The 43,219-nt window shown below is 44.1% G+C and carries 51 protein-coding genes, 1 tRNA gene and 1 pseudogene; 44 read left to right on the top strand and 9 right to left on the bottom strand.

What is annotated here, in order from left to right:
- Window positions 1–212: 212 nt before the first annotated feature.
- Both Q1Q15_RS21240 and Q1Q15_RS21245 read right to left on the bottom strand, forming a co-directional pair.
- Entirely contained in the window at window positions 213–455 is a 243-nt protein-coding gene (locus Q1Q15_RS21240; protein ID WP_300464526.1) for a hypothetical protein, read from the bottom strand.
- A 90-nt stretch (window positions 456–545) separates the two neighbouring features.
- Window positions 546–614, bottom strand: a pseudogene (locus tag Q1Q15_RS21245) (SEC-C metal-binding domain-containing protein); the annotation flags it as partial.
- Between the two features lie 45 nt (window positions 615–659).
- On the opposite strand from Q1Q15_RS21245, the gene Q1Q15_RS21250 reads away from it, so the two are divergent.
- The 17 genes from Q1Q15_RS21250 to Q1Q15_RS21330 all read left to right on the top strand — a co-directional run bounded on the left by Q1Q15_RS21250 (window position 660) and on the right by Q1Q15_RS21330 (window position 13,176).
- On the top strand, window positions 660–1,268 hold the full coding sequence (locus Q1Q15_RS21250; RefSeq protein WP_300464433.1) for a hypothetical protein: 609 nt from the start codon (window positions 660–662) through the stop codon (window positions 1,266–1,268).
- Between the two features lie 47 nt (window positions 1,269–1,315).
- A complete protein-coding gene (locus tag Q1Q15_RS21255) occupies window positions 1,316–1,801 on the top strand; it encodes a hypothetical protein (protein WP_300464434.1) in 486 nt (161 codons plus the stop codon).
- Complete coding sequence (locus Q1Q15_RS21260; RefSeq protein WP_300464436.1) at window positions 1,788–2,681, top strand: tyrosine-type recombinase/integrase; 894 nt, start codon at window positions 1,788–1,790, stop codon at window positions 2,679–2,681. The genes Q1Q15_RS21255 and Q1Q15_RS21260 overlap by 14 nt, the downstream gene beginning before the upstream one ends.
- A 208-nt stretch (window positions 2,682–2,889) precedes the next feature.
- Window positions 2,890–3,639, top strand: coding sequence for a tyrosine-type recombinase/integrase (locus Q1Q15_RS21265; RefSeq protein WP_300464438.1), 750 nt, complete (start codon window positions 2,890–2,892; stop codon window positions 3,637–3,639).
- Complete coding sequence (locus tag Q1Q15_RS21270) at window positions 3,636–4,655, top strand: tyrosine-type recombinase/integrase (RefSeq protein WP_300464440.1); 1,020 nt, start codon at window positions 3,636–3,638, stop codon at window positions 4,653–4,655. Before Q1Q15_RS21265 ends, Q1Q15_RS21270 begins: the two co-directional genes overlap by 4 nt.
- Window positions 4,656–5,029: 374 nt before the next feature.
- Window positions 5,030–5,596: a hypothetical protein gene (locus Q1Q15_RS21275; protein WP_300464441.1), complete on the top strand. Its 567-nt coding sequence runs from the start codon at window positions 5,030–5,032 to the stop codon at window positions 5,594–5,596.
- 130 nt (window positions 5,597–5,726) lie between these two features.
- Complete coding sequence (locus Q1Q15_RS21280) at window positions 5,727–6,107, top strand: S1C family serine protease (RefSeq protein ID WP_300464443.1); 381 nt, start codon at window positions 5,727–5,729, stop codon at window positions 6,105–6,107.
- A 44-nt stretch (window positions 6,108–6,151) separates the two neighbouring features.
- Complete coding sequence (locus Q1Q15_RS21285) at window positions 6,152–7,231, top strand: SEL1-like repeat protein (protein WP_300464445.1); 1,080 nt, start codon at window positions 6,152–6,154, stop codon at window positions 7,229–7,231.
- 340 nt (window positions 7,232–7,571) lie between these two features.
- Window positions 7,572–7,763, top strand: coding sequence for a hypothetical protein (locus tag Q1Q15_RS21290; RefSeq protein WP_300464447.1), 192 nt, complete (start codon window positions 7,572–7,574; stop codon window positions 7,761–7,763).
- A 696-nt stretch (window positions 7,764–8,459) separates the two neighbouring features.
- Complete coding sequence (locus Q1Q15_RS21295) at window positions 8,460–8,858, top strand: hypothetical protein (RefSeq protein WP_300464449.1); 399 nt, start codon at window positions 8,460–8,462, stop codon at window positions 8,856–8,858.
- Window positions 8,836–9,126, top strand: coding sequence for a calcium-binding protein (locus Q1Q15_RS21300; protein ID WP_300464451.1), 291 nt, complete (start codon window positions 8,836–8,838; stop codon window positions 9,124–9,126). Before Q1Q15_RS21295 ends, Q1Q15_RS21300 begins: the two co-directional genes overlap by 23 nt.
- A 48-nt stretch (window positions 9,127–9,174) precedes the next feature.
- Window positions 9,175–9,678 carry a hypothetical protein gene (locus Q1Q15_RS21305; protein WP_300464453.1) on the top strand — a complete coding sequence of 168 codons (504 nt, stop codon included), beginning with the start codon at window positions 9,175–9,177 and terminating at the stop codon, window positions 9,676–9,678.
- 290 nt (window positions 9,679–9,968) lie between these two features.
- On the top strand, window positions 9,969–10,178 hold the full coding sequence (locus tag Q1Q15_RS21310) for a hypothetical protein (RefSeq protein ID WP_300464455.1): 210 nt from the start codon (window positions 9,969–9,971) through the stop codon (window positions 10,176–10,178).
- Between the two features lie 134 nt (window positions 10,179–10,312).
- A complete protein-coding gene (locus tag Q1Q15_RS21315) occupies window positions 10,313–11,086 on the top strand; it encodes a DUF72 domain-containing protein (protein ID WP_300464456.1) in 774 nt (257 codons plus the stop codon).
- A gap of 83 nt (window positions 11,087–11,169) precedes the next feature.
- A complete protein-coding gene (locus tag Q1Q15_RS21320) occupies window positions 11,170–11,781 on the top strand; it encodes a hypothetical protein (RefSeq protein WP_300464458.1) in 612 nt (203 codons plus the stop codon).
- A gap of 38 nt (window positions 11,782–11,819) precedes the next feature.
- The gene (locus tag Q1Q15_RS21325; RefSeq protein ID WP_300464460.1) at window positions 11,820–12,086 is read left to right on the top strand and encodes a hypothetical protein; all 267 of its coding nucleotides are present in this window, start codon (window positions 11,820–11,822) and stop codon (window positions 12,084–12,086) included.
- A gap of 115 nt (window positions 12,087–12,201) precedes the next feature.
- Window positions 12,202–13,176 (top strand): hypothetical protein, encoded by a 975-nt coding sequence (locus tag Q1Q15_RS21330; RefSeq protein ID WP_300464462.1) that lies wholly within the window; start codon window positions 12,202–12,204, stop codon window positions 13,174–13,176.
- Window positions 13,177–13,868: 692 nt separating this feature from the next.
- Here the strand turns inward: Q1Q15_RS21330 and Q1Q15_RS21335 are convergent.
- Window positions 13,869–14,240, bottom strand: coding sequence for a hypothetical protein (locus tag Q1Q15_RS21335; protein WP_300464464.1), 372 nt, complete (start codon window positions 14,238–14,240; stop codon window positions 13,869–13,871).
- 340 nt (window positions 14,241–14,580) lie between these two features.
- Between Q1Q15_RS21335 and Q1Q15_RS21340 the strand changes: the two genes are divergently transcribed.
- On the top strand, window positions 14,581–14,883 hold the full coding sequence (locus Q1Q15_RS21340; protein ID WP_300464466.1) for a hypothetical protein: 303 nt from the start codon (window positions 14,581–14,583) through the stop codon (window positions 14,881–14,883).
- Between the two features lie 392 nt (window positions 14,884–15,275).
- Here the strand turns inward: Q1Q15_RS21340 and Q1Q15_RS21345 are convergent.
- Window positions 15,276–15,349, bottom strand: a tRNA-Gln gene (locus Q1Q15_RS21345).
- Between the two features lie 149 nt (window positions 15,350–15,498).
- Between Q1Q15_RS21345 and Q1Q15_RS21350 the strand changes: the two genes are divergently transcribed.
- Together Q1Q15_RS21350 and larE are read left to right on the top strand one after the other, a co-directional pair.
- Window positions 15,499–15,783 carry an antibiotic biosynthesis monooxygenase family protein gene (locus Q1Q15_RS21350; protein WP_300464468.1) on the top strand — a complete coding sequence of 95 codons (285 nt, stop codon included), beginning with the start codon at window positions 15,499–15,501 and terminating at the stop codon, window positions 15,781–15,783.
- Entirely contained in the window at window positions 15,764–16,576 is an 813-nt protein-coding gene (larE, locus tag Q1Q15_RS21355) for an ATP-dependent sacrificial sulfur transferase LarE (RefSeq protein WP_300464470.1), read from the top strand. Before Q1Q15_RS21350 ends, larE begins: the two co-directional genes overlap by 20 nt.
- A 57-nt stretch (window positions 16,577–16,633) precedes the next feature.
- Here larE and ndk read toward each other — a convergent pair whose 3' ends face one another.
- Window positions 16,634–17,053 carry a nucleoside-diphosphate kinase gene (gene ndk / locus Q1Q15_RS21360; RefSeq protein WP_300464472.1) on the bottom strand — a complete coding sequence of 140 codons (420 nt, stop codon included), beginning with the start codon at window positions 17,051–17,053 and terminating at the stop codon, window positions 16,634–16,636.
- Window positions 17,054–17,320: 267 nt separating this feature from the next.
- Between ndk and coaE the strand changes: the two genes are divergently transcribed.
- From coaE to Q1Q15_RS21470, 22 genes are all read left to right on the top strand, one after another.
- Window positions 17,321–17,938, top strand: coding sequence for a dephospho-CoA kinase (gene coaE, locus Q1Q15_RS21365; RefSeq protein ID WP_300464474.1), 618 nt, complete (start codon window positions 17,321–17,323; stop codon window positions 17,936–17,938).
- Window positions 17,939–18,092: 154 nt separating this feature from the next.
- Window positions 18,093–19,340 carry a transcription termination factor Rho gene (rho, locus tag Q1Q15_RS21370; protein ID WP_300464476.1) on the top strand — a complete coding sequence of 416 codons (1,248 nt, stop codon included), beginning with the start codon at window positions 18,093–18,095 and terminating at the stop codon, window positions 19,338–19,340.
- A gap of 55 nt (window positions 19,341–19,395) precedes the next feature.
- Window positions 19,396–19,614, top strand: a complete 219-nt coding sequence (gene rpmE, locus Q1Q15_RS21375) for a 50S ribosomal protein L31 (protein WP_300464478.1) — start codon at window positions 19,396–19,398, stop codon at window positions 19,612–19,614.
- Window positions 19,615–19,824: 210 nt separating this feature from the next.
- Complete coding sequence (gene prfA / locus Q1Q15_RS21380; RefSeq protein WP_300464480.1) at window positions 19,825–20,889, top strand: peptide chain release factor 1; 1,065 nt, start codon at window positions 19,825–19,827, stop codon at window positions 20,887–20,889.
- Entirely contained in the window at window positions 20,882–21,748 is an 867-nt protein-coding gene (gene prmC / locus Q1Q15_RS21385; RefSeq protein ID WP_300464482.1) for a peptide chain release factor N(5)-glutamine methyltransferase, read from the top strand. Before prfA ends, prmC begins: the two co-directional genes overlap by 8 nt.
- A gap of 157 nt (window positions 21,749–21,905) precedes the next feature.
- Complete coding sequence (gene rpsB / locus Q1Q15_RS21390; RefSeq protein ID WP_300464484.1) at window positions 21,906–22,760, top strand: 30S ribosomal protein S2; 855 nt, start codon at window positions 21,906–21,908, stop codon at window positions 22,758–22,760.
- Window positions 22,761–22,779: 19 nt separating this feature from the next.
- Window positions 22,780–23,376 carry a translation elongation factor Ts gene (tsf, locus tag Q1Q15_RS21395; protein ID WP_300464485.1) on the top strand — a complete coding sequence of 199 codons (597 nt, stop codon included), beginning with the start codon at window positions 22,780–22,782 and terminating at the stop codon, window positions 23,374–23,376.
- A 4-nt stretch (window positions 23,377–23,380) separates the two neighbouring features.
- On the top strand, window positions 23,381–24,106 hold the full coding sequence (gene pyrH, locus Q1Q15_RS21400) for a UMP kinase (protein ID WP_300464487.1): 726 nt from the start codon (window positions 23,381–23,383) through the stop codon (window positions 24,104–24,106).
- Between the two features lie 26 nt (window positions 24,107–24,132).
- Window positions 24,133–24,690: a ribosome recycling factor gene (gene frr, locus Q1Q15_RS21405; protein ID WP_300464489.1), complete on the top strand. Its 558-nt coding sequence runs from the start codon at window positions 24,133–24,135 to the stop codon at window positions 24,688–24,690.
- On the top strand, window positions 24,680–25,441 hold the full coding sequence (locus Q1Q15_RS21410) for an isoprenyl transferase (RefSeq protein ID WP_300464491.1): 762 nt from the start codon (window positions 24,680–24,682) through the stop codon (window positions 25,439–25,441). The genes frr and Q1Q15_RS21410 overlap by 11 nt, the downstream gene beginning before the upstream one ends.
- A complete protein-coding gene (locus tag Q1Q15_RS21415) occupies window positions 25,417–26,232 on the top strand; it encodes a phosphatidate cytidylyltransferase (protein WP_300464493.1) in 816 nt (271 codons plus the stop codon). The genes Q1Q15_RS21410 and Q1Q15_RS21415 overlap by 25 nt, the downstream gene beginning before the upstream one ends.
- Complete coding sequence (locus Q1Q15_RS21420) at window positions 26,229–27,377, top strand: 1-deoxy-D-xylulose-5-phosphate reductoisomerase (RefSeq protein WP_300464495.1); 1,149 nt, start codon at window positions 26,229–26,231, stop codon at window positions 27,375–27,377. The genes Q1Q15_RS21415 and Q1Q15_RS21420 overlap by 4 nt, the downstream gene beginning before the upstream one ends.
- Window positions 27,378–27,389: 12 nt before the next feature.
- Window positions 27,390–28,460, top strand: coding sequence for an RIP metalloprotease RseP (gene rseP, locus Q1Q15_RS21425; protein ID WP_300464497.1), 1,071 nt, complete (start codon window positions 27,390–27,392; stop codon window positions 28,458–28,460).
- Between the two features lies 1 nt (window position 28,461).
- Window positions 28,462–31,470, top strand: coding sequence for an AIR synthase-related protein (locus Q1Q15_RS21430; RefSeq protein WP_300464498.1), 3,009 nt, complete (start codon window positions 28,462–28,464; stop codon window positions 31,468–31,470).
- Window positions 31,467–32,294 (top strand): phosphoribosylformylglycinamidine synthase subunit PurQ, encoded by an 828-nt coding sequence (locus Q1Q15_RS21435; RefSeq protein WP_300464500.1) that lies wholly within the window; start codon window positions 31,467–31,469, stop codon window positions 32,292–32,294. Before Q1Q15_RS21430 ends, Q1Q15_RS21435 begins: the two co-directional genes overlap by 4 nt.
- Window positions 32,294–32,971, top strand: coding sequence for a DUF554 domain-containing protein (locus tag Q1Q15_RS21440; RefSeq protein ID WP_300464502.1), 678 nt, complete (start codon window positions 32,294–32,296; stop codon window positions 32,969–32,971). The genes Q1Q15_RS21435 and Q1Q15_RS21440 overlap by 1 nt, the downstream gene beginning before the upstream one ends.
- Window positions 32,972–33,015: 44 nt before the next feature.
- On the top strand, window positions 33,016–33,900 hold the full coding sequence (locus Q1Q15_RS21445; RefSeq protein WP_300464504.1) for a DMT family transporter: 885 nt from the start codon (window positions 33,016–33,018) through the stop codon (window positions 33,898–33,900).
- Between the two features lie 63 nt (window positions 33,901–33,963).
- A complete protein-coding gene (locus tag Q1Q15_RS21450) occupies window positions 33,964–34,296 on the top strand; it encodes a hypothetical protein (protein ID WP_300464506.1) in 333 nt (110 codons plus the stop codon).
- A gap of 21 nt (window positions 34,297–34,317) precedes the next feature.
- Complete coding sequence (locus Q1Q15_RS21455) at window positions 34,318–35,967, top strand: ribonuclease J (protein WP_300464508.1); 1,650 nt, start codon at window positions 34,318–34,320, stop codon at window positions 35,965–35,967.
- A 183-nt stretch (window positions 35,968–36,150) separates the two neighbouring features.
- Window positions 36,151–38,409, top strand: a complete 2,259-nt coding sequence (locus tag Q1Q15_RS21460) for a DNA translocase FtsK (RefSeq protein WP_300464509.1) — start codon at window positions 36,151–36,153, stop codon at window positions 38,407–38,409.
- Complete coding sequence (locus Q1Q15_RS21465; RefSeq protein ID WP_363321027.1) at window positions 38,396–39,028, top strand: class I SAM-dependent methyltransferase; 633 nt, start codon at window positions 38,396–38,398, stop codon at window positions 39,026–39,028. Before Q1Q15_RS21460 ends, Q1Q15_RS21465 begins: the two co-directional genes overlap by 14 nt.
- Window positions 39,025–39,483, top strand: coding sequence for a thioesterase family protein (locus Q1Q15_RS21470; RefSeq protein WP_300464511.1), 459 nt, complete (start codon window positions 39,025–39,027; stop codon window positions 39,481–39,483). The genes Q1Q15_RS21465 and Q1Q15_RS21470 overlap by 4 nt, the downstream gene beginning before the upstream one ends.
- Here Q1Q15_RS21470 and Q1Q15_RS21475 read toward each other — a convergent pair.
- A complete protein-coding gene (locus Q1Q15_RS21475) occupies window positions 39,473–40,750 on the bottom strand; it encodes a peptidoglycan -binding protein (RefSeq protein ID WP_300464513.1) in 1,278 nt (425 codons plus the stop codon). The genes Q1Q15_RS21470 and Q1Q15_RS21475 overlap by 11 nt on opposite strands.
- A 12-nt stretch (window positions 40,751–40,762) precedes the next feature.
- Window positions 40,763–41,629 (bottom strand): biopolymer transporter ExbB, encoded by an 867-nt coding sequence (locus tag Q1Q15_RS21480; protein WP_300464515.1) that lies wholly within the window; start codon window positions 41,627–41,629, stop codon window positions 40,763–40,765.
- Window positions 41,630–41,953: 324 nt separating this feature from the next.
- Between Q1Q15_RS21480 and Q1Q15_RS21485 the strand changes: the two genes are divergently transcribed.
- Window positions 41,954–42,166, top strand: coding sequence for a type II toxin-antitoxin system RelE/ParE family toxin (locus Q1Q15_RS21485; RefSeq protein ID WP_300464517.1), 213 nt, complete (start codon window positions 41,954–41,956; stop codon window positions 42,164–42,166).
- A 12-nt stretch (window positions 42,167–42,178) separates the two neighbouring features.
- Window positions 42,179–42,490 (top strand): HigA family addiction module antitoxin, encoded by a 312-nt coding sequence (locus Q1Q15_RS21490; RefSeq protein ID WP_300464519.1) that lies wholly within the window; start codon window positions 42,179–42,181, stop codon window positions 42,488–42,490.
- Window positions 42,491–42,563: 73 nt separating this feature from the next.
- Here the strand turns inward: Q1Q15_RS21490 and Q1Q15_RS21495 are convergent, their stop codons facing one another.
- Both Q1Q15_RS21495 and Q1Q15_RS21500 read right to left on the bottom strand, forming a co-directional pair.
- Window positions 42,564–42,995: a hypothetical protein gene (locus tag Q1Q15_RS21495; protein WP_300464521.1), complete on the bottom strand. Its 432-nt coding sequence runs from the start codon at window positions 42,993–42,995 to the stop codon at window positions 42,564–42,566.
- A 22-nt stretch (window positions 42,996–43,017) separates the two neighbouring features.
- Window positions 43,018–43,219 (bottom strand): hypothetical protein (locus tag Q1Q15_RS21500; protein ID WP_300464523.1); only part of this gene is annotated, 202 nt, incomplete at its 5' end.

The raw sequence follows: 43,219 nt of genomic DNA on the forward strand, positions 1-43,219 counted from the left end.
CTTACTTTTGTTGCAGGTTAGCTCAAACGAACATTAAACGGCATTCTTTCAAACTCCACTTTCATATAGCCAAACTTGATAATAATTCTCCGTGAAGTTAAACAAAAATCAAGTTGATCTCCAATTATGTAGCGAGTTTTTTTTGTTGCGTGATTTTCTTCTGATGATTTTTAAAGAGTGTATTTTCTTTGGATTTAATTCTTTTACTTTTTTTATTTTCTCATTTTCTTTGCGTTTGACAAGTAATATTCAACGCTTTCTTGATCGAAACCTGGCATTATTTTGGCAAAATCAGCAGCCTTTTGGTAATAGTCAGCAGCAACCTGTTTTTCCCCCCGGGCCTCGTAAACCTGGCCGAACCGTTCAAAACCATCAATTTGATCAGGATATTCATTCAAAAGTCTTTTGGATACGGCCTCTGCCTCGTCCAATTTGTCATTTTTTATAAGATCCATAACACTATTTGAAAGCTGATCTAATTCTGTGTAAACTGGTATAAATTTAGTGGGCTGAGAATTGGATTGAATTGCCCCATTCTGTGACAACAGACAGCACTTTTTATATTTCTTACCACTGCCACAAGGGCATGGTGTATTTCGTCCGATCTTTGCCATAAAGGAAATGTTTCATATTTTGTATTTTGGTGCAAGGAAAAGATTTTGCAACTTCGATTTGCCACAAATCTCTCTGTCGATCAATATATAAAAGGTAAAGCATGGAAAGATGCCGAACTGAATCATTGTCCGTTGCATCCACAAGGCGGTTGTAAATTTGCAGGACATGGAACCTATAGTAGAAAATTTCCAGATGGAGTAAAAATAGCCAGATGGTATTGTCCGGACGGACATGCAACGTTTAGCATGCTGCCGGATTGCCTGTCTTCGCGCTTACCCGGGACATTGATTGATGTAGAAACGGTTATTAATCAAATCAAAAGCTCATCAAGTCAAGAGGCAGCAGCAGATATAATTCGGCAGGACATCTGTCTTCCAGGTGCCTTGCGGTGGATGAGGCGACGATTATTTCTTATCCGGTTTACCTTAATTTTATTGATTGAACTTCTTCCATCACTGTCGGAAAATTGCCAACCAACTTTGTCATCCTTTCGATCTGTTCTTGGTATTGAATTTGTTTTACCCCACTGTCGGAAGCTTGCCAGTTTATATTTGGACGTTTTGCCACCACCGTTAGGCTTTGGACCCCGCCCCAAAGCAAAAAAATCTAAAAAAAGCTATTTTCAACACCAAACGGGGACTGACCCTCCCTGAAAAACAGGGTAAATTGCCTTTAGTGATAACTTCAAGGAGGCAATGCCATGAAAATGAAACATAATAGGGTTAAAAGTTTGGATCCAAGGTCTAAATACAGTCTTCGTGCGTCTATTGAAAAAAATCCAATAGAACCTTGTCGCATCAGAAAAATTACAGGCAGCTTTGCTTTTATCGAGCACCGTTTTTTACGGGAAGGTTTCTGGGCAAGTCTCAATCACCATCAGCTTTTGTTGTATCTGTTTCTGATTATAGTGTCTGATCGTCATGGATTATCATATTACAGCTATGATAAAATCTGCACTCTTTTGGGAATTTTAGTTGATGAATATATTCTCGCCAGAAATGCCTTGATTGATCTGGACCTGATCGCATTTGACGGTAGTCTTTTTCAAGTATTGTCTCTTCCTGACAAGACTGCTTTGCCGTCACCAGCGGCGCTTAACAATCAAAAACAGATGGAGCAGCATGACCCGGCAACTATCCATCACCTTGTCATGCAATCTTTTGGGAGAAACCATGACAGAAATTAAAAATAAGATACCAGAAGAGTTTGAGCGATACCTGGATTATTATAAAATTCAAGTTCGAAGAAAAGAGACAGTTCAGGGGATGAGGAGCATAATATCCAGCCTCAATCTCTATTTAAAAAAATCAAATATTGTTCTTTTCAAAATATCAATCGAACAGGTTGATAACTTTTTAGCGCTTCATAATAAAAATTATGCCACCGCGACATGTAGGGTTAATAGATCTTATCTGCGTGAATTTTTAAAATATTTTTACCGGAATGGATACATCAAAAAGAATCTTGCCCCTTTAGTCAAAAGCCCGCCAGAGTTTGCACGTTCAAAACCACCAAAATTTTTACGTCCAAAAGAAGTCGAAAAATTGTTTGGCAGTCTTGACCTTTCTGTTCCAAAAGATATTCGCACATATTCGACAATGCACCTGGTGTACTATCTGGGTCTGCGTCCCAGGGAAGTCAGCTTGATCACCCTGGATGATATCTCGTTCAGACAAAAAGAAATTTTTATTCGATCCAGAAAAAATTATAGCCCGGCTCATCTTCCGCTCTCGGATGACACAATCAAAGCAATCACCGCTTATATCGTTGGAGGCAGACCGAAAAGCAAACACCGAACCCTTTTTTTACAGCTTGTTCCGCCTTATAAACCTGTAAATATAAATAATGATGTCACCTATCATATCCGGGACTGCATGCGAAAAAACAATCTTTCGGCAACCACCTATTGGCTACGTCATTCATATGCACAGAATCTTTTAGAGTCTGGCGCATCCATTTATGCAATCAAAGAAATGATGGGCCATAAAAGTATCGACTCAACCCACAGGTATTTGAGTATCCATATGAATCTTATGCGAGAGATTATCCTTGATGAAACGCTTTAACAGTTTTTTGACTGAACAAATGGAAAATTTTATCGAATACCGCTTACAGTTGGGGTATTCGGTAAAAGAGATGGTTTACTATCTTAAAATTTTTGATCGATATGTGGTTGAAAAACAATCAACCTGGGCATCCTTTAAGCCGCTGTTTTTTCTTGAGTTCAGATCCAGCCTTAATTACCAAAACCGATCCAAAAACATGGGTTTTAGAATGGTTAAAATGTTTTTCAACTTTCTTGTCCGCAAAGATTTGATCCAGGAAAATCCATTACTGGAAATTGCCCAATTACCGAAAAACCAGATTGTTCCTTTTATATTTTCTCCGGAAGAAACAGATCTTTTGATTAATGGCGTAATTAAATTGATGCGTAGAACTGAACGACTCTATTTAGGTGATTTTAGTGCTTATATCTCCTTTTTATTGATGGCCCGATGCGGGCTTAGAATCTCAGAGACACTTAATTTGTTAAAAGTCAATTATATGTCTGAAGAAAGGACGATTTATATTGAGAAAACAAAATTTAAAAAGGACCGGTTGATCCCTATACCAAAAGCCGTAGTTGCTGAGATAAACAACCTGCTGAACCTTCGCCGGTTGTTTGATAAAGAGGATAATCCTTTGCTGCTGGTAAAAAGTGATCAAACAAAAATAGTAAAAAGTTATATGGGTCTAAAGTTTAAAGAAGTTATCAAATATATTAACCTTTATCAGCCGAGAAAAGTAATAGGGACTACTAATTTTTGTGGCCCTTCTCCTCACTCGCTGCGCCACTCGTTTGCTGTGAATACACTAAAAAGGATAAAACTGCAGGGCAAATCTCCTCAAAATGCGCTACCGGTGCTGGCAACCTACATGGGACACAGCGAGTACAGATACACAACAAAATACCTGAAAGTGCTGGATGCAGAACATCGCCACCAGATGTTTGATTTTTCAATGTCGATGCGTGAGGGCATATGAGATTATCAAGTTGCTTGCTTGAGTATTTTAATCAATACTTACCCCAGATAAAAGGCACCAGTGAACAAAGCATTAAAGCGTACCGACAAACGTTTTCTTTGTTTTTGCATTTCCTGGGCAACTTTCACTCAATCAAAATACAGTCTTTAAAAATAGAGCATCTATCAGCAGATGCCGTGCTGTCTTTTTTGCATCACCTGGAGACCCATAGGAAAAATACGGTTCAAACCCGCAATAACCGCCTTGCCGTCATTAAATCTTTGGCAAAAATGATCCGGTTTATGCATCCGGATAAGAAACACATTGCAGAAGCCATCCTGAACATCCCGCAGAAAAAAGCTCAAAAAAAAATAATGGGGTTTTTATATCCGGATGAGGTCATGAAAGTTTTTAAAACAGTGGATCTTAAGAAAAAAGAAGGGATGCGGGATTATACCATCCTTCATCTTCTTTATGACTCTGGTGCCCGGGCCAGTGAAATTGCAACACTTGATCTTGACTATTTTGATCCTCGAAACGAAAGCATCGCAGTACTGGGCAAGGGGAACCGATACCGGCTGATTAATCTCTGCCCGAAAACAGCTTCTTTAATCACAAACTATATTTTAAACTACCGTATTGATCCGATCCCTGTATATGGCCATAGGCTATTTATCAATCAGCGAAAAAGAGAATTGACAAGGCACGGGATTAATAAAATTTGCAGGAAATATCTATCAAAAGCGCTGCCGCCAAAGCGCCTCAAAGGAATGAGTCCTGCCCATTGTTTTAGGCACTCATGCGCCTTGAATATGCGGATCTCAGGCGATCCTGTGTCTGATATACAAAATCGCCTTGGCCACAAAAATGTAGACTCCACCATGGCTTATCTGCACATTGATCTGTCGAGAAAACGTGATATCCAAAAAAATTTTATTGAATACACACAGTCGAAAATAACACATGATAAGAAAATAGATGAGTTAATAAATTGGGAAAACAATAAGGAAACGCTTACCTGGCTTGACAGTCTTTAACCATTGAAACTGCCTGTGCCAGACACAGTGAGGTATGCAAAGGGGCAAAATATTATGTTACCAGTTTTTTTAAGAATTATAAAAATGCGCTCTAAGGCATTGAATTTATTGCCAATATGGATTTGCAAGCGGAAACTTAAATTTTGCTATTATTTTAGAGGGTTAGACCCACTCGCAACATAACTCCAATTAACTTGATTGGGATCTTGATTTTTTTGCTTGCGCTTGACCAAATATAATTGAATGTTTCTTTACAACCACAAAATATCCTGTTACAGGTTTATCAATTCAAACGCATTATAAATAGAGTTAATATATCATTCAGATACGAATATTTTAGAGAATTTTACAATAATTTGTTAAATAATTAAACTATGAAAACTATCTTTTTTTCATTTATAGGCGGGGTCATTGGTTCTTATATCACTTTACGTTTCGAAATTTGGAAAGCATGGAAATCATATGTTATTGTTCGTGCGGAAATTGAACGTAACCTCAGGATAATTAACAATATCCAAGACCACACAAACTCAACCGATAACTATGGGACTCAACAAAAACAGATTGTTGAAATAATGAACTTAGATGAGGATAAGATCCCTTTTAAAATCATTTCATTATTTCAAGAAAAAATTCCAAGTTGGGCTGATCAAGCTTGGAATAGCCAGATAGGCCTTTTAGCTCAGATTTTGACTGAACATCAGGTAACGGAAATATTTGAAATCCAAACTGATTTGATCAGGCTATCATCTATTCATTCTCAGATTAGCGAGCTAATTATTAAGTATGGAGATGGTTCGAGAGATAGGTGCATTAAATTACATGTTGAATGGGAAAAAATTGTTAAAAACCGGCAAAAAACCGGAAATCCCCTACCTATCGTTTCAGTAAAAAAGAAATTGCTGTTAATTACAGGACTCCATCATTTTATTAAGGGATAATATAAACTGGCACAACCTGAAGGTTGAGTGGGTTGGAGAACTTCAGCGATCTTGCGGGACAAGATATTGGATAGCCATTCAGCTTAACTATCGGCAACGTAAATACATTTCATACGTAAAGGAGAGATACATGCAACATTTGAAAAGTTTTCTTCTCACAATATTTCTGATATTTTTTTCTTATGTTCCTGTATTGGCAATTGATGCCCCAACAATTTTCAGAAATTCTAAGGATTCGGTAGTTCTGCTAATGAGTTTTGATGAAAATGGCCAACCTCTTTCAATAGGGTCTGGTTTTTTTATCCATACCGGAGAGAATTTGGTATCAAATTTTCATGTGTTGAATGGCGCTTCTTCGGTAAAAGCAAAAACAACATCAGGAAAAGTGATTGAAATTAAGGAAATATTTGGCATAGATGAAAAACATGATCTGGTTATTCTTTCGACCCCTTTCAAGGGAGTCCCTTTGTTATTAGCGGATCGGGTATCAGACCAGACATGGGAAGGTTAGACTGAAGCAAGTTTTTTTAAATTCTTAATCAAAGGAAAACGCATATGAAAAAAACAATAATTCTCGTCTTGTTAATTCTATGTTGTGCTGGTTCTGCTTTTTGTGGTGAATTTGAGGATGCTTTAAAGGCCGCTGAACAGGGAAATGCCGATGCTCAACTTAATATTGGAAACAGGTATTATATAGGCCAAGGTGTTCCACAGGATTATAAAAAAGCTGTGTATTGGTACACTAAGGTTGCAGAACAAGGAAATGCCGATATGCAGGGTATTCTTGGAATGATGTATTATAACGGCTTCGATGTTCCACAGGATTATAAAAAAGCTGTGTATTGGTACACAAAAGCTGCGGAACAAGGATATGCCTTTGCTCAGTATTTTCTTGGACGAATGTATAAAAGGGGCCAAGGGGTACCGCAGGATTATAAAAAAGCTGTGTATTGGTACACAAAAGCTGCGGAACAAGGAGATGCCTCTGCTCAGTATGGTCTTGGGTTTATGTATAATTATGGCCAAGGGGTACCGCAGGATTATAAACAAGCTGTGTATTGGTACACAAAAGCTGCGGAACAAGGAGATGCCTCTGCTCAGTATGGTCTTGGGTTTATGTATAATTATGGCCAAGGGGTACCGCAGGATTATAAACAAGCTGTGTATTGGCACACAAAAGCTGCGGAACAAGGAGATGACATGGCTCAGTGTTTTCTTGGGGTCATGTATCACAGGGGCGAAGGGGTACCGCAGAATTATAAAAAGGCTGTAAAGTGGTACACTAAGGCTACAAAACAAGGATATGCCTTTGCTCAGTATGGTCTTGGGGTTATGTATAATTATGGCCAGGGGGTACCGCAGGACTATAAACAAGCTATATATTGGTACACCAAAGCAGCAGAACAGGGAGATGCCTCTGCTCAGTATAGTCTTGGGGTTATGTATGATAATGGCTATGGGGTACCGCAGAACTATAGACTTGGATATATTTGGTCAAGTTTGGCAGCAGCTCAAGGGGATAAACATGCTATTAAGAATAGAGATATTCTTGTTAAAAAATTAACACCTCAACAATTAGGTGAAGCCCAGGAACTTGCAGCTAAGTTGCAAGAAAAAATTGATTCTTCTAAATAAAAAATAATCTTTTAATAAAACAACCGACTCTTAATCTGTTTTTTTTAAATAGTGTCCCGGCATCATGGGTCAATAGAATTTCTCGTAGGGCTTTAGCCTCTTCTTGTGTGATTGTTCTCATGGTTTTGCCATCTTGACTTTGGCCTTATTTGCTCAATTTGTTTTTTCACGCTCACCCCAGCCTTCAAAATCACTACGTCATAATGGATTTGACTTGTTACTATCTTTGAATCAATTTATTTATTTTCATAGCTGCAAAAAGCTTTTTTTGGAGCTTTTTTATTGACATTATATTCCCGAATATTAATTTTAATTCATATTAATTTTTAGGAGGGAATCTATGGAACATAAGGAAATGTTTATCAACTGGCTAACTGAAAAAGAATTTGATTATGAGAATGAAGTGGTAAAAATCAAAAAATCGGGGGGTTTACTTTTTGATAGTGAAGGATTAAAAAGAATTTATATACTTAACAATGGTAAAAAAATTTGGTGCAAGATAGCTGCCTCAAATTTTGAGATACTGCTCTGAATGGTACCACTGCCCTGCTTAAATCTTGGAGACCATACCAAACCGGGGGCAAGCCCTAAAAGCGAGGCTTTCAGCTCCCCTTTTTTCGCTCAGCCAAGTACTCAAACAAAGTCCTTTTTCCAATCCCAACTATTTTGCAATTCAGGTACGGACAAAAATTTCAAACAATAACCTCCGAGATACTTTTTGTGGGTGGTATCCAGAGATGAGTAAATCAGAGGAGGCCTATGCTTAGGGCTTGCCCCCGGTTTGGTATGGTCTCTTATAAGCACCTCGTAAGTATTAATTTTTAATATATAAAAAACACAGCTTCCTTATTATTCTCTGAGTTTCAATTCCATTATATGAGCTAAGGTTAGCATCCTCGGTCATGTTTCCACATTCAACTCTTTAATATATATACATCACATTTTGGCAGATTCTTGAAAAATTATTTCTGGGGCCTGGGCCAAAATCCGGTTACTCTAATAAAATTTAATGGAAAGTTTGTTCATTTGATTTCGCTTGGTCAAATATAATTGAATATTTCTTTACACAAATTTGAAATATTGATAATGATTTGCAAATCAAATCGCTAATTGTTGCAGGCCAGATCACATTCCAAATTATGTGACATCCAGATCTGCACAATAATTGGTTGGTTAGCAGGTACTCTATGCTACCACCATTTGTCGGTAGATAAACGTTGGAGATCAAATGTCAAGAAAAGAGCATCATTTCAAAGCCGGAGATTCGGTGAGAGTCAAACCTAATGTCCAAGATCCTGATTTTGGGGATGAGATAAGTGGATGGGTTGGCAGAATCATAGAGATTGAAAACGAAAGTATCTTGATTCAATGGGACAGCCTGACCTTAGCGAGCATTCCAGTTTCTATTATCAATCAATGTGAACAAGACGGATTAGATTGGTCAAGAATGAATCTATATCTAACAGAGGTAAGACATATTAAACCACGCGATTCCCTTGATGATGTTGAACGAACTTTGGAGCGTCTTCAATCAGAACATCTCTGGGACGGGATTGGAGAAGAAGGATCACGTATTCAAAAAGTATTGCAAAATGTTGATCCAGATGATGAATGGTGCTGCATTTGAATCATGGGAAGAGCACTTACAGCAAGTATTACGATTTCCCTTTGAAGTCGAGATTGTTGAATTTCAGGAACGTGGGCCATTGAGTCAGGGGGACAAAGTTAAAATTTTGGAAATTGCCAGTGTTGAGGACATGTATGGGATTATTGTTACGGTATCACACAAGCGAGGTGTGTATCAGTTTCCACTTTGTGATTTGGAGGTCATGGGACAAGCTTCTCCTAACTACCACCCTGTGAAAGATTATGCAGTATGGTTTGCCAACCGATGAGGTTGCCCAACTATTAGACAGACAGAAAAAACAAATGAGGTAGGGGAAATGAGTTTTAAGCGTTTTATTGAATTTTTTCCAGAAATAGCAGAAAAGGAAACACGTCGAATCATTCTTCGAAACGATCCGAAAATTCCGGATGGTGAATATGCCTTTGTTGATTCTTTTTGTGAGGATAAAGATTGCGATTGCCGACGGGTCTATTTTGACGTTCTCCAAATAGATCCAGAATATGAACCAATTCATGCCGCGAGAATTTCCTATGGATGGGAAAGTTTGGATTTTTATTTGTCCTGGTCCCCTTATCTACCTTCAAAAATGGCTGCGGAGATGAAAGGCCCCACACTGCAACCATCTCAAAAAAAAACGCTATACGGTGAACAATTTATAGAATTGTTTGAATCTATATTGCTTGTCGATCCTGCCTATATTGACCGAATCAAACGGCATTATACCTTGTTCAAAGCGAAATTGGGGGGTAAGGCAATTAAAAAAATTTATAAGGAGTATGATATATATTCCCCTTGTCCTTGCGGGAGCGGAAAAAAATAAAAGTTTTGCTGTTTGGCGTGAGATCTTATGTGGTTAAAATATTATTTATCTGGTAAAGATTTAATTTTTCGGAATTTAACTGAGACTCATTATCCATTTATCAAGCCGTCAGTAAGGTGGTTTTCCGGAGTCAATTCATTGATATATAAAAATTATAGCCAAAAAAAATATCATCAGAATTACAGTCCAAACCCACAGAATAGATTTTAAAAATTCCGGGTTTTCCCTGATTGAAATTTTTTCTTTTCTGTCGTATGAAAATGGAAACACCTTCCAAAAAGGGGAAATCCATGGACAAACCGATTACATCAGTTGAAGAGGACAGTTCAGCATTATATTGTCCGACATGCGGTAAGCCAAATGATCAAATCAGCAATGCAGATGACGAAATCTTTAAAACATATTATTGCCTTAATTGTGGGAAAGCCTTGGGTGTCGGTATCTTTTTGAGTCTGAAAGTTGTCTGCCCGGAATGCGGAATGCTTGTTGTTATGGGGTAATCAACAAGGGAAAATAAAAAAGGAATTGACCAATGCGGAGAGAGCCATCTAAATTTTTAAGGATCGGCACTTGCAGCTGGAAGTATGATTCATGGAAAGGACTTGTCTATTCCCAGGATGTTGGCAAAAACTATTTGTCGGAATATGCAAAGAATTATACCCTTGTGGAAATCGACCAGTGGTTCTGGTCCTTGTTCGGGGAAAAGGTTGTCCTTCCTAAGCCTGAAGTTGTCGCTGAGTATGTGGGTTCTGTTCCTAAAGATTTTCGATTCAGTATCAAAGTTCCAAATGCTATCACACTGACACACCAGTATGGTAAGGGGCAAACCGAGGCCAACCCACATTTCCTGTCAAATGATCTGATGCAAGATTTTCTGCACCTAATAGAACCCATGTCTAAACAAATCAACTCACTGATTTTTCAATTTGAGTATCTAAATAAACAGAAAATGCCAAACCAGATGCTCTTTCAAGATCAACTTCAGAAGTTCTATCAGAAGTTACCCCCCAAGTTCCACTACTGCATTGAAATACGAAATCAGAATTATCTTAACAAACCATACTTTGAATTTCTCCAGTCAATGAAACTTTCACACGTGTTTTTACAGGGGTACTGGATGCCTTCTATTTTTCAAGTGTATGGTCATTTTAAAGAATACATCAAGGGTCATACCGTCATCCGGTTGCATGGGCCTGACAGGAAAGGTATAGAGCAGCGGACTAAAAATATATGGAATGCCATAGTTGAGCCAAAAGATGGTGAGCTGCACAATCTGAAGATGATGATTAATGATTTGATAGCAAGACAAGTCAAGGTAACTCTCAATGTCAATAACCATTACGAAGGGTCAGCACCCATTACCATTAAGCGGTTTTTGGATCTGTTGTTGAATGATGCCTTTGGTTAAGGCCATAGTACATGAAAAGCAATATATTCTTTTTGGTATTAATTTTTTCAAACACGTCATGGGATTTAGGCGAGGTCTTTTGAATGCCAGATAGAATCTACGGCCCCGACAACATCACAATTGAGCAAATGTATTCCAATAGAGCTGACGCCATTGCTGCTGGGCATACATACTATTTCACCGGCAAACCATGCAAGCATGGACATATAGAACCAAGAAGGGCTAAGGGTGGTGGATGTATGGAATGTGAAAGGATTTCTGGTCGAAATTATTATGCAAAACACAGAAAACCGCCACGGCAGAAGCTTACCAGAGAAGAAAAGGCTGAAAGACGAAAAGCCCGCTACCGTGCGAATAGAGATAAAATTTTAAAACGAAGAAAAAAATATTACACGGCTAATAAAGAAAAAATCAAAGCCAGAAAACAACAGTATTGGATAGACAATAAAGAAGACCTGTACCAAAAACGCAAAGAATATTACCAAGCCAATATAGAAAGCGAAAGGGCAAGAAACAGAGCAAGGTATAAAGAAGATCCTGAAAAAAATATAGCCAAATATAAAGAATATTACCAGAAAAACCGTGAACAAATACTGGAAAAAAGACGAGACTACCGACGGAAAAATAAAGAAAAAATCAGTCAACAGAACAGGGAATATTATCTGAGGAAAAAAAAGGAAATGGAAGGGTCATGAGATACATTTACACAATCAGTAAAATTTTGGAGTGACTAATGGCTAAAAATCAAATTACAAAAAAACAGGCGCGGGTAAGTCTTGAAAATTATCTGGTGGAGCAGACAAGGAAAAAGGCAAACACACTTGAAATAAGAGACTACCGACCCGGTGATGAGGTTGGTATGTATAATGTCAGCGGAATTGAAAACTGTTTTATTGTTCATGTGCCGGATGACAAAGGTTATTGCATCGGAGCTTCCCGTATGATTGCAATATCTAAAGAAACCGGGGAAATACTTACTGATCGTATGCATGGTGAATAAACCGATTTCTTGATTAAGGGGGTCTCCAACTTCTCCATAGTCAGTGCCGGGTTAATTTAAGTTTTTGTAAAATTCGCACAGTACAGTTCGATCTTTAGACTGGGGGAGGGCAAATATGGTAGAAAGTACACATACACAGGCAGGCCATGAATCTGCAAGGACAGGCGATATCTTTGGCAAAACCATTTCTGGGGTTGAACGTGTTTTCCTGTTATTATCTCGCCAATGGCATACGAATATCCAAATAGTCCATAGAGACAACCCGCCTCCACGATCATTGGATCTTCTTGCTTTGTCATGTCTTATGCTTTCTGTCGAATGGGGATGGTGTTTCACTGATGTCGCCAGAGATCAAATGGATATAAACGAAAATATATCCGAGTCTGTTCGCTCTTCCCCATGGCTTGACCAATTTCCCTGGCAGCTTTGCCAAGCCTCACTCGAAACAACCCCATCTGGTTCAGAAGCGGTAGAGCGATTGACTGCGAATTTTACCCACCACCATTCCTCTATCAGATGCTGGATGCTGGAAATAGGTTGGATTACACGCTCTTTGCTTGACGTATCAAAGGCCATTCCGCTGCTACTCAAAAATCTTGCCGACACAATATTCGAACCATTCCTATCGGCAGGGCTGGCCGCGGCTATTTTTGCCAAGAAAGACGATGTGGAATTCTATGAAATGGCACAAAATTTTAACCCCCACCCTGATGACAAAGAACAGTATCAAGAAAGAATAACGTATATAAAAAATAATGGTATTCTATGCATACAGTCGCCTCTCTTGGAGCTTGAGATTCAGTGTTGGAAGATTATTTCTGGCGCGGCGTTCGGCCAACTTAACCATCAAGCAGGCATTGGCCAAAATGAAAACAAAGGACAAATAGGGGAGAAGAAGCATGGCACAGCCAAACAACTTGATTTATTTGAATACCAAGCGACCTGCGACAAAACCAGGACGTATCAGCTTCCAGAGTGGGAAGAGTGGACGTCGCCGATGCCGGATAACCAAGAGAATTTCTTGTCAGATGACCCTCAGGGGAAGGGTCCACCCTCCCCGGGTAACAACTCTCGACGACCTGAGCACTAATGTCATTTGATTTTTAAGGGGGGGGGTAAAAATCATAAAAGTTGTTTTTATCAATGAGCGGATGGACAGCCTTTTTCCCCCTATGCCATTTTAACATAGGGAGGGGGTAAGAATTTTTTCAGACCATAAAAGAGTTCTCTTGCGCGACAAAGGCGCTGTAAAAAGTGTTTGTCTTTCATGGGTGCCTTCCTATTCGTTTCCCATGAATTGAATTATTTACAAGCAGGAATAAGGACCAAAAGCCTTTAAATTCAACATTTGAACAAATTCTCACCATGGGGGGGGGAGGGACCGGGATTCAAATTCATTATGGCCATTGGTTATGTGATTTCCGCACACACACACAAAAACAGAGAACAAATACTGGAAAGAAGACGAGAACCCCGAAGGAGAAACAAAGAGAAAATCCGTCAACAGAACAGGGAATATTATCTGAGGAAAAAAAAAGAAAGAGATGAACCATAATATTCCAGAACAGTTGTTGCTGTATTTTTTATATCTTGAGTTGAATTTGTAAGAGTGACTTTGACTAATGTTGGCAGGAAATATAGTTGAATCTTAACACGTGTTTCAGCCGCGGCCTACGCTGGACCCAGCCGAAGCAGTAACGAGTTGTGAACCGTTTGGCAACAATAGACCCAAAAACTGCGATGGCCGTCGGTCTGCAAACTTTTGTTCTGTATTGCTGATAATCAATCGGTGTCTTTATACAGTTTTAAAGCTTGTAGCAAACTTAACGAATCAGATAGTTTTTGCAATGTTCCTGAAGCCTGATTTGACTCATCTATGTATTGCTCTGAGTGTTTTTTAATATCTGCAAGAGCATTTCTGAGTTCAACTAATTCATCAATATATTTTTCGTTTATTTCTGATGTTATAAAATGATGTTCACATTCTAAACACTCACGCCCTCTTCGGAACCAATTAATATCTGGATGATCCTTTCGATACCATCTTTGTGCATTTTTCTGCTCCCAGTCGATATCGTTAATAGGTATTGCTTTGCAAACCCTTATCTCTTTGCATTTTGGGCAATACATTTTTGTACCACCGCTTTTTCCCATATTTTCTCCATTATTTTATTATAGAACAAGTTAGTTGAGCAGATCTGGATATCATGTAATTTGTAATGTTATCCGACATGCAACGATTAAAAAATTTGATCTGTAAATCAGTATCAGTGTTTTAAATTTGTGTAAAGAAATATTCAATTATATTGGAAGGATAACCAGCAAGTTAATCAAGATGCCATTAAGGTATATTGGAACTAACCGGATTATTCAAAATTGGGAATAGAGATACCCATGGTACTAAATTTCATGAACTTCTATACATGAAAACAACCCTATGACAAACACAGAACTTGAAGCATAATTGAAGCAGGCCCAAAATAGAATCTCATATATGAACCTTCCCGGGGGTGGAGACCGGAATTCACCGTCAACCCCTCATAACATCCATAGACACCTGCACACACTCACGGCATACGATACCTTTCCCATTCAGTTCATTACTTTCAAGAAAAATATTGCAAAAGTAATGCGGCGCTTGGGTACCCGGGGGGCAGATTGGGACCCCTATATTCTGGGACTCCAATGCAACACCACGCAACACACGGCGTTTATCAATGAAACAAAACGGAACTATAAGCAACCGAACATAACTGAACGATGGAAAATAAGCCAGAATAAGCCCTTGGGAAACTGAACAAAACTGAACTATAGCTATTTTTGAAATGGGACAAAACGGGACTATAAGAATAATGGGGATCTTACCGACACACACGTTGATTTATTGGAAGGTCATATCAGCAAGGAAGACATTCGTTAAAAAAGGGTGAACTGCCAGACAGAATATACCCGTTAAAAACCTGGCTCCCTTCTGTTGTTATCCTGGGAAGGTGCTTTCTGCAATACAACCCTTGAAAAAATGATTCTATGCAATGTGGGGAGCAAATCAATCCGTACATATTGTTTTTGATTGGACAGGATTATTTTTTTTGAGTGAGTAAGATTATAAAAACGTGTAAAATATGTGTAAAAAAATATTGGAAGCAAAAAAGGCTTTCAACCAAAAAGTTGAAAACCCTTGCAATTAATTGGCTGGGTGATAAGGATTCGAACCTTAATTGACGGAGTCAGAGTCCGTAGTCCTGCCGTTGGACGATCACCCAGCAAAAAATTATGCGTTTATATATATCAAGACGGTTGGTTAGTCAATAATTATCTTGATTCACTGTTTGTAAAAAGGAAGTGAGATATGATATATATTAAATCGGGTAGTCCGTGTGTTTCATATTAACGTAATCAGTGGGAGGCAAAGATGACTGTTACCGTATTGATTAAAAGGACTGTTACTCCTGAAAATGAAGGAATGCTGATAGAGTTGTACCGGGAGATGAGGGGCACGGCGTTAAATGCAAAAGGGTATATCGGTGGTGAAACCTTAAAGCGGGTAGATCAGTCTGGAGAAGTTCTTATCATCAGTAAATGGCGGCATATCGATGACTGGTCAAAGTGGCTTGTCAGTAAAGACAGAAGAGCTTATCAGGAGCGGATTGACACCCTTACCAGTGCGGAAACCAAATTTGAGATTTACAGGCATTAAATCGCTTGGAAAAGGGGCGGGTAAAAAAAAATTAAGGAATCTTGAAAAAAGATTAACAAAATTATCTTCTTTTGCTGTGGCCTTTTCAGGAGGCGTTGACAGTACCTTTCTTTTAGCTGTGGCAAAACGAGTGAACCCAAAACGATTGCTTGCCATTATCGTTTCTTCACAATTTGTACCGGAAAGGGAAATTGCAGATGCAAAGAGGCTTGCTGCAGATCTGGCGGTTCCGCATATTTGTCTTGAGGTGGATATCCTTGAAAATGAAGCTGTGGTGCGCAATACAAGGCAGCGGTGTTACCATTGCAAACGGCAAATGTTTTCCCTGATCAAACAGACCGCTGAAAAGCGGGGTTTGAAGTCTTTGCTCCATGGGGTGAACCTGGACGATTTGGCTGAGTTTCGGCCAGGATTAAGGGCGGCAGAAGAACTTGGGTTCCTTTCTCCCCTGGCAGATGAAGGGTTTACCAAGGCAGATATCCGACAAGTGTCAAGACAGCTGGGACTTGAAACCTGGGACAAACCGTCGCAGTCCTGCCTGGCAACGCGGATTCCGCATGATGTCAGGATAAACAGAGACGATCTTGTCAGGGTGGATACGGCTGAAGTGTTTTTACAGGATTTGGGATTTGACAAGGTACGGGTGAGATATCATGGGACATCTGCCAGGATTGAGGTGGACCCCGGACGGATCGACAGGATATTAACGCCAGCTATCCGACAGGAAATATCCGAAAAATTTCAAACCCTGGGATTTGCCCATACCAGTATTGATCTGGATGGCTACAGATAAACCCGCAGCCTGAAAAACTACGGACAGGCTGCGGGTTTGATTTTATAATGGCGGGAATTATCTTTTCTGGATCTCAAGGTCATTGAAAAAATATCCGATTTCAAAAGCAGCTGTTTCCGGCGCATCAGAACCATGGACAACGTTTTTTTCTATGTCGGTTGCATACGCTTTTCGAATGGTGCCTTCTGCGGCCTCTTTAAAATTGGTAGCGCCCATCAACTCCCTGTTTTTTGCAATCACATCGTCCCCTTCAAGGATCATGACAACAATCGGTCCGGACGTCATAAAGTCTGTGAGACTGTCAAAAAACGGGCGGTCTTTATGCACGGCATAAAATCCTTGTGCCTGTGTTTTTGTGAGGTGAATCATTTTTATGGCAGCAATTTTAATCCCGTTGGTTTCAAACCGTTTGATGACGTCACCGATTACGTTTTTGGCAACCCCATCGGGTTTGATGATTGATAATGTTCTTTCCACAATCTAAAATCCTTTCAATTATTATTATCTCAACTTTCGGGGTGTGTCATTTACAGCTGAAGACCGAAAGTTGAATTATTATAAACAGTCTTGAAAATTACCATAAATCTGTATTATAAGTCAATGTCTCAACTTTCGGACTTTAGCTTTAATCGACGGGGTCAGGCTTTTTTTATTGTACTTTTTATCACTATTTCATAACCAGACGGGTAAAAAGTGCCATAAAGAAAGCCTGACCCCATATAATGGATCAACGGTTTAACGGATATGAAAATTTTAAAGATTGCAGTGACAGGATCGGCAGGTTCCGGAAAGAGCCTTGTGTGCCAGCGGCTTAAAGAGAAGGGTCTGGTCACTCTGGATTGTGATGTGATCGCAAGGCAGGTTGTGGCACCGGGAATGCCCGGGTTTAAAAAAATCGTTGAATTGTTTGGTGAACGGGTGGTCCTGGAAGACGGGTCATTGGACAGATCAGCATTGCGAAATATCATTGTTCATGATTCACAGATGCGAAAAAAAATGGAAGATATTTTACACCCTCAGATTCTTATTGAAATGGTTTCCCAGATGGAAAATGCCGGGTATGAGGGCAAAAAAAAAGCAGTGGCGGTGGAAGTGCCGTTGTTGTTCGAGTCGGGTATGGACGAACAATTTGATATCACCATCGCTGTCACGGCAAATGATCCGGATCTTGTAAACAGAATTTCTAACCGAAATAAAGTAACAAAAAACAATGCTCAAAAAATGCTGGACCTTCAGATGGCCCAGGAAGAAAAAATAAAACGGGCAGATTATAGCATCCTTAACAAGGGAACACGCTCTGAACTCTTTGAATCTGTTGATAATCTCTTTGATAAAATCCTAAAAGAATTCTTGACAATTTGAGGTTTTTGCCATATTAATTTGTTTTGGATACCTTAATTTCAACTATCTGTCTGTTTTTTCATATCATTTTTGATTTTAAGACGTCAAAAGGGTGCACTTCAAAAACAAACTTTAGCCTGTAAAAAAAATAATAAACAAAAATTTGGGAGAATGAATGAACCTTGTAGAGCTAAATAAAATGAAGATTAGTGAGCTTTCAAAACTTGCTAAGGAACACAAAATTCAAGGGATTGGCGGGTTAAAAAAACAGGAATTGATATATGCCCTTCTTCAGGCAAATATCGAAGAGAGTGGCCAGGTTTATGGTGAGGGTACACTTGAAATTCTCCCGGATGGTTTTGGATTTTTAAGAGCGCCCGGATATAATTATCTTCCAGGTCCGGATGATATCTATGTGTCTCCCTCTCAAATCCGGCGGTTTAATTTGAGAACCGGTGATACCATCTCCGGTCAGGTCCGGCAGCCCAAAGATTCCGAGCGATATTTTGCATTGCTGAAAGTGGAAGCCGTTAATTTTAACAATCCTGAACTGGCTGCGGAAACCATTCTTTTTGATAATTTATTGCCCTTGTATCCAGAGCGTAAAATGAATCTTGAGGCAGAATCCGATAATTACTCTATGCGGGTGATTGACCTGATGTGCCCCATTGGATTTGGCCAGCGCGGATTGATTGTGTCTCCGCCAAAAGCAGGAAAAACCATGCTGCTCCAGAATATTGCCAACAGCATGATCAAGGCCCATAAAGATATCATTCCCATGATTGTTTTGATAGATGAACGTCCGGAAGAAGTGACGGATATGAAACGGTCTGTTGACGCGGAGGTGGTCAGTTCAACGTTTGATGAACCGTCAGAACGACATGTCCAGGTGGCTGAGATGGTCATTGAAAAAGCCAAGAGAATAGTGGAGCAGGGCCATGATGTTGTCATCCTGCTGGATAGTATCACACGGCTGGCAAGAGCGTATAATTCGGTCATGCCGCCATCCGGCAAAATTCTGTCCGGTGGTGTTGATTCCAACGCCCTTGACAGACCCAAAAGATTTTTCGGGGCAGCAAGAAATATTGAAGAAGGCGGCAGCCTGACCATTATCGCAACGGCCCTGGTGGATACGGGCAGCCGAATGGATGAGGTTATTTTCGAAGAATTTAAGGGTACCGGTAATATGGAGCTTGTCCTGGATAGAAAACTGGCTGACAAAAGAATTTTTCCCGCTATTGATATGAATAAATCCGGAACAAGAAAAGAGGAATTGCTGCTGGATCCAATGGTCTTGAACCGTGTGTGGATCTTGAGAAAATTGCTGTCAAGCTTAAATCCTGTGGACAGCATGCAGTTTTTACTTGAAAAAATGCAAGGAACAAAGGATAATAAAGAGTTTCTTGATTTGATGAATTCATAAAATAAGAATGATAATAATTGCCTGAAATAAGGCAGGGTAAGGAGTTTTTAAGAAAATGAGAAAAGACATACATCCGAATTACATAAGATCAACCGCTTCCTGTGCTTGCGGTGCAACCTTTGATGTTGGATCAACAAAAGAGAATATTAAAGTGGAAATCTGTTCCCAGTGTCATCCGTTCTTTACGGGGAAACAAAAACTGGTTGACTCTGCAGGAAGAATCGATCGTTTCAAAAAGAAATATGCAGGATTTGATGTAACAAAGTTGATTTAGCACATTCTATAATCTGCAATTAAAAAGGGGTCTTGACAAAAGAGCCCCTTTTGAGTTTTTAAATCATGACTCAAATTTCGGGTAGCCATATGCTTGGGGTCAGGCTTTCTTTATGGCGTTTTTTACCCGTCTGGTCATGAATTAGTGATAAAAAGTACCATAAAAAAAGCCTGACCCCGTCCATTAAAGCTGAAGACCGAAAGTTGAGTTATGATAGAAAAATTAAAAGGCATAGAAGAACGATTCATTAAGCTTGAGCAGCTCTTGAGTGATCCGGCTGTCCTCAGTGACCAGAAAAAATACCAGGAATATTTGAAGGAACATGGGGAGCTCAATAAGATTGTTCCGCTGTTCAGAGAGTATGAAGGGCTTTTAGAGGAACTCAATGAGGCAAAGGCGTTCTTAAAGGACAGCGACCCTGAAATACGGGCCATGGCCAAAGAAGAGATACCGGACCTTGAATTAAAAATAGAGGGGTTAACCGCTAGGCTTAATATGGCGTTAATGCCAAAAGATCCCAGGGATGATAAAAATGTCCTCCTTGAGATCCGGGCGGGTACCGGTGGAGAAGAGGCGGGTATTTTTGCCGGCGACCTGTTTCGGATGTACTCACGGTATGTTGAATCCAAACACTGGGTCATGGAAATTGTTGAAAAAAATATTTCTAACTCCGGCGGGTTTAAGGAGGTTGTTTCCCTGGTCAAAGGGAAAGGCGCGTTCAGTAGCTTCAAATATGAAAGTGGTACCCATCGTGTCCAGAGAGTGCCTGAAACAGAGACCCAGGGTAGAATCCATACGTCTGCGGTCACTGTGGCCGTTCTGCCCGAGGCGGAAGATGTTGAGATTGACATCAATCCCGCTGATTTGAAAATCGATGTGTTCCGGTCTTCCGGGCCCGGCGGACAGTCGGTGAACACCACAGATTCTGCGGTCAGGATCACCCATGTCCCCACTGGGGTGACAGCCACATGCCAGGATGAGAAATCCCAGCACAAAAACAAGGCCAAAGCCATGGGCGTGCTCAAGGCCCGGGTCCTTGACGCAAAGGTCAGGGAAGAGGACGGAAAACGAGCGGCTGAACGAAAAGGGCAGGTGGGGTCTGGTGACCGAAGCGGCAGGATCAGGACCTACAATTTTCCCCAGGGCAGAATGACAGATCATAGAATCGGTCTTACGCTGTATAAACTGGACAGCATCATGGAAGGGAATATCCAGGAAATTATTGATGAGCTTAAAACATATAACCAGTTACAGGCGTTAAAGGAAATTGATTGATTGGACCATCATTAAGATTTTGTCCTGGACAGAATCTTATTTCAAAGACCATTGGGTTGACAGCCCCCGTTTGACGGCTGAAATTCTTCTGGCCTATTGTCTGGGGATCGGGCGGCTTGATCTGTATCTTCAACATGACCGTCCGCTTCAAAAAAATGAGTTGTCTGATTTCAAGCGGATCATCAAAAGAAGAATCGGAAACGAGCCGGTGGCGTATATTACCGGAGAAAAAGGGTTTTTTGACTCTGATTTTGAGGTGGCAAGCGGGGTTTTGATTCCCCGGCCGGACACGGAAACCATTGTTGAAGCCGCATTAATGGTATTAAATCGTCCCCCGGAAAGCAATGACCCCAAAACCGTTCTTGAACTGGGCACAGGTTCCGGTGCAATTGTTGTGTCCCTGGCAAAGGCACGTCCGGATCACCGATATTTTGCCAGCGACATCTCTCCTGCGGCACTCTCCATGGCCAGAAAAAATGCTGAACGAATAGCCGGTGACACCATTGGATTTTTTCAGGGTGCCTGGTTTTCATCCCTGAAACGACAGGTGACATTTGATTTGATCGTTTCAAATCCACCGTATATTCCTGTCAACGATATCCAGCACCTGCAGCCGGAGATAAGGGAGTTTGAGCCGCTGCTGGCCCTTGACGGGGGTCGGGACGGACTGGACAGCTTCAGATCTATCTTAAGCTCGGCCCATTATTACCTCGTTCCCGGGGGGACGCTCCTGCTTGAAATGGGATTTGACCAGCGAGAAGGACTTAACGGTCTTTTTGAACAATATCCCCACTATGCATCCATTGACTTTATCAAAGATCTGGCCGGGCATGACAGGGTGGCATTAATAAAAAAATAAATTGATAAAAAAATTTAGATTTGATATATAAATTAGGATTTTTTGCTGTATCACAAAAACCTCACATTCGGGGACTTGGAAATCAGGTGCTTTGAAAAAAGTCGAATTTCAAGGAAGATCCGAATGGTGGACAAACCATTAATTATTTGGAGAAAAAATGGCTTACATTACGATCAGAGAACTTTTGGAGGCTGGTGTTCATTTCGGTCATCAAACGAAACGCTGGAACCCGAAGATGAAAAAATACATCTTTGGCGCGAGGAATGGTATTTATATTATTGACCTGCAACAAACGGTAAAGTTGTTCAAAGAGGCCCATGATTTTATCAAAAAAGTGGGTGCCAATGGTCAGGACGTTCTGTTTGTCGGGACGAAAAAACAGGCATCCGAGGCCATATATGAAGAAGCCAATCGTGCGGAGCAGTTCTATGTCCAGAACCGGTGGCTCGGCGGAATGCTGACCAACTTTCAAACCATTAAGAACAATATCACCCGGTTTCATTTTTTGAATTCCCTTGAAAATGATGGCTCTCTTGATAATTATCCGAAAAAAGAGCAGTCAAAAATGCTCAAAGCAAAAGCCAAGCTTGAGTTTGCCATTGGCGGTATCAGTAATATGAAGCGACTGCCCGGCGCCATTTTTGTGGTGGATCCCAAAAATGAATCCATTGCCGTGAAAGAGGGTAAACGACTTGGGATTCCCATCGTTGCCGTTGTTGATACAAATTGTGATCCGGATGATATCGATTACGTGGTACCGGGAAATGATGATGCCATCAGATCCATTCGCCTTTTTGCATCCCGGATTGCCGATGCCCACATTGAAGGCCGGCAGATTTACGAAGAAAAACAGAGAGCTGAATCCGATAAAGGCGACGACGTAGAAAAAATTAAGTTTTCAGATGAAAAAGTGGCCATTGAGGTTGTTTCCGACGGTACGGACGGTCCTGTCGTTGAAAAGATTAAAAGAAGAACCATACCAGTTGAAGAGACAAAAGAAGCGACTGAGTAAATATAAGGAGTAGGTTAAAATGGTGCAAATTTCCGCAGCAATGGTAAAAGAGCTTCGCGAGGCAACAGGCTCGGGCATAATGGATTGTAAAAGGGTGCTGGCTGAAGCAGAAGGGGATATGGAAAAATCCATCGACCTTTTGAGAAAAAAAGGCCTGGCGAAAGCCGCTAAAAGAGCAGGACGTTCCACTTCTGAAGGGATTATCTATTCTTATATCCATACCGGTGCCAAACTGGGGGTTCTGCTTGAGGTGAACTGTGAATCCGATTTTGTTGCCAAAACAGAAGATTTCCAGATGTTTGCAAAAAATATTGCCATGCATATTGCCGCAGCCAATCCGGCCGGCCTGACACCGGAAGATGTTGATCCGGCAGTCATTGCAAAAGAAAAAGAAATTTTTCGGGCCCAGATGATTGAAGAAGGTAAGCCTGAAAAGATGATTGATAAAATTGTTGAAGGTAAGGTGGAAAAATTTTATAAAGATGTCTGCCTGATGAGTCAGCAATATGTACGAGACCCTCAACAAACCATTTCCGACGTATTAAAAGAAACCATATCTAAAATTGGTGAGAATATTCAGATTAAGAGATTTGCACGTTTCCAGATAGGAGAATAGAATCTTGAACAAAGAGCCGGAGTTTAAACGGGTTTTAATCAAGCTGAGCGGTGAAGCCCTGATGGGAAATCAGGGCTTTGGGATTACCCCTGAAATGATTCATTATGTTGCAGGGGAAATTGCAAAAGTGTGTCACCTGAACGTGCAGATTTCCATTGTTGTGGGTGGGGGTAACATCTTTAGAGGTGTTGCCGGAAGCTCTGCCGGTATGGACAGAACCTCTGCCGATAATATGGGAATGCTGGCAACGGTTATAAACAGTCTGGCTCTTTGTGATGCCCTGGAAAAGTGTGATGTTCCCACCCGGGTTCAGTCTGCCATTCCCATGGATCGAATTGCAGAACCCTTTATCCGCAGAAAAGCCATTCGACACCTTGAAAAGGGTCGAGTGGTTATTTTTGCTGCTGGTACGGGAAACCCTTATTTTACAACAGATACCGCTGCTGTGCTCAGAGCCCATGAAATACGGGCCCAGATCCTTTTTAAAGCCACCCAGGTGGATGGTGTGTATGATAAAGATCCAGTGGTGCACGATGATGCTGTGCGGTTTGATGAATTGTCCTATATGCGGGTCATTGAAAAACAACTGCATGTCATGGATATGACAGCGATTTCCCTAGCCATGGAACATGATTTGCCATTGCAGGTGTTTGACCTGCATGCGGAAGATAACATTTATAAGGCTGTAATGGGCCAGGGGGATATCGGCACTCGGATTTATAATCGATAGGTCACTATTAGCGAGGATGAATTGAGATGATAGATGAATTGCTCCAGGAAACCAAAGAAAGAATGGGTAAATCTGAAAAGGCTTTTGAAAAAGAAATATCAAAGGTGCGCACTGGTAGAGCCTCCCAGGCCATACTGGATGGGGTTAAAGTCGATTATTACGGTACGCCGACACCATTGCCACAGATGGCAACCGTATCCATTCCTGAAAGCCGGCTGATTACCGTGAAACCGTGGGATGTCAGTGTCATAAGCCAGGTTGAAAAAGCCATTTTAAAAGCCAACCTGGGCCTTACTCCCTCTAACGATGGAAAATTAATCAGAATATCCATTCCGCCGTTGACAGAAGACAGAAGACGAGAGATCGCCAAAAGCGTTTCCAAGATCTGTGAAGATTATAAGGTGGCCATTCGAAATATCCGGAGAGATGCCAATGAAATGCTCAAAGAATTTCAAAAAGAAGGGGACATTTCTGAGGATGACAGCTTTAAGGCCCAAAAGCAGGTTCAGGAAAATACAGATGTCGCCATTAAAAAGTTAGACGAAATCTTTGCCAGAAAAGAAAAGGAAATTCTTGAAGTCTAACTCAAAACAAGATCTATCCCTTGATCTTAAGACGTTGCCATGCCATGTGGGCATTATCATGGATGGCAATGGCCGGTGGGCAAAAAAAAGATTGATGAACCGTGTCAAAGGGCATGAAAAGGGGACTCAAACGGTCCGTTCCATTGTGACGGCCTGCACGGAACTGGGCATTGGAATCCTGACCCTGTATGCCTTTTCCACGGAAAACTGGGCAAGGCCGAAACATGAGGTAAAAGCCTTAATGATGCTGTTGAAAAAATTCATCGTATCAGAACGGGAAGAATTTTTAACGAATAATATTCGTGTTAATGTCATTGGTCAGAAGCACAAACTTCCCCTGGATGTCCAGGCAGAAGTCAATACCACCATGGACATGACCCGATCCAATGATCGGCTGCTGTTGAACCTGGCTTTGAGTTATGGTTCAAGAGAAGAAATTACCAATGCCGTAACCCAGATTGTAGAAAAAATCGCATCAAACGAACTGGATGTCCGGGACATCACCCAGGATCTTATTTCAGATCACCTGTACACGCGATCCATGCCTGATCCTGACTTGATTATCCGTACCAGCGGGGAGTATCGATTGAGTAATTTTCTGTTATGGCAGGCAGCCTATTCTGAAATTTATATTTCAAATACATTATGGCCGGATTTTTCCAAAGAAGAATTTATTGAAATTTTAAAAAACTTTCAGGCAAGGGACCGACGGTTCGGAAAGGTGAAATGCAACACATCAAACGGTGGATAACCGCACTTATACTGGCCCCCTTGGTATTATGGATTCTCGTCAAGGGCAGTACGTTGCTCCTGGCTGTTCTGGTGTCAATCGTTGCGGTATTTACCGTGCGGGAGTATTTGAGAATTATTTTTGGAAATGATGAAAGACCGGTTTCCAACACGATCAAAATCCTTTCCTATACGGTCTCAATGGCCTTAATTATCACCGCGTGTCTGGAATCCTGGGGAATCCTGGTATTAATTCTGGCCATGAACCTCATCGCCTTATCCGTTTTTGTGCTGTCCCGGTTTGCCGGTGATCCTGCCGTCTTCGACACGATTGCCCGACAGGTCCTGGGAATTGTGTATATCCCGGTATCCCTTTCCCTGTTGATTTTTATTCGAGAACTTCCCGGCGGCACATTCTGGATCATCTGGCTGTTGATTGTTATTTTTGCCAATGATACCGGGGCATTTTACACGGGCACATTTTTTGGTAAAAGAGCGCTTTGTCCCACCATCAGTCCCAATAAAACCATTGAAGGATCGTTGGGGGGTATCGCCGCTGCCATGGTTGTCGGCCTTATTTTCTGCCAGATTTTTTTTAAGGATATGTCCCTGGCATTTCTTACCCTGCCCGGTTCTTTTCTGCTGGCCGTTGCCGGACAAATTGGGGACCTGTTTGAATCCGCCATGAAGCGGTCCTCCCATGTTAAAGATTCAGGCCGGATTCTTCCGGGACACGGCGGCATGCTGGATAGAATTGACGGATTACTGCTGGCTATACCGGTGTTGTATATTTATCTGGTGTCGGTTTTATGAAACGCCTGTCAATTTTAGGGTCCACCGGTTCCATTGGTACCAGTGCTTTGAATATCGTCCGGATGCATCCGGATCGGTTCCAGGTAAAAGCATTGACCGCTGCCAACAATCTCCATGGATTTGCACGACAGATTGATGAATTTGAACCGGAACTGGTCTCTGTACTGGATGAACAAAATGCCCTGGACCTGTCCCGGTTGTTAAGCGGACCCTGCCGACCGGAAATCCGGTTTGGAGACGACGGTTATTGTGCGGCAGCCGCATATCAGGATTCAGACCTGGTGCTGCTGGCCATGGTGGGGGCAGCAGGGTTAAAACCCGCCCTTTCCGCCATTGCCTCCAAAAAGCAGATTGCCCTGGCCAACAAGGAAACCCTGGTCATGGCCGGCGAGATTGTCATGGCCAAAGCCCGGGAAAACGGGGTGTCCATTTTACCGGTGGACAGTGAACACAGTGCGATTTATCAATGCCTGAAAGGAAACCAGAGAAAAGATGTGAAAACCCTCTTTTTGACGGCGTCCGGTGGGCCGTTCAGGCAAACACCCCTGGCGGCATTCAACGCGATTACCGTGGCGGATGCCCTTGACCACCCCACCTGGAATATGGGACATAAAATCACCATCGATTCAGCCACGCTCATGAATAAAGGGCTTGAGATCATTGAGGCAGTTCACCTGTTTGATGTCACACCGGATGATATTCAAGTGCTCATTCATCCCCAGAGCATTATTCACTCCATGGTCGGGTATACAGACGGCACCATCCTGGCCCAAATGGGTCAACCGGATATGAAGGGCGCCATTGCCTATGCCTTGTCAGAACCGGATCGCATCGAACTGCAAATGCCTTTCCCGGATTTTACAACCCTAGGTGCCCTGACATTTGAAACGCCCGATACCCATCGGTTTCCTTCCCTTTTATTTGCCGCCGAGGCCTGCCGGCAGAAAGGGACCATGCCGGCGGTGATGAATGCTGCCAATGAAATAGCCGTTACCGCCTTTCTTGAAAAACGTATTGGGTTTTTAGATATTTTTAATTTAATTTCCAAAACAATGGAAGTTCACACTCGGATTGACAATCCTGATCTTTCCCGTATTATTGAAGCGGATTGTTGGGCACGAGACAAAGTGCAATCTTTGATATAAAAGGCTGATTTTATGGGGCATTCTGTTATCGCATTTATCATTGTTATTGGTATTCTGGTGTTTATTCATGAATTTGGACATTTTATTGCGGCCAGACTATCGGGTGTAGGGGTGGATGTGTTTTCCCTGGGGTTTGGCCCCAAGCTTTTGAAAAAAAAATATGGCCGCACCCTGTATTGTCTGTCGGCCATCCCCCTTGGCGGATATGTTAAAATGGTGGGCGAAGAGCCTGGAACCGCCATTGATCCTGAAGATGTCAGTGCCTCTTTTACCCACAAATCGTTGTGGCGAAAAAGCATGATTGTCGCAGCAGGACCCATGTTTAATTTTTTCCTGGCCATTTTTATTTTTTATCTGCTGTACCAGTTTGCCGGTGTTTATATGGCACAACCAGTGGTGGGGAAAGTTGTTGCGGATACACCGGCCATGGCGGCCGGAATAAAAGCCGGCGATGTGATCAAGGAAATTAACCAGACCAAAATCGAATCTTTTGAAGATATTTCCCGGATTATCGGTGCCGGTAACGGTGCTGCATTGGATATTATTGTCCTGCGTGACAAAAGACTTGTCGGCCTTGTTCTGACGCCGGTTCTTTCCCCCGGCAAAAATGTATTTGGTGAAGACATTCAAAAATATGTGATTGGGATTGTTGGCAACGGCGAGTCTTATCACCAGAGCCTCAACCCCTTGCAAGCCCTTGGACGGTCCGTTACCGATACCTACGGGCTCGTGAAGCTGACCCTGCTGTCGGTTGTAAAAATGATCACCGGAAGTGTGTCAGCCAACAACCTGGGCGGTCCTTTAATGATTGCGCAAATGGCGGGTGAACAGGCAAAGGCCGGCATGATGAGTTTTGCCTGGTTTATTGCATTGCTGTCTGTAAACCTGGGTATCATCAACCTTTTTCCGATTCCCGTACTGGATGGGGGCCATCTGTTATTTTTCGGTATTGAAGCGGTTACCGGGAAAGCGGTCAGTGACAAATTACGTGAAAAATTGATTCAGTTTGGTGCTGCCGTGCTGGTGGCCCTCATGGTGTTTGTTTTTTATAATGACATTATCAGAATGTTTAATGGTGGATAATATGATTTCGTGTATTGAGATTGCTCTTAAACAAGAGCTGAAGGATGCCGAAGCATCTTCCCTGATCAAAAAGGCAAGGTCTTATTTCGGAATAAAGATTCAATCAGCGCGATGCATCCATATCGTGACCATTGAATCTGATCTTGACGGGCACCAGCTGGAAAAGGTCAAAGACGATATCTTTACCAATCCAGTCAGCCAGGTGTCCAGTCTGACCCCCCTGGATATCGACTTTCACTGGTGCATCTGGGTCGGGTTCAGGCCGGGGGTCAAGGACAACCCCGGGGCCACGGCCATGGAAGCCATCAAAGACCACCTGGGAAAATCCTTTGGACCTGGCGAGGGGATCTATACCTCCAAACGGTATTGCCTGAAGGGGGATACCCTGGTGCGGGGGGATGTTGAAAAATTGGCATCCGAACTGTTATCCAACAGCATCATCCAGCAGTTCAAGGTGTTTTCCCAGGGCGAATGGGATAAAACCATTGGCGCGGATGTGAAGCCTGCCAAGGTTGTCCTGGACCATACCCCTTGTTTTGAAGTGGTCAGTATTGACTCTGATGCCCAGCTGGCGGAAATTTCAGACCAGAGAAATCTGGCCTTGAACCCCCGGGATATCCCGGTAATCCGGGCCTATTTTCTGGACCCGACCGTATTGGCATCCCGGAAAACCATGGGGCTTTCCCAGCCGACAGATATTGAGCTGGAGTACATTTCCCAGGCCCGGAGCGATCATTGCAACCACAATACCTTCCGGGGTATTTTCCGGTATACAGATGCCGACACGGGCCAGGAAATCGTTGAAAACAGCCTGTTTAAAACCTATATCCAGGAACCGACCTTAAAATTGAAGTCTGAAAAAGACTGGGTGGTCTCTGTCTTATGGGACAATGCCGGGGTGGGCAGATTTGATGGGGACACCAATTACGTGGTGACCGGTGAAACCCATAACTCGCCCTCCAACATGGAAGCCTATGGTGGTGCCATAACCGGTATTGTGGGCGTGTATCGGGATCCCATGGGAACCGGGCTTGGATCCAAGCTGTTCATGGGCAGTTTCGGGTATTGTGTGGGGGATATCAATTATAACGGTCCGTTACGGCCCCCCCTTCACCCCCGGCGGCTGCTGGATGGGGTTATCGAAGGGGTAAAGGACGGCGGGAATAAAAGCGGTGTGCCCACGACCTTTGGCCAGACATTATTCCATCCGGGCTACATGGGCAAGAGCCTGGTGTTTGTAACGGCATTGGGCATCATGCCCAGCCAGGTCAAGGGCAGGCCCAGCCATGAGAAAAAAACCTCCCCGGGGGAGCTGATTGTCATGAGCGGCGGCCGGGTGGGAAAAGACGGGATTCATGGCGTTACAGCGTCTTCGGAAAGTTATTCGGAACATACGCCGGCCGGTCACGTCCAGATCGGTGATCCCTATACCCAGAAGAAAATGCAGGACTTTCTCCTGATTTGCCGGGATGAAGGCTTGATCCCGTTTATCACGGATAATGGCGGGGGGGGCTTATCCTCATCCATTGGTGAATCCGCCATGATTTCCAACGGGTGTGTGGTATGGCTGGATAAAGTGCCCTTGAAGTATGAAGGGCTGGACATGTGGGAGATCTGGATTTCAGAATCCCAGGAACGCATGACCATTGCCGTCAAACCCGAGCACCTGGACCGGTTTATGGCGTTGTCCGCCGAGCATGAAGTGGAAAGCACCGTGATCGGTGAATACACGGACACGGGCAAGCTGCACATCAAATACAAGGAAGAGACCTGTGCCTATGTGGACATGGATCTTCTGGACAAGGGATTCCCGTCCTGGGAGTTTGATGCCATATGGCGGTCTCCGGAAACCCGGGGCCTGACAGAACCGGTCATTGGGTCGCCCGCCAATTTCAATCCATTGGTGCTCAAGCTGCTTGAACGGCCCAATATCAGCTCAAAAGAATGGATTATGCGCCAGTATGATCACGAGGTCCAGGGCGGTTCCGTGATCAAACCCCTGGTGGGGGTCAAACACAATATCCCCTCGGATGCCAGCGTTACACGACCGGTGCTCACCTCCCAGAAGGGACTTGCCTTTTCCCAGAGTCTGTTACCCTGGTATTCCCAGATTGATGCCTTTCACATGATGACCTGTACCATTGACGAAGCTGTCCGGCGATTGATCGCCGTGGGCGGCAATTTCAATCATATCGGCGGGCTTGATAATTTCTGCTGGCCCAATATTGGATTTGATCCAAAGAAAAATCCCGATGGCAAATTCAAAGCCGCCCAGTTGGTGCGGGCCTGCCGGGCCTTGAAATACGCCTGTGAAACCTATGAGATCCCCTTGTTATCGGGCAAGGACAGCATGTATGTGGATGGTCACCTTGAGGGGGACTGTGGAGAACGCATGAAAGTGTCTGCTTTGGAAACGGTTCAGTTTTCAGCCACATCAGTGATTGAAGATGTGTCAAAATGTGTGTCCATGGACCCCAAAGTGGCCGGCGACCTTGTGTATGTGCTGGGCACAACAGCCAATGAACTCGGGGCATCAGAATACTATGAGAGTTTTCATAAGATCGGGCTGAATGTCCCCCATGTTGATTTTGAAAAAAATAAAGTGGTCTACCGGGCATTGCAGCGGACCATTGAAAACGAGCTGGTGGCATCCTGCCATGCCGTTGCAAGGGGGGGCCTTGCCGTTCACCTGTCTTACATGACATTGGCCGGGGGGATGGGTCTTGACATCCATTTGTCCGATCTTCCCATGGACCGTCGCCGGGGCGAACTGTTGAATGACACCCTGTTGTTCTCAGAATCTGCCGGTCGATTTATTGTGACCATTGCCCCGGAAAACAAGGGGGTTTTTGAAAAATGGGTCAAAGGGATGGCCGCAAATTGCGTGGGGAGCGTAACACAGGATCATGATCACCTGAAAATTTTCGGCCTTGACCGGGAAGCGGTGCTGGACCTTTCCATGACAGAACTTGATCACGCATTTAACAAAACCTTTGGAGACATGATATGAAAAAGGTTAACGCACTGATATTAACGGGGTTTGGATTAAATTGTGATACGGAAACCGCCCATGCCTTCGAGCTGGCCGGGGCCACGTCTCACAGGGTTCACATCAATGCATTGATTTCCGGGAAAGTCGCGTTGGAGGACTTTCATATCCTTGCCCTGGGCGGTGGATTTTCCTGGGGGGATGATCATGGTGCCGGTGTGATCGAGGCCTTGAAACTTAAAAATCACATTGGCCGGGCGCTCTTGACCTTTGTCGATCAGGGAAAGCTGATCATCGGTATTTGTAACGGCTTCCAGGCCCTGGTCAACCTGGGACTTCTGCCCGGACTGGACCGGGACTATACCCGGAGAAGCGTTTCCATTACCTTTAATGATTGTGGGAATTTCAGGGATCAATGGGTCCACCTGGCAGCCAATACCCAAAGCCCCTGCGTGTTTACAAAAAATATGGAGACCGTGGATTATCCCATTCGTCATGGAGAGGGAAAAGTGATTGCCGATCCGCAAATCATTGATACACTCCTGGCGGGCAACCAGGTGGTGTTTCAATATGCCGATGCTGCCGGAGTCCCGGCAAAAGGGGCTTTTCCCTTAAATCCCAATGGGTCCCTGGAAGATATTGCCGGCATCTGTGATCCCACGGGAAAAATTTTCGGATTGATGCCCCATCCGGAAGCGTATACGCATGTTACCAATCATCCGGACTGGACCCGCAGGGCACAAGTGCTGAAACGGGCGGGTAAATCTCTGGATCAGGAGATGACCATCGGGGTCAAACTGTTCAAAAACGGGGTGGACCATATTAAAGACGCGTTTTTTAAATAATGCTTGGAACCATTGTCAACTGCCTGACCATTATTGCCGGAAGCCTCGTGGGCATGGGGTTTAAAAACGGAATCCCGGAAAGATATAACCAGACCGTGATGCAGGCCATTGGCCTGTCGGTTATTCTCATTGGCATGAAAAGCGCCCTGGGGTGTGATGACCTTTTGATTATCATTATCAGCCTTGCTTTAGGATCTCTTGTGGGGGAATGGGTGGGGATTGAAAATTACCTTGACCGTCTGGGCAACTGGCTTGAAACCAGGTTCTCAAAAAAAGCCAGCGGTTTTTCAGCTGGATTTGTCACGGCCTCATTGATGTATTGCGTGGGCTCAATGGCCATTGTGGGGTCCCTTGAAAGCGGGTTGACCGGGAATCATGACACCTTGTTTGCCAAGGCAACCCTTGACGGGATCGTGGGGATTATCTTGAGCTCTTCCCTGGGAATCGGTGTCCTTTTTGCTGCCGTTCCCGTGCTGCTGTACCAGGGGAGCATCACCCTGATGGCCGGACTTTTAAAACCCTTTCTCATCCCTGCTGTTGTCAGTCAGATGTCTGGGACCGGTGGCCTTTTGATTGTGGCCCTGGGCCTGAACATGCTCCGGGAAAAAAAGCTGAAGGTGGGGAATATGCTCCCGGCAATTTTTATCCCGTTGATCTATTTTCTCATCCGGCATTAAAACGTAAATCAGCATCGGCTGCAATTTTTTAATAAAGATCCTTAATGAAAAACATCATTCTCTATATCATCACCGTTATCGTCTGGGGGTCAACCTGGCTGGCCATTAAATATCAATTGGGGGCTGTGGATCCCATGGTATCGGTTATCTATCGATTCGGACTTGCCGCAGCCCTGTTAATGCTTTTTTGTCGTGTCAAAGGGCTTCCATTGAAGTTTTCCCTGGGAGACCATCTTTTTATGGCCCTTCTGGGCATTCTGTTGTTCTCTGTGAATTACTGGCTGGTCTATGTGGCGGAGTTATATCTGACCAGCGGCCTTGTGGCGGTGTTGTTTTCTTCCATTGTGTTTATGAATATGATCAATGGGTCGCTTTTTATGGGTACGGCAGTGGAGAAACGAATGATTTCCGGCGCTGTCCTGGGGATTATCGGGATTATCCTGATCTTTATGCCTGAAATTAAATCCTTTAATTTGTCCGACAAAGGGGTCTTTGGCCTGTCCATCGGCTTTCTCAGTGTTCTTCTGGCCTCATTCGGTAATATTACCTCGGCCAGGAATACCAATCACCATATCCCGGTCATCCAGGCCAATGCATTTGGAATGGCCTACGGGACCCTCCTGCTGGCATTGATTGCCGTAATATCAGGAAAAGAATTTTCCTTTACTGTTTCCCTTCCCTATATTGGGTCCCTTTTTTATCTGTCCATCTTTGGGTCCATTGTTGCGTTTGGATGTTACCTGACCCTTATCGGTTCCCTGGGGGCCAGCAAAGCGTCCTATACCATTATGCTGGTGCCGGTGGTGGCATTGATCCTGTCTTCCTTTTTCGAAGGCTATGTCTGGAATCTTTCAGCCATTTCAGGATTGTGCCTGGTGGTGGTGGGTAATTTTCTGGCCTTGAGTAAACACCGGGTATCTTCTGCCTGATTCTTTAATTTATTGTCAATACGGGTTGCATATCGCAATGGATATATGGTAATTGATTTCGGTATGAAACAGTATGTAATAGATGGGTTGCGGCATACGGACCATCAGAAACTAAAAGCCCATTTGGACAAATACCTGTCATCTTCTCCCCTGGGCGGGATATACTGGCTTGAGCTGGATGAATCTGTGTTAACCCCCCTTCAAAAAAGTCATGAAGCCTGTCAACCCCATGTTTTTGCTTTAATGTTGGAAGAAACGTATCTGTCCTGTGAATTTTTGGTAAGAATCAAAAAAAATATAAAATGCGATTGTATGGCCTATGCAACCCCGGACCAGCGGGACTGGCTCATGGGTGTGGTGGATGCCATCTTTGAACAGCTTGAGATTCGCATTTGATCATATTGTTAGGATATTCAGATGGTTAAAGTAATTCCCCTCGGCGGTCTTGGCGAAATCGGTCTTAATATGATGGTGATTGAGTATGATGATGTCATGTTCATCATTGATGCCGGGCTGATGTTCCCGGAGGATTATATGCTGGGCGTGGATATCGTTATCCCGGCCATGGATTATATCCGGGAAAACAAGCATAAAGTCCAGGGCATTATCATTACCCATGCCCATGAAGATCACATTGGTGCCCTGCCTTACCTGTTAAAGGAAATCAGAATTCCCGTGTATGGTACAGCCTTTACCCTGGGAATTGTTCGAAAGAAACTCATTGAGTTTGACCTGAACAAGTATATTGACTTAAACCTTGTCAATCCGGGTGAAACCCTTTCCATCGACCCGTTTGAAATCGAATTTATCCGGGTCAGCCACAGCACGGTGGAAGGCGTTGGCCTGGCCATAACAACCCCGGAAGGCATTATTGTCCATACCGGTGATTTCAGGATCAATCACAATTCCGACAAAATGAAAAACACCGATATTACCAGTTTCGCAAGATATGGTGAGCTCGGAGTCCTGGCGCTGATGTCGGATTCCACCAATGTCGAGGTGGAAGGGTATACCATGTCCGAGCAGGAAGTGGTAAAAAATCTTGAAGATTTGATCACGGTGGCCAAGGGACGGGTGATCATTGCCATGTTTGCATCCAATGTCTTCCGGATACAGCAGGTGGTTGATATTGCCATCCGGAATCATCGCAAGGTTATTTTCCATGGCCGGAGTATGGAGCAGATTGTTGCTGTGGCCACTGACCTGGGACATATCCACTGTCCCCCCGCCACCATCATCAATATGAAGCAGATTGATAAATGCCGGGATGATGAAGTCGTCATCATCACCACCGGCAGCCAGGGAGAGCCCATGTCTGCCCTGGTGAGGATGGCTTCCGGCACCCACAAGCACATTAATATTAAAAACGGGGACAATGTCATCCTGTCGTCCAAACATATCCCGGGAAATGAAAAGGCCATTTCCAATATCATCAACAAGCTCTACCGGCGGGGGGCGGATGTGGTGTATTCAAAAATCGCCAACATCCACACATCCGGTCACGCCCACCAGGAGGAGTTGAAATTGATGTTGAATCTGACCAAACCCGAATATTTTATTCCCATCCACGGGGAATACCGTCATCTGGTGGTTCATGCCAGGCTCGCTGAGAAAATGGGGCTGCCCCGGGAGAACGTCATGGTGGCGGAAAATGGAAAAATCATTGCCTTTGATGCGGATGGCGGCAGGATAGAGGGCAGCGTTCATACGGGGAGAATCCTTGTGGACGGAAAAGGCATCGGTGATGTGGGCAGAAGTGTGTTAAAGGAGCGGCGGGAATTGTCTGAAGGGGGACTTGTGGTGGTCACCATGATCATTGATGAGGAGACCGGTGTTGTCCTTTACGGGCCTGAATTGATTTCAAAGGGGTTTGTGTTTGATTCTGCCACCGGATACCTGGTGGATGACGCCCAGTGTGTTATCCTTGAAATTGTGGAAGAGCTGGAAGCCGGCCTTGAATCCCGTGTTGAATTGATCCGGAAAAAATTAAAAAAAGCCTTGAAACAATATTTTGCCTTTACCATAAACCGCAGGCCCTTGATTGTGCCCATCATTATTGAAGTATGAAAAAGCAGCAATTCTCATTATGGCTATAACTAAATCGGATCATAAACCGGGTCAGGCTTGTGCTATCGTGCTTTTGGCCATAACCCGGATATGTCTAATAAGGACAGCAGCCGGCCAAAGTGTCAATAACGCAAGCCTGACCCTTTGTCCAGCGACTATTGCGTTTTATAATGAGAATTGCTGATGAAAAAAGAACTGTATGGTATATTCTTTTTATTCCTCATTGTATTAACGGCGGTCAGTCTTTTTTCCTATCATGCCTCGGATCCCTGTGTGGGGAATCATTTTTTTGAACGTCCGGCCCATATCCACAATGCCTTTGGATTGTTAGGGGCCCATCTGGCCGGCAGTTTTATTTTTTTGTTCGGGTTGGGTGCCTTCTGGATACCGGTTTTTTCAGGGTGTATCAGCGTCTGGTTATTAAAGGGACGATCCTTAAAAATCATCTGGTTGACCCTGCTGGGGGGGCTTTTTTTAATGACCAGTACCGGGGGGATGTTTTTTCTGTTTAAAGATGACTATTCTGTCCTGGGCACCCAAATTTCCTCGGGCGGTGTGGTGGGCATTGCCATGGCCACGGTGTTATTAAAATATGCCAATATCGTGGGGTGTATCATTGTCCTGATCTTTTTCCTGATGATTGGCTTTATCCTTTCCACAGGGATTTCCGTCATCGCCCTCGGGCTGTTTTTTCATCGGAAAACACGGTTGTTCCTGACCACCATGAAGACGGATTTTCAGGAAGTGTGTCAGTTTTTAACAGAAAAGTGGCACAAATTTCAGGAAAAAAGAGCCCAGGCCCACGAAGAAATTGATATCACCCCTGTCCCGGGGAAGGAAAAAATCCTGATTAAACTGCCGGAAAAAATTCCTGAAAGAGACCTGTTCCAGGAACCTGAAGATGTGTTTGAGCCGGTCATTGTTGAGCTGGAAGAGCAGGAGCCCGGCGTTATACCGGATGGGGGGTTTGTGGATATCCGGAATAAGGTTAAATTTAACCTGCCCCTGATTTCATTCCTGGACGAGAAACAAAAGATTGAAAGAAATATCGATACCGACCTGCTCAAAGAAAAGAGCCACATCCTGGAAAGCAAGTTAAGGGACTTTAACGTGAATGGAGAGGTGGTGGAAATCCTGCCCGGTCCTGTGATCACCACCTTTGAATACAAACCGGCCCCGGGAATAAAGATCAGTAAGATCGCGGGCTTGTCTAATGACCTGGCCCTGGCTTTGAGTGCCATCAGTATTCGAATTGTTGCCCCCATTCCGGGCCGGGATGTCGTGGGGATAGAGATCCCCAATGAAGAGAGAGAAATCGTTAATTTAAGGGAATTGATTGTTTCAAAAGAGTTTATCCAGTCAACCTCCCTGCTTACTCTGGGTCTGGGAAAAGATATCCTGGGAAGGGCCATGGTGACAAAAATGGATTCCATGCCCCACTTGTTGATCGCCGGGGCCACGGGCACGGGTAAAAGTGTGGGATTGAATTCCATGATCATCAGCCTGTTGTACAAGAGCACCCCGGATGATGTTAAAATGATCATGATTGATCCCAAACGGATTGAGCTTTCCGTATACAATGATATTCCCCATTTGATTTCCCCGGTGGTGACGGATATGAAAAAGGCAACCAATGCCCTTTTCTGGGCGGTCCGGGAGATGGAACGGCGATATGAACTGCTGGAACAGACCGGATGCAGAAATATTGTCCAGTATAACACCATGGTGGCGTTGAAAATCAATCAAAAGAGTGAGCCGCCTGACGATGAAACCCAAGAGGTGTTTGAAAAACTGCCCTATATCGTCGTGATCGTTGATGAGCTGGCAGACCTCATGATGGTGGCCTCCAAAGACGTTGAATTTGCCCTGACACGCCTGGCCCAGATGGCCAGGGCTGCCGGAATTCACCTGATTGTCGCCACCCAGAGACCCTCTGTTGATGTGCTCACCGGCAGTATTAAAGCCAATTTCCCCACCCGGATTTCATTCCAGGTATCTTCCCGGGTGGATGCCCGGACCATTTTTGACGGCGGCGGGTCAGAAAGCCTTCTGGGCAACGGGGATATGCTGTTTTGCCCCCCGGGCGCAGGACGGCTTGTCCGTATCCAGGGGGCCTATCTTTCTGAACAGGAGATCTCCCGGGTCACCACGTTTCTAAAGGACCAGCGGGCACCGGATTATATTGAAGATATTACCCTGGGGGATACGGAGGATGAGGCCAAAGCGTTTGATGAGTCTGATTATGATGAAAAATATGATGAGGCGGTGGCCCTGGTGACCAAGACCCGGCAGGCATCCATTTCTTTTGTGCAGCGCCGTCTGCGCATCGGGTATAACCGGGCGGCCCGGCTGGTGGAAATCATGGAGCACGAGGGGATTGTCGGTCCCCAGATCGGGTCCAAACCCCGGGACATACTGGTAAGAACCTATGATGACGATTGATTTTAAGGTGTGGGACCGGATCAAGGGATTCATGGATCGGGATGAAGCCGAAAGGCTTTACCGCATTGCCCTGACCGCCTCTGAACAGGGGCCAATTATTGAAATCGGAAGCTATTGCGGCAAATCCGCCTATATTATCGGCAAAGCCTGTAAAGCAAACAATGCCATCCTGTATTCCATTGATCACCATAAGGGGTCAGAAGAACAGCAGCCGGATGAAGCCTATTTTGACCCGGATCTGTTTGACCCCGGCGTATCCCGGATCAATACCTTTCCCTTTTTCCAGGAAACCATCATCCATACCGGCCTTGAAGATACGGTGGTGCCCATTGTGGCCCCCTCCCGTACGGCGGGTAAAATGTGGGCGACCCCCATTTCAATGCTGTTTATTGATGGCGGACATTCCTTTGATGCCGTGCAGGGGGATTATCTGACCTGGGCATGTCATATCCATGTCAATGGGTTCCTGGTGATTCATGATATTTTCCGGGACCCGGCAAAAGGGGGCCAGGCCCCGTGCCAGGTATATGACATGGCCCTTGAATCCGGGGCCTATGACGCCCTTGAAATGACCAACACCCTGGGGGTCTTGAGAAAAATAAGGATTGAACCGGCATGATAGAATCTGTTCTTGAAAAAATACGCACCTATTATCTTGAGAAACTGCCGTTTAACAAGGTCCTGGGCATTGACATTGATCTGCTGGACTATGACACCGGTACAGCAGTCACCCGGTTTGACATGAAAGAGGCGTTGATCGGAAATTCCGCTGCCGGCATCCTGCACGGTGGGGTGACAGCCGCGGTGATTGATTTGACCGGCGGCCTTTCCGCCTTGATATCCTGTGCAAAATTTCATGAAGGCAATGCCTTTGACGGGATCGATGAAAAACTGACCGCCTCTGCCACCATTGACATGCGCGTGGATTTTTTAAGGCCGGGCAGGGGCAGGTCCTTTCACTGCAAAAGCCGGATCATCCGGGCCGGGTCCAGGATTGTGGTGGCCAAAATAGACCTGTACAATGAAAAAGACGTCCGGATTGCCACGGGCACGGCCACCTATCTTATTGGCTAGTCAGCTTGATCTCAATCCGCCGGTTTTTTTGATAGGCTTCGGGCGTATCCGCGGTATCAATGGGATGATATTTACTGAACCCGGCAGCGGCCATCCTTTTTTCCGGGATACCGTTTTGACTCAGGAACCGGACAACCGAGACAGCCCGGGCTGCAGACAATTCCCAGTTGGATGCAAATTCAGCATTGTTGATGGGCACCCGGTCCGTGTGACCGTCAATGCGCAATATCCAGTTGATCTCACTGGGAATTTTTCGGGCAATCGTTAACAGGGTTTCTGCCAGGGTTGTGAGGTGGCTGCGGCCCTGGGGGCCCAGGACGGCAGACCCGGAATCAAACAGGAGGCCGGCCTGGAGAACAAACCGGTCCCCCTGTATCTGCACGGCTGGATTTGCGCCCAATATTTTCTGGAGCCGTCCGAAAAATTCTGACCGGTATTTTTGAAGTTCGTTCACCTTCCGGGCCAGGGCAATATTTAACTGCTTGCCAAGTTCAGCAATCCGTTCATCTTTTTCCAGGCCCTGGGTCTTTGTCAGGGCCAGGGCATTGCTGATCATTTTCAGCTGCCCCTGGAGTTTGGTGATCTGGTCGGAAAGAAGGGCCACTTCTGCCCGGGTACTGGCAGACAATTGTTTCTCCCGGGCAATGGCCTCTTTCTGGGTTTCCAGGACCACTGAAAGGGCCTGGATCCGGATATCCTGTTTGTCAATGGTTTCCTGGGCCAGTACCGTCATTTCTGTCTTATCTGCCAGCCGTTCCGCCAGGGACCTGGATCGATCCCGCAACACCAATATTTGATGGTCCCGGTCAGCGAGGGACCCGGCAAGGGTGGACACCTTTTTTTCCAGTTCATCCTTTACCCGGGTCAGGGCCTGGATGTCTTCGTTCAGGCTGACCATGGTGAGCATCTGTTGTTTTATCCGGTCCGCATCGGTTTTTGATTGCGCTGAATAGTCTTCAACCTGGGACATGAGCACTTCCCGGTCTTCGGACAGGCCGATGATGGCATCAGACAACCGGGCCACCTGGGTGTCCAACTGGCCGGATTTTTCTTTTTCAAGTCCCAGTAGCGCTGCCAGTTCACTGATCTGGCTATGGAGCTGTGCCAGTTCATTTTTCTGGCCATACAGGACCTCGCTGAGCATGAACTGGGCCACGGTAAAAATCATCAATACGAAAATAACCACCATCAGCAGCGCTGACAGCACATCCACATACCCGGGCCAGGCGGTAATGGGGCTTGAGATACGCCGTGCTTTGGATATCATTGCGATCTCCTGTTATTTTTTTACGGCAGGGGTATCCTCTGCCGGTTCTTTGTGCTGTTTTAGAAAATGACCCATGACCTGATTGTTTTTCTGCATCTGATGGATCAGTATTCTAAGGTGGCCGTCAATTTCCTGGAGGGCATTATTCGATAAATTTGTGCCGGTTTCAGCGGTTTCATCGGTTTCCACCAGATGGGTGACCCCGGACAACCACTCTTCCATTTCATTGAAAAACCGGTTCTGGGCATGACCCGCCTGGATATCCACAAACCCCAGTACCAGGGAGCCGCCCAGCCCGAACAGGGAGGAACTGAAGGCCGTGCCCATTCCTTGAAGCGGTTGTTCAAGACCTTGTTTGAGATGACTGAAAACCGTAACAAAATCCCGGGTGCCGACCTCCAGGCCGCTGATGACCTGTCCCACGGTGCCGATGGTCTGGAGCAACCCCCAGAATGTTCCCAACAGTCCCAGGAACACCAGCAGGCTGATCATGTATTTGGAGATCTCCCTGGACTCGTCCAGGTGACCCCGGATCCCGTCCAGGACCGTGTTAAGGGACAGGGCAGACAAGCTGAACCGGTCCCGGTGAATGTCTGCCAGGTGTTTGGCCAGGGGCGCCAGCAGGGTCGGCGGTTCAGTGGCCGACAGCCCTGGATTGCCGGTACGGAAAATTTTAATCCATTCAATCTCGGGCTCCAGTCGCTGGATCTGGAAAATATTGATGCCGATGCCCACAACAAGGGCGGCCAGGATCAGGAGGTTAAACCCCCAGTTTGCCATGAAAGCCGATTTAAGGGAAGCGGACAGGAGCGCACAAACCCCTGCCACGACCAGCAGATAAAGAATTGTCAGGAAAAGATAATGCCGGGGATTTGTCATAAGGGAGCTGCCTCCTTATTCTGATATAGTATCCAAGGTTACATGTTACATAGGTCATACCTGTATTTATATAACCCTGTCAATAACTGAAACAGGTTCAGGTTTGTGTTCCTGTCATATCTGCCAGATCCGATTGCCTTATTTTTTTCTTTTTCCAGGTATCCTGAATGGCTTTTCCAGGATATTTAACTAAACGAGCACGATTTCGGCCCCATAATCACGCTTGACATTAATCATGCGATACAATACTATATAAAAATGATAAGGTCATTCAAATGTGCTGATACGGAAAAGCTTTCAAAGGGAATTCGTGTTAGACGATTTGTGAACATTGAATCGGTAGCACGGCGGAAACTGAGACAACTTGAGATTGCTGGTCGACTGGATGATTTAAAAGTACCGCCCGGAAACCGTCTTGAAGCACTCAAAGCTGACCGATCAGGCCAATTCAGCATTCGAATCAACAATCAATGGCGTGTCTGTTTCCGTTGGTATGATTCGGGTGCTGAAAATGTTGAAATCGTAGACTATCATTGAGGTTAATTAATTATGAAAAAGCTTAAACCTGTTACCCCTGGCGAAATTCTTTTGGAAGAATTTTTAAAACCAATGGGGCTAAGTCAATATCGTTTGGCTAAAGAAATAAATGTTCCAGCCCAACGTATCAGCGAAATTGTTCACGGAAAACGTGCCGTTACAGCGGACACTGATTTAAGATTGTGTCGTTTTTTCGGTCTATCTAATGGTTATTGGCTGCGAGCTCAAATTGCTCACGATACTGAAGTTGCTGAGTGCGAACTTGGGCATGTATTGAAAAAAATTAGACCATGGACAACTATTGTGGCCCAACCAGGCACTTAAGCGTTACTGGGCGTGGGACCCCCCGTTTCTTTACCTCTTTCGACATCACGGATTTTGTTCTTGTCAGACCAAGTTAAGTGTTTGAGTTTTCGTGGAAAGTCTTCCAATAATAGCTATTCTGAGCGCTTAGGTTGCACTTTTTGGCATCAAAAACAGCGTTGTAAGAAGCAAGATGCTCCTGAATAATGTATTTTTCATCATCGGCTTTGATTTTTCTTCCTCTTGCAAGTGCTCCAAGTGAAACTTTCATATCTTCAATAAAATTTTGATTTCCAACAGCGATACTTTCAGTCCAGTAGGGTTTTCGCTTTAGGGTATTTTTTTTAATTTCATCATCGATCAGGGCTTTGTAATCGATCTGAAATTTTTTATGGTCAGAGTAGCCACAAAAAGCGACCAGCCGGTCATTATCAATCAATGTATATCTTTCGGGCGGATCCAAAATTTCATTATAACCACAAAAACCCCATTTTGATGGATGCTTAACAACCCCGGCTCTTACCATGTTTTGTTCTTGTCAGACCAAGTTAAGTGTTTGAGTTTTCGTGGAAAGTCTTCCAATAATAGCTATTCTGAGCGCTTAGGTTGCACTTTTTGGCATCAAAAACAGCGTTGTAAGAAGCAAGATGCTCCTGAATAATGTATTTTTCATCATCGGCTTTGATTTTTCTTCCTCTTGCAAGTGCTCCAAGTGAAACTTTCATATCTTCAATAAAATTTTGATTTCCA

It is taken from the genome of Desulfobacula sp. (assembly GCF_030145145.1).
Taxonomy (GTDB): domain Bacteria; phylum Desulfobacterota; class Desulfobacteria; order Desulfobacterales; family Desulfobacteraceae; genus Desulfobacula.

Bases quoted from the DNA above. Each gene is read 5' to 3' on its own strand.
- Q1Q15_RS21240 (WP_300464526.1), bottom strand. From the start codon at position 455: ATGGATCTTATAAAAAATGACAAATTGGACGAGGCAGAGGCCGTATCC.
- Q1Q15_RS21255 (WP_300464434.1), top strand. From the start codon at position 1,316: ATGAAAATGAAACATAATAGGGTTAAAAGTTTGGATCCAAGGTCTAAA.
- Q1Q15_RS21260 (WP_300464436.1), top strand. From the start codon at position 1,788: ATGACAGAAATTAAAAATAAGATACCAGAAGAGTTTGAGCGATACCTG.
- Q1Q15_RS21265 (WP_300464438.1), top strand. From the start codon at position 2,890: ATGGTTAAAATGTTTTTCAACTTTCTTGTCCGCAAAGATTTGATCCAG.
- Q1Q15_RS21270 (WP_300464440.1), top strand. From the start codon at position 3,636: ATGAGATTATCAAGTTGCTTGCTTGAGTATTTTAATCAATACTTACCC.
- Q1Q15_RS21275 (WP_300464441.1), top strand. From the start codon at position 5,030: ATGAAAACTATCTTTTTTTCATTTATAGGCGGGGTCATTGGTTCTTAT.
- Q1Q15_RS21280 (WP_300464443.1), top strand. From the start codon at position 5,727: ATGCAACATTTGAAAAGTTTTCTTCTCACAATATTTCTGATATTTTTT.
- Q1Q15_RS21285 (WP_300464445.1), top strand. From the start codon at position 6,152: ATGAAAAAAACAATAATTCTCGTCTTGTTAATTCTATGTTGTGCTGGT.
- Q1Q15_RS21290 (WP_300464447.1), top strand. From the start codon at position 7,572: ATGGAACATAAGGAAATGTTTATCAACTGGCTAACTGAAAAAGAATTT.
- Q1Q15_RS21295 (WP_300464449.1), top strand. From the start codon at position 8,460: ATGTCAAGAAAAGAGCATCATTTCAAAGCCGGAGATTCGGTGAGAGTC.
- Q1Q15_RS21300 (WP_300464451.1), top strand. From the start codon at position 8,836: ATGATGAATGGTGCTGCATTTGAATCATGGGAAGAGCACTTACAGCAA.
- Q1Q15_RS21305 (WP_300464453.1), top strand. From the start codon at position 9,175: ATGAGTTTTAAGCGTTTTATTGAATTTTTTCCAGAAATAGCAGAAAAG.
- Q1Q15_RS21310 (WP_300464455.1), top strand. From the start codon at position 9,969: ATGGACAAACCGATTACATCAGTTGAAGAGGACAGTTCAGCATTATAT.
- Q1Q15_RS21320 (WP_300464458.1), top strand. From the start codon at position 11,170: ATGCCAGATAGAATCTACGGCCCCGACAACATCACAATTGAGCAAATG.
- Q1Q15_RS21325 (WP_300464460.1), top strand. From the start codon at position 11,820: ATGGCTAAAAATCAAATTACAAAAAAACAGGCGCGGGTAAGTCTTGAA.
- Q1Q15_RS21330 (WP_300464462.1), top strand. From the start codon at position 12,202: ATGGTAGAAAGTACACATACACAGGCAGGCCATGAATCTGCAAGGACA.
- Q1Q15_RS21335 (WP_300464464.1), bottom strand. From the start codon at position 14,240: ATGGGAAAAAGCGGTGGTACAAAAATGTATTGCCCAAAATGCAAAGAG.
- Q1Q15_RS21340 (WP_300464466.1), top strand. From the start codon at position 14,581: ATGAACCTTCCCGGGGGTGGAGACCGGAATTCACCGTCAACCCCTCAT.
- Q1Q15_RS21350 (WP_300464468.1), top strand. From the start codon at position 15,499: ATGACTGTTACCGTATTGATTAAAAGGACTGTTACTCCTGAAAATGAA.
- coaE (WP_300464474.1), top strand. From the start codon at position 17,321: ATGAAAATTTTAAAGATTGCAGTGACAGGATCGGCAGGTTCCGGAAAG.
- rho (WP_300464476.1), top strand. From the start codon at position 18,093: ATGAACCTTGTAGAGCTAAATAAAATGAAGATTAGTGAGCTTTCAAAA.
- rpmE (WP_300464478.1), top strand. From the start codon at position 19,396: ATGAGAAAAGACATACATCCGAATTACATAAGATCAACCGCTTCCTGT.
- prfA (WP_300464480.1), top strand. From the start codon at position 19,825: ATGATAGAAAAATTAAAAGGCATAGAAGAACGATTCATTAAGCTTGAG.
- rpsB (WP_300464484.1), top strand. From the start codon at position 21,906: ATGGCTTACATTACGATCAGAGAACTTTTGGAGGCTGGTGTTCATTTC.
- tsf (WP_300464485.1), top strand. From the start codon at position 22,780: ATGGTGCAAATTTCCGCAGCAATGGTAAAAGAGCTTCGCGAGGCAACA.
- frr (WP_300464489.1), top strand. From the start codon at position 24,133: ATGATAGATGAATTGCTCCAGGAAACCAAAGAAAGAATGGGTAAATCT.
- Q1Q15_RS21415 (WP_300464493.1), top strand. From the start codon at position 25,417: ATGCAACACATCAAACGGTGGATAACCGCACTTATACTGGCCCCCTTG.
- Q1Q15_RS21420 (WP_300464495.1), top strand. From the start codon at position 26,229: ATGAAACGCCTGTCAATTTTAGGGTCCACCGGTTCCATTGGTACCAGT.
- rseP (WP_300464497.1), top strand. From the start codon at position 27,390: ATGGGGCATTCTGTTATCGCATTTATCATTGTTATTGGTATTCTGGTG.
- Q1Q15_RS21430 (WP_300464498.1), top strand. From the start codon at position 28,462: ATGATTTCGTGTATTGAGATTGCTCTTAAACAAGAGCTGAAGGATGCC.
- Q1Q15_RS21435 (WP_300464500.1), top strand. From the start codon at position 31,467: ATGAAAAAGGTTAACGCACTGATATTAACGGGGTTTGGATTAAATTGT.
- Q1Q15_RS21440 (WP_300464502.1), top strand. From the start codon at position 32,294: ATGCTTGGAACCATTGTCAACTGCCTGACCATTATTGCCGGAAGCCTC.
- Q1Q15_RS21445 (WP_300464504.1), top strand. From the start codon at position 33,016: ATGAAAAACATCATTCTCTATATCATCACCGTTATCGTCTGGGGGTCA.
- Q1Q15_RS21450 (WP_300464506.1), top strand. From the start codon at position 33,964: ATGAAACAGTATGTAATAGATGGGTTGCGGCATACGGACCATCAGAAA.
- Q1Q15_RS21455 (WP_300464508.1), top strand. From the start codon at position 34,318: ATGGTTAAAGTAATTCCCCTCGGCGGTCTTGGCGAAATCGGTCTTAAT.
- Q1Q15_RS21460 (WP_300464509.1), top strand. From the start codon at position 36,151: ATGAAAAAAGAACTGTATGGTATATTCTTTTTATTCCTCATTGTATTA.
- Q1Q15_RS21465 (WP_363321027.1), top strand. From the start codon at position 38,396: ATGATGACGATTGATTTTAAGGTGTGGGACCGGATCAAGGGATTCATG.
- Q1Q15_RS21470 (WP_300464511.1), top strand. From the start codon at position 39,025: ATGATAGAATCTGTTCTTGAAAAAATACGCACCTATTATCTTGAGAAA.
- Q1Q15_RS21475 (WP_300464513.1), bottom strand. From the start codon at position 40,750: ATGATATCCAAAGCACGGCGTATCTCAAGCCCCATTACCGCCTGGCCC.
- Q1Q15_RS21480 (WP_300464515.1), bottom strand. From the start codon at position 41,629: ATGACAAATCCCCGGCATTATCTTTTCCTGACAATTCTTTATCTGCTG.
- Q1Q15_RS21490 (WP_300464519.1), top strand. From the start codon at position 42,179: ATGAAAAAGCTTAAACCTGTTACCCCTGGCGAAATTCTTTTGGAAGAA.
- Q1Q15_RS21495 (WP_300464521.1), bottom strand. From the start codon at position 42,995: ATGGTAAGAGCCGGGGTTGTTAAGCATCCATCAAAATGGGGTTTTTGT.